Source organism: Comamonas sp. CMM02 (genome assembly GCF_014851485.1).
GTDB classification, from domain to species: domain Bacteria; phylum Pseudomonadota; class Gammaproteobacteria; order Burkholderiales; family Burkholderiaceae_C; genus Comamonas; species Comamonas avium.
Genome location: NZ_JACUZW010000004.1, coordinates 115343 through 171404, shown reverse-complemented (window position 1 = coordinate 171404; position 56062 = coordinate 115343). Strand labels below are relative to the sequence as shown.

50 protein-coding genes, 1 pseudogene and 1 riboswitch (2 of these 52 cut by a window edge) are annotated in these 56062 nt (G+C 59.9%); of the genes and pseudogenes, 22 read left to right on the top strand and 29 right to left on the bottom strand.

The window, feature by feature from the left end:
* Together yidC and mnmE are read left to right on the top strand one after the other, a co-directional pair.
* A protein-coding gene (gene yidC / locus IB213_RS14370) for a membrane protein insertase YidC (protein WP_192407381.1) crosses the window boundary here: on the top strand, nt 1-1332 show its 3' portion. 390 nt of this gene lie to the left of the window's left edge; the window shows 1332 of its 1722 coding nt (coding positions 391-1722); the start codon falls outside the window, past its left edge; its stop codon occupies nt 1330-1332.
* Nucleotides 1333-1559: 227 nt separating this feature from the next.
* On the top strand, nt 1560-3008 hold the full coding sequence (gene mnmE, locus IB213_RS14365; RefSeq protein ID WP_192407379.1) for a tRNA uridine-5-carboxymethylaminomethyl(34) synthesis GTPase MnmE: 1449 nt from the start codon (nt 1560-1562) through the stop codon (nt 3006-3008).
* Nucleotides 3009-3098: 90 nt separating this feature from the next.
* On the opposite strand, the gene IB213_RS14360 is transcribed toward mnmE, so the two are convergent.
* The 4 genes from IB213_RS14360 to IB213_RS14345 form a co-directional block, all read right to left on the bottom strand.
* Nucleotides 3099-5033 carry an alpha/beta fold hydrolase gene (locus tag IB213_RS14360; protein ID WP_192407377.1) on the bottom strand — a complete coding sequence of 645 codons (1935 nt, stop codon included), beginning with the start codon at nt 5031-5033 and terminating at the stop codon, nt 3099-3101.
* Between the two features lie 98 nt (nt 5034-5131).
* The gene (locus tag IB213_RS14355) at nt 5132-6205 is read right to left on the bottom strand and encodes a DUF4105 domain-containing protein (protein WP_225561136.1); all 1074 of its coding nucleotides are present in this window, start codon (nt 6203-6205) and stop codon (nt 5132-5134) included.
* A 162-nt stretch (nt 6206-6367) separates the two neighbouring features.
* Nucleotides 6368-6925, bottom strand: a complete 558-nt coding sequence (locus tag IB213_RS14350; RefSeq protein ID WP_191721932.1) for an adenine phosphoribosyltransferase — start codon at nt 6923-6925, stop codon at nt 6368-6370.
* Nucleotides 6926-7051: 126 nt separating this feature from the next.
* Nucleotides 7052-7270: a hypothetical protein gene (locus IB213_RS14345; protein ID WP_192407375.1), complete on the bottom strand. Its 219-nt coding sequence runs from the start codon at nt 7268-7270 to the stop codon at nt 7052-7054.
* A 53-nt stretch (nt 7271-7323) separates the two neighbouring features.
* On the opposite strand from IB213_RS14345, the gene IB213_RS14340 reads away from it, so the two are divergent.
* From IB213_RS14340 to lptC, 3 genes are read left to right on the top strand one after another with little or no spacing between them, the layout of a single operon-like run.
* Nucleotides 7324-8325 (top strand): SIS domain-containing protein, encoded by a 1002-nt coding sequence (locus IB213_RS14340; RefSeq protein WP_191721931.1) that lies wholly within the window; start codon nt 7324-7326, stop codon nt 8323-8325.
* The gene (locus IB213_RS14335) at nt 8325-8885 is read left to right on the top strand and encodes an HAD family hydrolase (protein ID WP_192407374.1); all 561 of its coding nucleotides are present in this window, start codon (nt 8325-8327) and stop codon (nt 8883-8885) included. The genes IB213_RS14340 and IB213_RS14335 overlap by 1 nt, the downstream gene beginning before the upstream one ends.
* Nucleotides 8882-9484, top strand: coding sequence for an LPS export ABC transporter periplasmic protein LptC (lptC, locus tag IB213_RS14330; protein WP_191721929.1), 603 nt, complete (start codon nt 8882-8884; stop codon nt 9482-9484). The genes IB213_RS14335 and lptC overlap by 4 nt, the downstream gene beginning before the upstream one ends.
* Before the next feature lie 78 nt (nt 9485-9562).
* Here lptC and IB213_RS14325 read toward each other — a convergent pair whose 3' ends face one another.
* Together IB213_RS14325 and IB213_RS14320 are read right to left on the bottom strand one after the other, a co-directional pair.
* Complete coding sequence (locus IB213_RS14325) at nt 9563-9988, bottom strand: RNA-binding protein (RefSeq protein ID WP_192407372.1); 426 nt, start codon at nt 9986-9988, stop codon at nt 9563-9565.
* A 218-nt stretch (nt 9989-10206) separates the two neighbouring features.
* Entirely contained in the window at nt 10207-10563 is a 357-nt protein-coding gene (locus tag IB213_RS14320) for an RNA-binding protein (RefSeq protein WP_191721927.1), read from the bottom strand.
* 247 nt (nt 10564-10810) lie between these two features.
* A riboswitch (yybP-ykoY riboswitch) is annotated at nt 10811-10984 on the top strand.
* A gap of 23 nt (nt 10985-11007) precedes the next feature.
* On the opposite strand from IB213_RS14320, the gene IB213_RS14315 reads away from it, so the two are divergent.
* From IB213_RS14315 to otnI, 4 genes are all read left to right on the top strand, one after another.
* Complete coding sequence (locus tag IB213_RS14315) at nt 11008-11586, top strand: TMEM165/GDT1 family protein (protein ID WP_191721926.1); 579 nt, start codon at nt 11008-11010, stop codon at nt 11584-11586.
* A gap of 110 nt (nt 11587-11696) precedes the next feature.
* A complete protein-coding gene (locus IB213_RS14310; protein ID WP_191721925.1) occupies nt 11697-12827 on the top strand; it encodes a homoserine O-acetyltransferase in 1131 nt (376 codons plus the stop codon).
* Complete coding sequence (gene metW, locus IB213_RS14305) at nt 12824-13408, top strand: methionine biosynthesis protein MetW (protein ID WP_191721924.1); 585 nt, start codon at nt 12824-12826, stop codon at nt 13406-13408. Before IB213_RS14310 ends, metW begins: the two co-directional genes overlap by 4 nt.
* Nucleotides 13409-13457: 49 nt before the next feature.
* The gene (gene otnI / locus IB213_RS14300; RefSeq protein WP_192407370.1) at nt 13458-14261 is read left to right on the top strand and encodes a 2-oxo-tetronate isomerase; all 804 of its coding nucleotides are present in this window, start codon (nt 13458-13460) and stop codon (nt 14259-14261) included.
* A 147-nt stretch (nt 14262-14408) separates the two neighbouring features.
* Here otnI and corA read toward each other — a convergent pair whose 3' ends face one another.
* From corA to tsaB, 4 genes are all read right to left on the bottom strand, one after another.
* On the bottom strand, nt 14409-15395 hold the full coding sequence (corA, locus tag IB213_RS14295) for a magnesium/cobalt transporter CorA (RefSeq protein ID WP_191721922.1): 987 nt from the start codon (nt 15393-15395) through the stop codon (nt 14409-14411).
* 209 nt (nt 15396-15604) lie between these two features.
* Nucleotides 15605-16426, bottom strand: a complete 822-nt coding sequence (locus tag IB213_RS14290; protein ID WP_192407368.1) for a uracil-DNA glycosylase family protein — start codon at nt 16424-16426, stop codon at nt 15605-15607.
* Complete coding sequence (rimI, locus tag IB213_RS14285) at nt 16417-16944, bottom strand: ribosomal protein S18-alanine N-acetyltransferase (protein WP_192407626.1); 528 nt, start codon at nt 16942-16944, stop codon at nt 16417-16419. Before rimI ends, IB213_RS14290 begins: the two co-directional genes overlap by 10 nt.
* A complete protein-coding gene (tsaB, locus tag IB213_RS14280) occupies nt 16944-17642 on the bottom strand; it encodes a tRNA (adenosine(37)-N6)-threonylcarbamoyltransferase complex dimerization subunit type 1 TsaB (protein WP_192407366.1) in 699 nt (232 codons plus the stop codon). Before tsaB ends, rimI begins: the two co-directional genes overlap by 1 nt.
* 124 nt (nt 17643-17766) lie before the next feature.
* Between tsaB and dacB the strand changes: the two genes are divergently transcribed.
* Entirely contained in the window at nt 17767-19185 is a 1419-nt protein-coding gene (gene dacB / locus IB213_RS14275; RefSeq protein ID WP_192407358.1) for a D-alanyl-D-alanine carboxypeptidase/D-alanyl-D-alanine-endopeptidase, read from the top strand.
* Nucleotides 19186-19319: 134 nt separating this feature from the next.
* On the opposite strand, the gene IB213_RS14270 is transcribed toward dacB, so the two are convergent.
* From IB213_RS14270 to purE, 3 genes are read right to left on the bottom strand one after another with little or no spacing between them, the layout of a single operon-like run.
* Nucleotides 19320-20318, bottom strand: a complete 999-nt coding sequence (locus tag IB213_RS14270; RefSeq protein WP_192407348.1) for an L-threonylcarbamoyladenylate synthase — start codon at nt 20316-20318, stop codon at nt 19320-19322.
* A gap of 11 nt (nt 20319-20329) precedes the next feature.
* Nucleotides 20330-21508, bottom strand: coding sequence for a 5-(carboxyamino)imidazole ribonucleotide synthase (locus IB213_RS14265; RefSeq protein ID WP_192407346.1), 1179 nt, complete (start codon nt 21506-21508; stop codon nt 20330-20332).
* A complete protein-coding gene (gene purE / locus IB213_RS14260; RefSeq protein WP_191721916.1) occupies nt 21505-22002 on the bottom strand; it encodes a 5-(carboxyamino)imidazole ribonucleotide mutase in 498 nt (165 codons plus the stop codon). The genes IB213_RS14265 and purE overlap by 4 nt, the downstream gene beginning before the upstream one ends.
* 244 nt (nt 22003-22246) lie before the next feature.
* Here purE and trxA point away from each other — a divergent pair, with 244 nt between their 5' ends.
* Nucleotides 22247-23203, top strand: a complete 957-nt coding sequence (gene trxA, locus IB213_RS14255; RefSeq protein ID WP_192407344.1) for a thioredoxin — start codon at nt 22247-22249, stop codon at nt 23201-23203.
* 119 nt (nt 23204-23322) lie between these two features.
* Here trxA and IB213_RS14250 read toward each other — a convergent pair whose 3' ends face one another.
* On the bottom strand, nt 23323-24360 hold the full coding sequence (locus IB213_RS14250) for a tripartite tricarboxylate transporter substrate binding protein (protein ID WP_192407337.1): 1038 nt from the start codon (nt 24358-24360) through the stop codon (nt 23323-23325).
* 13 nt (nt 24361-24373) lie between these two features.
* Nucleotides 24374-24859 (bottom strand): hypothetical protein, encoded by a 486-nt coding sequence (locus IB213_RS14245; RefSeq protein WP_191721913.1) that lies wholly within the window; start codon nt 24857-24859, stop codon nt 24374-24376.
* A gap of 210 nt (nt 24860-25069) precedes the next feature.
* Between IB213_RS14245 and IB213_RS14240 the strand changes: the two genes are divergently transcribed.
* The gene (locus IB213_RS14240; RefSeq protein ID WP_192407335.1) at nt 25070-26026 is read left to right on the top strand and encodes a nuclease-related domain-containing protein; all 957 of its coding nucleotides are present in this window, start codon (nt 25070-25072) and stop codon (nt 26024-26026) included.
* Nucleotides 26027-26114: 88 nt separating this feature from the next.
* Here IB213_RS14240 and IB213_RS14235 read toward each other — a convergent pair whose 3' ends face one another.
* The 4 genes from IB213_RS14235 to IB213_RS14220 are packed head-to-tail and all read right to left on the bottom strand — an operon-like array spanning nt 26115 to nt 32009.
* Nucleotides 26115-26639 (bottom strand): NUDIX hydrolase, encoded by a 525-nt coding sequence (locus tag IB213_RS14235; protein ID WP_192407333.1) that lies wholly within the window; start codon nt 26637-26639, stop codon nt 26115-26117.
* Nucleotides 26640-26699: 60 nt separating this feature from the next.
* On the bottom strand, nt 26700-27230 hold the full coding sequence (locus IB213_RS14230) for a GNAT family N-acetyltransferase (RefSeq protein WP_191721910.1): 531 nt from the start codon (nt 27228-27230) through the stop codon (nt 26700-26702).
* 8 nt (nt 27231-27238) lie between these two features.
* Complete coding sequence (locus tag IB213_RS14225) at nt 27239-28270, bottom strand: two-component system response regulator (RefSeq protein ID WP_192407331.1); 1032 nt, start codon at nt 28268-28270, stop codon at nt 27239-27241.
* Nucleotides 28254-32009, bottom strand: coding sequence for a PAS domain S-box protein (locus IB213_RS14220; RefSeq protein WP_192407329.1), 3756 nt, complete (start codon nt 32007-32009; stop codon nt 28254-28256). The genes IB213_RS14225 and IB213_RS14220 overlap by 17 nt, the downstream gene beginning before the upstream one ends.
* 217 nt (nt 32010-32226) lie before the next feature.
* Here IB213_RS14220 and IB213_RS14215 point away from each other — a divergent pair.
* Together IB213_RS14215 and IB213_RS14210 are read left to right on the top strand one after the other, a co-directional pair.
* A pseudogene (locus tag IB213_RS14215) lies at nt 32227-32421 on the top strand (DUF2061 domain-containing protein); the annotation flags it as partial.
* A 12-nt stretch (nt 32422-32433) separates the two neighbouring features.
* Nucleotides 32434-32664 carry a DUF2061 domain-containing protein gene (locus tag IB213_RS14210; protein ID WP_192407624.1) on the top strand — a complete coding sequence of 77 codons (231 nt, stop codon included), beginning with the start codon at nt 32434-32436 and terminating at the stop codon, nt 32662-32664.
* Nucleotides 32665-32892: 228 nt separating this feature from the next.
* On the opposite strand, the gene IB213_RS14205 is transcribed toward IB213_RS14210, so the two are convergent.
* On the bottom strand, nt 32893-33894 hold the full coding sequence (locus IB213_RS14205) for a tripartite tricarboxylate transporter substrate binding protein (protein WP_191721906.1): 1002 nt from the start codon (nt 33892-33894) through the stop codon (nt 32893-32895).
* 275 nt (nt 33895-34169) lie between these two features.
* Here IB213_RS14205 and IB213_RS14200 point away from each other — a divergent pair, with 275 nt between their 5' ends.
* From IB213_RS14200 to IB213_RS14190, 3 genes are all read left to right on the top strand, one after another.
* Nucleotides 34170-36479 (top strand): NADP-dependent malic enzyme, encoded by a 2310-nt coding sequence (locus tag IB213_RS14200; RefSeq protein ID WP_192407327.1) that lies wholly within the window; start codon nt 34170-34172, stop codon nt 36477-36479.
* Nucleotides 36480-36609: 130 nt separating this feature from the next.
* A complete protein-coding gene (locus tag IB213_RS14195) occupies nt 36610-37017 on the top strand; it encodes a ribonuclease domain-containing protein (RefSeq protein ID WP_191721904.1) in 408 nt (135 codons plus the stop codon).
* Between the two features lie 128 nt (nt 37018-37145).
* Nucleotides 37146-37571: a barstar family protein gene (locus tag IB213_RS14190; protein WP_191722285.1), complete on the top strand. Its 426-nt coding sequence runs from the start codon at nt 37146-37148 to the stop codon at nt 37569-37571.
* An 85-nt stretch (nt 37572-37656) separates the two neighbouring features.
* Here IB213_RS14190 and rsmA read toward each other — a convergent pair whose 3' ends face one another.
* The 3 genes from rsmA to IB213_RS14175 are packed head-to-tail and all read right to left on the bottom strand — an operon-like array spanning nt 37657 to nt 42223.
* Complete coding sequence (gene rsmA / locus IB213_RS14185; protein WP_191721903.1) at nt 37657-38430, bottom strand: 16S rRNA (adenine(1518)-N(6)/adenine(1519)-N(6))-dimethyltransferase RsmA; 774 nt, start codon at nt 38428-38430, stop codon at nt 37657-37659.
* An 11-nt stretch (nt 38431-38441) separates the two neighbouring features.
* On the bottom strand, nt 38442-39845 hold the full coding sequence (locus IB213_RS14180) for a peptidylprolyl isomerase (RefSeq protein WP_370551219.1): 1404 nt from the start codon (nt 39843-39845) through the stop codon (nt 38442-38444).
* Nucleotides 39846-39853: 8 nt separating this feature from the next.
* Entirely contained in the window at nt 39854-42223 is a 2370-nt protein-coding gene (locus tag IB213_RS14175; protein WP_192407622.1) for an LPS-assembly protein LptD, read from the bottom strand.
* Between the two features lie 150 nt (nt 42224-42373).
* On the opposite strand from IB213_RS14175, the gene IB213_RS14170 reads away from it, so the two are divergent.
* The 3 genes from IB213_RS14170 (at nt 42374) to IB213_RS14160 (ending at nt 45654) form a co-directional block, all read left to right on the top strand.
* On the top strand, nt 42374-43471 hold the full coding sequence (locus IB213_RS14170) for an aminoglycoside phosphotransferase family protein (RefSeq protein ID WP_192407325.1): 1098 nt from the start codon (nt 42374-42376) through the stop codon (nt 43469-43471).
* Nucleotides 43472-43569: 98 nt separating this feature from the next.
* The gene (locus IB213_RS14165) at nt 43570-44304 is read left to right on the top strand and encodes a 16S rRNA (uracil(1498)-N(3))-methyltransferase (RefSeq protein ID WP_191721900.1); all 735 of its coding nucleotides are present in this window, start codon (nt 43570-43572) and stop codon (nt 44302-44304) included.
* A 189-nt stretch (nt 44305-44493) separates the two neighbouring features.
* A complete protein-coding gene (locus tag IB213_RS14160; RefSeq protein WP_225561133.1) occupies nt 44494-45654 on the top strand; it encodes a diguanylate cyclase in 1161 nt (386 codons plus the stop codon).
* Nucleotides 45655-45778: 124 nt separating this feature from the next.
* On the opposite strand, the gene IB213_RS14155 is transcribed toward IB213_RS14160, so the two are convergent.
* The 5 genes from IB213_RS14155 to pyrF all read right to left on the bottom strand — a co-directional run bounded on the left by IB213_RS14155 (nt 45779) and on the right by pyrF (nt 53231).
* The gene (locus IB213_RS14155; RefSeq protein WP_192407323.1) at nt 45779-47278 is read right to left on the bottom strand and encodes a M20 family metallopeptidase; all 1500 of its coding nucleotides are present in this window, start codon (nt 47276-47278) and stop codon (nt 45779-45781) included.
* A 71-nt stretch (nt 47279-47349) separates the two neighbouring features.
* The gene (locus tag IB213_RS14150; RefSeq protein ID WP_192407321.1) at nt 47350-49407 is read right to left on the bottom strand and encodes a methyl-accepting chemotaxis protein; all 2058 of its coding nucleotides are present in this window, start codon (nt 49405-49407) and stop codon (nt 47350-47352) included.
* 166 nt (nt 49408-49573) lie between these two features.
* Nucleotides 49574-50341 (bottom strand): 5'-methylthioadenosine/adenosylhomocysteine nucleosidase, encoded by a 768-nt coding sequence (locus IB213_RS14145; RefSeq protein WP_192407319.1) that lies wholly within the window; start codon nt 50339-50341, stop codon nt 49574-49576.
* A gap of 76 nt (nt 50342-50417) precedes the next feature.
* The gene (locus IB213_RS14140) at nt 50418-52091 is read right to left on the bottom strand and encodes a long-chain-fatty-acid--CoA ligase (RefSeq protein WP_191721896.1); all 1674 of its coding nucleotides are present in this window, start codon (nt 52089-52091) and stop codon (nt 50418-50420) included.
* Nucleotides 52092-52400: 309 nt separating this feature from the next.
* Entirely contained in the window at nt 52401-53231 is an 831-nt protein-coding gene (pyrF, locus tag IB213_RS14135; protein ID WP_191721895.1) for an orotidine-5'-phosphate decarboxylase, read from the bottom strand.
* Between the two features lie 39 nt (nt 53232-53270).
* On the opposite strand from pyrF, the gene IB213_RS14130 reads away from it, so the two are divergent.
* Together IB213_RS14130 and IB213_RS14125 are read left to right on the top strand one after the other, a co-directional pair.
* Nucleotides 53271-54155: a DMT family transporter gene (locus IB213_RS14130; protein WP_191721894.1), complete on the top strand. Its 885-nt coding sequence runs from the start codon at nt 53271-53273 to the stop codon at nt 54153-54155.
* A gap of 75 nt (nt 54156-54230) precedes the next feature.
* Entirely contained in the window at nt 54231-54824 is a 594-nt protein-coding gene (locus IB213_RS14125) for an exopolysaccharide biosynthesis protein (RefSeq protein ID WP_191721893.1), read from the top strand.
* A gap of 132 nt (nt 54825-54956) precedes the next feature.
* On the opposite strand, the gene IB213_RS14120 is transcribed toward IB213_RS14125, so the two are convergent.
* Nucleotides 54957-56062, bottom strand: partial view of a phosphoglycerate kinase gene (locus IB213_RS14120; protein WP_191721892.1) — the 3' portion only. Its footprint extends 88 nt past the window's final position; 1106 of the gene's 1194 nt are visible here — the last part of the coding sequence; the start codon falls outside the window, past its right edge; its stop codon occupies nt 54957-54959.

Genomic DNA, 56062 nt, shown 5'->3' with positions numbered 1-56062 from the left:
CAGGCACAAACCGGTCTGATTGGTGGCAATTACCCCACCCACAAGACCGTGATGACCGTGCAGCCCGGTGAGCGAGAGCTCAAAGACGGACAAAACGAACTGCAAGTGCGTTTTGAGTCGCCCGTGCAAGATGGCGTCAAGCTGGTCAAGACATTCACCGTCAAGCGCGGCGCTTATGACATTGCGGTCAAGCACGATGTGGTGAACGCCGGTGCCACCGCAATTACGCCCCAGCTGTATCTGCAATTGCTGCGTGACGGCAATGCAGTGGATGGCGGCAATGCTTTTTACTCAACCTTCACCGGCCCTGCGATCTACACCGATACGGCCAAGTACCAGAAGGTGGAGTTCAAGGACATCGACAAGGACAAGGCCAAGTTTGAAAAGACTGCCACCAGCGGCTACGTGGCCATGGTGCAGCACTACTTTGCCAGCGCCTGGTTGCTGGGTGACGGCATTCAGCGCGACAACTATGCACGCAAGGTGGGCGAGAACCTGTACGCCGCCGGCATGATCACGCCTTTGGGCACGTTGCAGCCTGGCGAGACCAAGGCCGTTGAAGCCCGCCTGTTTGCAGGCCCGCAGCTGGAAAAGACACTGGAGTCGCTGGCTCCCGGTCTGGAACTGGTCAAGGACTATGGCTGGCTGACCATTTTGGCCAAGCCGCTGTACTGGCTGCTGGACAAGATCCACGGCATCTTGGGCAACTGGGGCTGGTCGATCGTTGGTCTGGTGCTGTTCCTGAAGATCTTGTTCTACTGGTTGAACGCCAAGGCCTACGGCTCGATGGCCAAGATGAAGGCCATCAACCCCAAGATCATGGAAATGCGCGAGCGTCTGAAGGGCAACCCCCAGCAGATGCAGCAGGAGATGATGCGCATCTACCGTGAGGAGAAGGTCAACCCCATGGGCGGTTGCTTCCCCATCATGATCCAGATCCCCGTGTTCATCGCCTTGTACTGGGTGCTGCTGTCGTCGGTCGAAATTCGCCACGCACCATGGATCTTGTGGATCACTGACCTGTCGGCCAAGGACCCCTTCTATGTCTTGCCGCTGCTGATGACTGCGTCTTCGCTGCTGCAAACCGCACTGAACCCTGTGCCACCAGACCCGATGCAAGCCAAGATGATGTGGTTCATGCCCCTGATTTTCAGTGTCATGTTCTTCATGTTCCCTGCTGGTCTGGTGCTGTACTGGCTGACCAACAACATCTTGTCGATTGCACAGCAGTGGGTCATCAACACCCGCATGGGCGTGCCCCCGCAGTTCAATCTGCCCAGCTTCAAGAAGGCTGACGCGGCGGTGACGGACGTCAAAGCCAAGAAGAAGTAAGCCACTGACGGCTTGCTGAACCGATCAAAGGCCGCGCAAGCGGCCTTTGATGTTTCAAAGCACAGCTTTTGAAAACAAGAGCGTTTAACGCTTATGTATGCTGTTTTTTTAGATAGTTTTGTATCTGAAAACTAGTAAATACAAGCGCTGAATGCTCCTGCTTTTGAAATCTGTTTGAGGCCGCCCATGGCTATCATGGGCGCCTGCCCACCTAAGGATGTGAAGCCATGCTTGCCCGCCATACCGATCCCATCGTTGCCATTGCCACCGCCCCCGGGCGCGGGGCCGTGGGCATTGTGCGTGTCTCTGGCAAGCAGATTGCGGGTTTTGTGCAGCACCTGCTGGGCAAAGCGCTCAAGCCGCGTGAAGCCACCTATATGCCCTTCAAGGACGGCAAGGGCGCACCCATTGACCACGGCCTGGCGCTCTACTTTCCAGGCCCCAACAGCTATACCGGCGAAGACGTGCTGGAGCTGCAGGCCCACGGCGGCCCCGTGGTGCTGCAGTTGCTGCTGGCGCGTTGTCTGGAAGCGGCACAGGAGGAGGTGGCCGCTGGCTCCTCTGCTGTCGTATTGCCCGGCTTGCGGCTGGCCCAGCCCGGTGAATTTACCGAGCGTGCCTTTCTGAATGACAAGATCGATCTGGCGCAGGCCGAAGCGATTGCCGATCTGATTGACGCCAGCACCGAGGCTGCCGCACGCAGCGCCAGCCGCTCGCTCTCGGGCGACTTCTCACGCGAGATTGGCGAGCTGCGCCAAGCGCTGGTGCACCTGCGCATGCTGGTAGAGGCCACGCTGGACTTTCCGGAAGAAGAAATCGACTTTCTGAAAAAAGCCGATGCGTATGGGCAGCTCGATGGCCTGCGCGACCAGCTCGGTCAGGTGCTGGCGCGCACCCAGCAAGGTGCGCTGCTGCGCGAGGGCATCAAGGTGGTGATTGCGGGCCAGCCCAATGCGGGCAAAAGCTCGCTGCTCAATGCGCTGGCGGGGGCCGAACTGGCCATCGTCACCCCCATTGCAGGCACCACGCGCGACAAGGTGCAGCAGACCATTCAGATCGACGGCGTACCGCTGCACGTGATTGATACCGCCGGTCTGCGCGACAGCGACGACGAGGTGGAACGCATTGGCATTGCCCGCGCCTGGGAAGAAATTGCCGGTGCCGATGCCGTACTGTTTTTGCACGACCTCTCGCGCATGGCAGAGGCGGGCTACGCAGAGGCAGATCTGGACATTGCCCGCACGCTGGCCGAACGCATTTTGCCCAGCGTGCCTGTGATTGATCTGTGGAACAAGACCGATCTGGCTGCGCCCGGCGTGGACATGCAGCCGCTGGCCCCGCTGGCTGGCCGCAAGGGCAGCGAGCAAAGCCTGAGCCTGTCGGCGCGCACGGGGGAAGGGCTGGATGCCGTGCGCCAGCGCTTGCTGCAAGTGGCAGGCTGGCAGTCGGCGGCCGAAGGCTTGTACATTGCACGCGCGCGCCATGTGGAGGCCTTGCAGGCCGTGGGCGCCCACCTGGATGAGGCGCACGCCCAGCTGAACGTGCCCGGCCCGGCGCTGGACATTCTGGCCGAAGAGCTGCGCCTGTCGCAGACCGCACTGAACAGCATTACGGGTGAATTCACGTCAGACGATTTGCTGGGCGTGATCTTCAGCAGCTTCTGTATTGGCAAGTAAACGCAAGCCAAGCATAGCGGCTAACGCTTGCAAACAAAGGGTTTCGAGGTGTTTTAACTTTGAAACCCTTTTGTTTTGGGCCTTGACAGCTCACTTTACAGGATTCTGAGGCAGCAGCTGATTGTGCAGAATGCGCCGGATTTCCACGATGGCGCGGGGGTGCTCCTGCACGCTGTGGCTGAACGGCACGATCAGCTCAGAGGCTGCGCCCTCCAGGTGCGCGCTGCGGTAAGGCACGATGCCGTCACTGCTTTCATCCAGCGGTTTACCGGGCGTGTGGTTGCCAATGATGGAGTGGTAGCGCACGCGAGGGTCAATGGGCAACTGGGCCGCCAGGCGGACATAGGCATCTTCGTCGCTCAGGTTGTCGATGCTATTGGGAATGCGCAGCAGCGACTGCTTGCCAATACGGGGTGAGGCATGGGCCAGACCGCGTGTGATGTCGGCAAATTGCTCCACCATGGAAAACGGCAGCGTAATCAGGTTGGAAACCCAGCGGGCCACACGATTGTTGGCAAAGTCGGTGCCGCGGTGGGGGGCCGCAATAAAGATGGCGCTGCTGACCTGGGGCACGGCTTCAAACTCAAGGTAGGGGCGCAGCTTTTCGCCCCAGTTTTCGTCGCTGGCCGGTTCGATGCCGTAGGTGTTTGTAATGGCGCTCAGCATCTGACCCTGGGTGTTGCTGACCAGCAGGCGCGACAGCACGCCCCCCATGCTGTGGCCCACCAGCGTAATGTTTTGTGAGGCGCGTGCCGTGCCTTGCGGGTCAAAGTGCTGCAGCGTGCGCTGCAAGGCCTGACGGATGGCGTAATTGTTCAATGCCAGCGGGGCATTGGTGGGGTAGTACACCTGCCAGACCTGGTAGTTGCGGCGCAGCGTCTCGTCACCCAGCACCTCGTTGGCCACATTGATCCAGGCTTCGGGGCTGCTGGCCAGACCATGCAGCATGATGATGGTGCGCCGGTTCGGGTCGTACGGCTGCATCAGGTAGATGCTGGGCTGGGTAATGCCGTTGCTCAAGCCCACCAGCGTGCGCAGCGCCTGCGTGGAAAAGCCCGAGCGTGCCAGCCACAAGCCATAGCCCGATGAAAAGTTGCCCGCCAGCGGTACGCGTGTGTTGGCCATTTCAACCTGGCGGAAGCGATAGGGGTCCAGCGCCTGCAGCTCGACCTGGTGCGTGGACAGCACTTCCTGCATGGTGTTGCCGCCAAAGCGCAGCAGTACCGTGACCGCAGGAAAGAGCGATTCTTGGAAGGGCGGCTGAGGGGGGCCTTCCAGACTGGCGCTGGCGACGAGCAGTTGCTGGGCATCTTCTGCGCTTTGAAAGACAGAGACCAGTTCTGCGCCAAAGCCATCGCGCCGGTACTGGTTGCGCAAACCGGAAAAACGCAGCGAAGTGGCAGGCACCAATTCGTTGGGCATGCCTTTGTTGGCAGGCAGCCACAGGCCGGAGAAATCGGTGGTCAGCTGCCAGTCGCCAAATTGCTCTGGAATGTTTTGCAGATCGTGCCGGCGCAGCTCAAACAGGCCGGTCACCGCTTGCTGCACGGCGTAGTTGTAATAGTCACGCACCTGCACCTGGCGATCTTCGAAGGCGCGGTCACTGGGCTTGCGCTCGGTGAAAAACAGATACGCCCAGGCGTGGCGCGCGGCCTCCAGCCACGCCTGGACTTCGGCCTGGGTGCGTGTGCCTGGCAGCGACGGTATTTTTTGAGCGGCACGCGCCTGCAGCGTCCACAGCTCGGCCAGTGAGGCCATGCGCTGCTCGTCATACAAGCCAGTGGCAGTGGCCAGCGTGTAGTGGCATTTGGGGACGTCTGCCATGCACGTTTTGGTGTCCAGATCCAGGACACGCAAGGCCTCCTGCGTGGCAGGACTGAGTTCGCCAGAGGTCAGTACATCACTGCGCCGCTCAGCCAGGTAGGTGGCGGGGTCTGCCGTGCGCACCGTCACGCCGGCACACCCGGTCAGCAAGGCGGACAGGAGCAGTGCAAGGAACCAGCGGGGCGAGGAAGTCGGCGTCATAGCCAGCGAGTGTAGGGCGCTGTGGTGATGTGCGCCGATGGTCTTGAGGCTTGGCCGCAAGACAGGGCGGCCCTTGTCGCAGCCAGCGCTGGGTCGTGCTATGGGACTTGGCGAATATGGCGGGAAAAATCTGCGCTGGCGGCGGCATCGTCCAACCCTGCTGGGGGTTGCCAGTTTTGTGCGCGCTGCGTGATGTCGCTGGTAGCGCGCAGGGTTGCCAAAGGCTGCATGGACTGCAGGGCACCGACATCACGCAGATATTCAGGCAGATAACCCGATGCCAGCAAGCGCCAGTCGGTGGGCAAGGCCTGCCCAATGCGCCGCGCCAGCTGCCAGACAATGGTGGTGCAGTTGGCCGTCAGCGTGTGATAAAAGCGCGGCGCGTATTCCAGCTGGCTGGCCTGGTAGGCATAGGCGAGGAACAAGTCACGCATGCTGTCTTGCGGCATGTCGATGCGGTACAGGTGCACTTGCTCGCCTCGCACATTGGTGCGGACAGCCAAAATATCGCGTTCGTCTGCAGCGACCAAAGCCATTTCATACTGCTTGAAAAAGCCCGCCAGTGCGTCAAATTGTTCGTGCTGCTCTTTGCGAATTTCGATGGAGAACACAACGTGCTGGCCATCAGCAAAACCAAATGACACCAGCGTGTGGGCAATGGCAGGTCCCATCCAGTACGACAGGGCCACATCCACGCTGTGAAGTTGTGTCAGGTCATAGCTGTGTGTTTCCCAGCGTGGGGTGAAGTCGGTTTCACTGCGCCACGTGAAGTTGCGCACGTTGTGCAGGTGCACCCGAGAGGGCTTGTCTTTGTCTGGCTCTACACGCACCAGCTGGGCCACATCTGCTGCCCATGCGCGGTCGGCACGGGGCTCGATGGTGCCCCACCAGGCCAGCAGCGCCAGCACCAAAACCAGGCCACCCGCCAAGATAGGCAGGATGCGCCGCTGCAACATGCCATAACCCAACAAGATCACCCAAGCAAAGCCCCAGACCATGGCTATCGCAGCAGCCATGTTGTTGCGCTGTGGCACCTGTGCTTGCAATGCCATGTAGCCCCAGGTGGCACACAGCAACGCAAGCATGGCCACGATGGCCCATGCCACGTAGCCCAGACAGCGTCGCCACGCTGGAGTGACAGGCATCAGATTGTTGCGTGGAGGCTTGGGCATGTGGAGAGACAGATGGGGATTCTGAGCTGTTACATCCGTGAGTTTGCCGTGACAAGAGTGCGGAAGTTGTGTCTATATGTGTTTCCAGGGGGAATAGTCATGTCCACACAGAAAGACAAAAGCCGGCACATGCCGGCTTGAACGCAATGGGGTGGCACTGCTTTAGTGGCCTTCAAAATCCACCAGTGTGAACAGAGGAAGCTTGCCAACCTCCTGCAGCAGCTTGGAGCCGCCAAGCTCGGGCAGATCCACGATGGCAGCGCCCTCCATCACGGTAGCGCCCAGTTTTTCCAGCAGTTTCTTGCCCGCCATCATGGTGCCGCCTGTGGCGATCAAGTCGTCAATCAGCAAAACCTTGTCGCCAGGCTTGACTGCGTCGGTATGCAGCTCCACGGTGGCGCTGCCATATTCCAACTCGTAGGTTTCTTCCACGGTCGTGAACGGCAGCTTGCCTTTCTTGCGAATGGGGACAAAACCAACATTCAACTCGTAAGCGATCACGGCACCCAGAATAAAGCCGCGGGCATCCAGGCCGGCCACTACGTCGGGGCGCTTGTCAACATCCATGTAACGATGGACAAATGCATCAATCAGAATGCGGAAAACTTTGGGGTCTTGCAGCAAGGGGGTGATGTCGCGGAACTGAACGCCAGGCGCCGGCCAATTGGAGACAGTGCGAATGTGCTGGCGAAGGTAATCGTTGACGCTGGTGGTGTACATGGAGTGTTCAGTTCAAGGTCTCTGCAGGCATGGTGGATTTGGCAGAGCGGCATCCATCAAGGGAATCAAGAGCTTCGGCATTCACGGGCATGGCCAAGCAAATGCAGGTTGTTGTGAAAAGTGTAATCAGTGGTCAGTGTTTGCGTGCTTGCCGGGGTCATGCAGTCGCTTCAATGTTGAAAGGCTGACGAGCAATAAAAAGTTGATCGAGGTGTCTCCGCTTACTTGCTCTCCGATTTCTGGCGGTGCGCCAATGAAGGTCTGAGCAGGCGTTTCGTTACTTTTTCGCGTGCGCCAAACAGGGGTAGACGGGCAACTTGCATGAGTTTCAAAGGCTGTTTGCATGAACTTGTCCGTGTCGCACGGCGTGGTCTTGCCGGCATCGATAAAATCAGACCATGAATACCCCCATGCAGACCACGCCCGTTCTGGGTGCTACGCAGGCGCTGGCAACTGCGCGTGAAACCCTGGCCATTGAAATTCAAGCGCTGCAAACTTTGGCACAGCGTCTGGATGACACCTTTGTGCAGGTGGCGCAGGCCATGCTGGAGACGCCCGGGCGTGTGGTGGTCATGGGGATGGGCAAGAGTGGCCATATTGGTCGAAAGATAGCCGCCACCCTGGCGTCGACCGGAACCCCCGCTTTTTTTGTGCACCCTGCCGAAGCCAGCCACGGTGATTTGGGGATGGTGACGCAAAAAGACATGGTGCTGGCGATTTCCAACAGCGGTGAAAGCCATGAGCTGACATCACTGCTGCCTGCGCTCAAACGACAGGGCGTGCGCATTGCTGCCATGACTGGCGGTTTGTCTTCCAGCTTGGCCAAGCATGCAGATTGGGTGCTCAACACCAGTGTGGAGCGTGAAGCCTGCCCTTTGAATCTGGCACCAACGGCCAGTACCACCGTGCAACTGGCGCTGGGTGATGCGATTGCGTCGGCGCTGCTGGACGCCCGGGGCTTTAAAGCCGAAGACTTTGCGCTGTCACACCCTGGCGGTTCTTTGGGCCGCAAATTGCTGACCCATGTGCGCGATGTGATGCGCAGCGGCGATGACGTGCCCCGCGTGCAGGCCAATGATGGTTTTGACCGTCTGATGCGTGAAATCAGCGCCAAGAACATGGGAGCGAGTGCGGTCGTGGATGCCGATAACCGCGTAGTTGGCATTTTTACCGACGGAGATTTGCGCCGCCGCATCGAGGACGGTACAGACTTGCGCAACGCCAAGGCCGCACAGCTGATGCACAGTCAGCCGCGGACGATTTCTTCTGATGCCCTGGCAGTAGATGCTGCGCAACTGATGGAGCAGCACGGCATTACTTCAGTGCTGGTGGTGGATGCCCAGGCACACCTGGTGGGGATGGTGCATATCCGCGACCTGATGGTTGCCAAGGTCATCTGATGCCTCAAACTCATACAACGCCTACGCAGCGATTTCCTTCAGAACTGCTGGAGCGCGCCCAGGGTATTCGTGTCGTGTTTTTCGATGTGGACGGCGTGCTGACGGATGGTGGCCTGCACTTTACCGAGCATGGTGAGAGCATCAAGCGTTTCAATACGCTCGATGGCCATGGCATCAAACTGCTGCAAAAGGCAGGCATTGTTCCTGCCGTAGTCACCGGGCGAGATTCCGCGCCATTGCGCTTGCGCCTGCAGCAACTGGGCGTGCAGCATGTGGTGTACGGAACGGAAGACAAAGTGCCTGCTGCGCAGTCCATCCTCAACGCGCTGGGACTGGACTGGAAGCAGGCAGCCGCCATGGGCGATGACTGGCCTGATTTACCCATGATGCAGCGCAGCGCACTGGCGTGTGCACCCTGCAACGCACACGCTGAAAACCTGGTAGTGGCAGATTTTGTAACCAGTGCGATGGGCGGCCACGGAGCCGTGCGCCAGCTGTGTGACTTGCTGTTAATTGCCAATGGTCAGTATGCAGGTTTGCTGGAGGCTTACCAACGATGAAAAAGTCCTTGCAGCGTCTTGGGGAACGCGTCTCCATCTATCTGCCAGTGATGCTCATGGCGTTACTGGCAATGGGCACATGGTGGCTGGTGCGCAATGCCCCGAAACCACTGCTAGGCAATGTGGATCGGGTGGTGTCTGATGCACCCGACTACACCATGGAGAAATTTTCAGTCCATCAGTTTGACGGGACAGGGCGCTTGCAAAGTGTGATGACAGGTGATGAAGCCCGCCATTTTCCGAAGACAGATACCTTGGAAGTCGATGCGGTACGCACACGCAGTATTGCCCCGGATGGGGTGGTTACGCTGACTTCTGCAAAACGCGGTATCAGCAATTCCGACTCTTCAGAGGTGCAACTGGTTGGGGCGGCCAAGGTGGTGCGGCAGTTCCCGAACCAGCCCGGGCAGACGATGCAATTTTCTGGTGAGTTTTTGCATGCCTGGCCCAATGAAGAGCGGGTACAGTCACATTTGCCGGTGGTTTTGACGCGAGGAAATAATCAATTTTCTGGAGACCGCATGGACTATGACAACCTTTCTCAAGTCGTAGAGTTAAAAGGTCGTGTCAAGGGTATTATTCATCCTGCAAATAAATAAGAATAAATCCATTAATCTTGTAGGATAGATTTAACAAAAAAGGCCTGATAAGGCCTTTTTTGTTTTTATCTGTTCGTATTAATCATTGCGATAGGTGCCGCCGCCATGATTAATGCTGCCGTGCCCGGTATTTTGTCGGTTGCGTGGACCGGTGCCATAGGGGCTGCGGAAACTTCCTTCATTTCTGCCGGCGTAACCGCCGCTGTTCTGGGCCTGAGAGCCTCCTCCATACCCACCGGTGCGAGGCGATCGTGGCTCCATGGGGCGAGCTTCATTGACCAAAAGACTGCGTCCCCCCAGAGGTTGGCCGTTCATGCCTTCAATTGCGGCACTGGCTTCGCTGTCGCTGCCCATCTCGACAAAGCCAAAGCCTTTGGAGCGCCCGGTGTCACGTTCGATCATGACTTTGGTGCTGATCACTGAGCCAAATTGCGCAAAGGCTTGTTGCAAGTCCTGCTCACGAACTCCATAAGGCAAATTGCCCACATACAACTTACTACCCATTACGGACTCCTCTGCTTCAAAATAAGTGCATTATTTGAAATGTCACAGCATGGCAACGACTAAGCACAGGCAATGCATAACCTGCCGAAATATTATTAATGGAGAGATTGAAAAATAACAACTATTTCTTTGAAAAATGAGAAACTGAAAATAAAAAAAGGAACCCGAAGGTTCCTTTTTTTATTCCAAAGCGCTGTTGAGGGCGCTAGAGGATTGGCTTAGTAACCGCCGCGGCCACCGCCGTAGCCGCCACCGCCGTTGCCACGGCCGCCGCCGAAGCCGCCGCCGTTGCCGCCACCGAAGCCACCGCTACGGGGAGGACGTGGCTCCATAGGACGGGCTTCGTTGACCACCAGGTCACGGCCACCGTAGTTTTGGCCGTGCAGACCTTGGATGGCAGCTTGTGCTTCAGCATCGCTACCCATTTCCACAAAGCCGAAGCCCTTGGAACGGCCAGTGTCACGCTCCATCATGACCTTAGCGCTTTGCACAGCGCCGAATTCGGAGAACGCCTGCTCGAGGTCGTTATCGCGGAAAGAGTAAGGCAGGTTGCCTACGTACAGTTTGTTGCCCATGGAGGACTCCTAGAAAAAATACTTGAAACGCGATGGAGCCCTAACCGAAAGCCAACTTATCGTGACCTACCTTAGAGACGCAAACGCACTTGCTCATGTGCTCTCGCACCCGTGAACGAGGCCATTATGATGCAAGCTTTCACGCAGACAATGGGGTTTTTGTCAAATTTGTGCTCCTATACAACAAAGCCCCGGGGTAACCCGGGCTATCCCGCCGCCAAAGATAGTTATTGCAAATCGCTACAATAGCTTCGTCCTTGGGGAGTAGTTCGTTTGGTGTGCAATGCACCAAAAGCCTGCATCAACATACTTGGCGCTCAGCGCTATGGTGCCGGCGGTTTGAAAAAGCTGAACAAGACCATTGACCATCACCGTATCCATGGCTGGACGCGGCGACGGTCAATGCGTGTTGAGTCCAGCCATATATAACAACTCCCGATCCACATGGAAGCTTTCCTCGTCTCGACAGGCATCGTCGCCTTGGCTGAAATGGGCGACAAAACGCAGCTGCTCGCCCTGATTCTTGCCGCCCGTTTTCGAAAACCCTGGCCCATCGTTTTGGGGATCTTTACGGCAACGGTGGTCAACCACGGCTTGGCTGGAGCGGTGGGGGCCTGGGTGAACACCATGATCGGCCCCGATGTGCTGCGCTGGATTTTGGGCCTGTCCTTCATTGCAATGGCCATCTGGATGCTGATTCCCGACAAGCTGGACGATGAAGGTGTCTCGGAGCATTCGCGCTGGGGGGTGTTCGGCACCACGGTGGTGGCCTTTTTCCTGGCCGAAATGGGCGACAAAACACAAATTGCAACGGTGATGCTGGCCGCGCAGTACAACGCCTATCTGTGGGTGGTGCTGGGTACCACTTTGGGCATGATGCTGGCCAATGCTCCCGTGGTGTGGCTGGGCGACAAGCTGGTCAAGAAAGTCCCGATCCGCATGGTGCATATCATTTCCGCAGTGATTTTCCTGGTGCTTGGCGTGGTGGCTTTGCTGGCCAAAGGGGTGCCGAGTTTGGCATAATGAACTTCATGCGCTGATTTGCTTCTGCTTGCGGGCGCTTTACAAATACTGCTAAAGACGAAACCGCATCTCCAAACCCGGCCTCGTTTTTAGCGATGCCGGGTTTTTTTATGTCCTTCATCGCCACACCACAATTCATGCATTTTCCGGATGCTCTGCAGCTGCAAAGCGGCAGGAGCATCCGTGACTACACCCTTGCGTATGAGACCTACGGTCAGCTCAATGCTGACAAGTCCAACGCCATCCTTGTCTGCCATGCGCTGAATGCGTCGCACCACGTTGCAGGTGTTTACGAGGGGCAGGCCAAAAGCGAAGGCTGGTGGGACAACATGATTGGCCCGGGCAAGGCGGTGGACACCAACAAGTTCTTTGTCATTGGCGTCAACAACCTGGGTTCGTGTTTTGGCTCCACCGGGCCCATGCACACCAATCCGGATTCGGGTGCCGTGTACGGTTCGAGCTTTCCGGTGCTGACGGTGGAAGACTGGGTGAATGCGCAGGCGCTGCTGCTGGAGCGTCTGGGTGTGCATCAGATGGCGGCGGTACTGGGCGGCAGCCTGGGCGGCATGCAGGCGCTGAGCTGGACGCTGCAGTATCCCGAGCGCATGCGCCATGCGGTGGTGGTGGCCAGTGCCCCCAACCTGAATGCTGAAAACATTGCCTTCAATGAAGTGGCGCGACGCGCCATCGTGACGGACCCGGACTTTCATGGCGGCGACTTTTATGCCCATAACGTGGTGCCCAAACGTGGGCTGCGCATTGCCCGCATGATCGGGCACATCACGTACCTGAGTGATGACGTGATGAACCAGAAGTTTGGCCGCGCTCTGCGCGACGGCCCCGGCATCAAGTTCACCACGCAGGACATTGAATTTGAGATTGAAAGCTACCTGCGCTACCAGGGCGACAAGTTCAGCGGCTACTTTGACGCCAATACCTACCTGCTGATCACGCGGGCGCTGGACTACTTTGACCCGGCCAAGAAGTACGGCGGCAGCTTGAAAGACGCATTGGCGCGCAGCATTGCCAAGTTCTTCCTGGTGAGCTTCACCACCGACTGGCGTTTTGCACCCAACCGCAGCCGCGAGATGGTGCAGGCCTTGCTGCAAAACGGCCGCGATGTGAGCTACGCCGAGATTGATGCACCCCATGGCCACGATGCTTTTTTGCTGGATGACCCACGTTATCTGGGTGCCATGCGCGCCTACTTTGAAGGTATTGCCAAGGAGTTCACCGCATGACCGCTACCCCTACGATGCAAGCATTGGCTCAACTGGTACCACAAGGCGCGCGCGTGCTTGACCTGGGCTGTGGTGATGGCAGCTTTCTGGAGTATCTGCAGCGCGAGCGCGGCTGTACGGGCTATGGCGTAGAGATCGATGACGCCAATGTGCTGGCGTGCGTCAAGCGTGGCATCAATGTGCTGCAGCTCAATCTGGATGAAGGGCTGGCCATTTTTGAGGACAGCAGCTTTGACATGGTGCTGCAAATCAATACCCTGCAGCACTTGCGCAATGCGGAAACCATGCTGCGTGAAACGGCGCGCGTGGGCCGCATGAGCGTGGTGAGTTTCCCCAACTTTGCACACTGGCCCAACCGCTTTTCGGTATTGCGCGGGCGCATGCCTGTGACGCGTCATCTGCCCTACCAGTGGTATGACACGCCCAACATTCGCGTGGGCACGTTCAAAGACTTTGAGGTGCTGGCGCACAAGAATCGCCTGAACGTAGTGGACGCATTTGGCTTGAAGGAAGGCCAGGTCATTCGCACTTTGGTCAACTTGCGGGCCAGTACGTCGGTTTTCTGCCTCGAACGCGGTTGACCGGCAGGGCGGGATTGTCCGCTGAACGTGAAGTTTTCATCATGCACCTATGCCCCGATTTGCTGCCAATTTGTCGCTGATGTACACCGAGCTGCCCTTTCTGGCCCGCTTTGCGGCGGCTGCCAGAGATGGGTTCAGGGCGGTGGAATATCTCTTTCCCTATGCCTATCCTGCGCAGGAGCTGGCACAGGCGCTGAACCAGCACGGACTGCAGCAAGTGCTGTTCAATGCTCCGCCGGGCGGGCGTACCGTGCAGGACATGGCCCGGGCTTGGGACGGCGGCATGCGCGGCACGCTGTGTCTGGCCGGGGAGGAAGACAGTTTTCGCCTCGGGGTGTGGGAGGCGCTGCGCTATGCGCAGGTGCTGCAATGCCCACGCATCCATGTAATGAGCGGCCTGGTGCCGCCCGGTGCTGCGGCGCAGGCGCTGCGCAGCACGGTGCTGGCCAACCTGCGCTGGGCTGCACAGACCGCGGCGGATGTGGGCGTGGAGGTTCTGATCGAACCCATCAACGGGCGCGATATGCCGGGCTACTACCTGCAAACGCAGGACCAGGCGCACAGCCTGGTGCAAACCGTGGCGGCGCTCAATCTCAAGGTACAGATGGATCTGTACCACTGCCAGATCATGGAGGGGGATGTGGCCACCAAGCTGCGCAAATACCTTCCTACCGGGCGTGTGGGCCATATCCAGATTGCGGGCGTGCCTGAGCGCCATGAACCCGATATGGGTGAGCTGCACTACCCCTACCTGTTCGATGTGATCGATACCCTGGGCTATGCCGGCTGGGTGGGGTGCGAGTACCGCCCGCGCAATGGCACCAGCCAAGGGCTGGGCTGGATGGCCTGCTGAGTGTGAGCGTTGAGCTTTGGGGCGTGCTGTGCGCCCATGAATTCATTAAAAAGAGCACTCAGCGCTTGATGGGTATAGTTTTCAGATACTTTTGATGCTGAAAACCATTGCTGATAAGCGATGACAGCTCTCTTTTTTGGGCTGTGGTTACTTGAGCCAGCCGCGCTTGCGGAAATAGATCATGGGACCCAGCGCGCTGGCCACCATCAGGATGATCACATACACGTAGCCGTACTCCCATTCCAGCTCAGGCATGACTCGAAAATTCATGCCGTAAACGCTGGCAATCAGCGTCGGTGGCAGCAAGGCCACGCTGGCCACCGAGAAAATCTTGATGATCTTGTTCTGGTTGATGTTCAGAAAACCGACGGTGGCGTCCATCAAGAAGTTGATCTTGTCGAACAGGAACTGCGTGTGGCTGTCCAGCGATTCAATGTCGCGCAGAATCTGGCGCGCATCTTCAAACTGCTCGGCGTTGAGCATTTTGCTGCGCATCATGAAGCTGACGGCGCGGCGCGTGTCCAGCATGTTGCGGCGGATGCGGCCGTTCAAGTCTTCCTGGCGGGCAATGTCAGACAGCACGGTCTGCGCATCGCTGTCGGTTACGCTGCCTTCCAGCACTTGGGCGCTGACCTTTTTCAGGTCGTCGTAAATGCCTTCCAGCGTATCGGCGGAGTACTCGGCGTCGGCATCAAACAGCTTGAGCAGCACTTCCTTGGCTTCTTCAATCAGGCCGGGAGCGCGGCGTGCGCGCAGGCGCAGCAGGCGGAAAACGGGAATGTCTTCTTCGTGGATGGAAAACAGCACGCCGCAGGAGTTGAGCTCGGTGTTGTGCTGGTTCAGGATAAACGCCACGCGCACGCTGCGCGGGTCATCTTCGTCGTCCACCAGAAAGTCGCTGCGAATGTGCAGCTCGCCGTTGTCTTCTTCGTAGAAGCGGGCCGACTCTTCAATGTCTTCGTCGGTGGCGTCTTCCGGAATGGACAGGCCGTAGTGCTGCTTGATCCAGCGTTTTTCTTCCAGCGTGGGCGACTCCAGATCCACCCAGATGGGCTGAAACTGCGTGAGTTCTTCCAGTGATTCGATTTCTTCCTGAACCAAACGGCCGTTGGACAGCGAGAAGATGTTGAGCATACGGCTCTCCCAAATGTTGTTGTGGCTTTAGCAGGGGGATGGTTGGGTGCGCTTCCCATCCTTTCACCTGCAGCACAAGGCCCGGGAGAGAGGAGGGAAGCTACCGACTAGGGTAGGTTTCCACAGAGATATCTCGAGAAGATGACAAGCCCGCAATTATGCCGGGCATGCGCCAGCTGTGCATGCGTCGTACTTGGCGGGAGGGGCAATTAAGCGGCTGGGGGAGGGTGCAGCGCATGGGCGCGGCACAAGTCGGCCCAGGCTGCAGGTTTTGCGTGCGGAGAACGCAGCAAATAGGCCGGGTCATAGCTGACCACGGCGGGGGTGTGGTGAATCTGGTGCACCTGGGCACGCAAGCGGCCCAGTGCCTCCTGGCTGCCGAGCACCGCACGGGCGGTGTGCATGCCCAGTACCAGCACGCGCGCAGGGTGTGTTTGCTGCACGCAGGTTTGCAAGCACGGTGTCAGGGGCTGCCAGTCGACAGGTGCTGCCGGCAGGCTGGCCACTGGCACATCGTCTTGCCCGGGGCGCTGAACGCTGGCAATCCAGACATGCCGGCTGTGGTGCAGGCGCAGAGCGCGCAGCATGTTGTTGAGCAGTTTGCCGGTGTCGCCCTCCAGCGGTGTGGCTGGGTTGGCGCACTCCCAGATGACCAGCCAGGCATTGTCGGCACTGCCGCCTGTGGCCTGCGGGTAGGCCTGCACGGCGGGCGACATGCGCCATTCAGCGCACGGAGTCGCTTCAGGGGCGGGCGCTGGGGCGGCTGCAGGGGCTGCAGTGTGTGTGGTGGGTGTCGCTGTCGGTGCAGTCACTGCAACTGCAGCGGCTGGCGCCCCGGCATCAGGGGCGGGCACGGCGGGGGCCAGCACAGGTGCAGGCGAGGTCTCTACAGCCGTTGCGGCTACCGCTGGGCGCTGCGCGGCGGCCATGGTCACCACCGCAGGGGCGGTGGCGGCAGGTTTGGGCAGCCAGACGGTAATGCCCATTTCCTGCAGCATGGCGCGTTGGCGAGTGTCGAGGGTCAGGGCCATAGGGGAAGATTCATCAAGATGGCAGTCTCACGTTCGCCATGGTGCACCGGATAGTACTTCTTACGGGCGCCGACCTGGGTAAAGCCATAGCGTTCATAGAGGTGGCGGGCGCGGGTGTTGCTCTCGCGCACTTCCAGCCACAGCCACTGTGCATGGGCCGTATGACGGCTCCAGTGGGCCAGGGCGTCAAGCAGCTCATGGGCCAAGCCTTGGCCCTGGTGGATGGGCGACACCGTGATGTTGAGCAAATGCACTTCGTCGAGGATTTGCATGGCGATGAAATAGCCCAGCACTTCGTCACGCTGCATCAGCACGCGGGCGTGGTAGCCGCTGCGCAGTGCATCGGTAAAGTTGCCTGGTGACCAGGGGTGACTGAAAGCCACATTTTCAATAGCCAGCACGGTCTCCAGCAGCGCATCGGTCAGCGCAACCAACTGGTGGCCCGCAGCGACGGGCGGCAGCACCGTGCTGGGCACGAAGGTGGCGGCGGTAGAAGGCAATGGAGCGTGGCTGTGCATCATGCTTGGGTAGAAGCTTCGGCAGCTTGGCGTTCTGCCTCGCGTTCTGCGGTGGTTTTTGCCACCTTATCGCGGATGTACAGCGGCAGCGCGTAGGAAGCATCGACCAAGTGACCGTCGGCAATCATCCGAGGTGCCATGCGCAGCAGTGCGGTGGCCGTGGGCAGTGCGTGCAGATGCTGCGCAGCGGGTGCCAGACGGTCTGGATAGGCGGTGTGGGCATTGCCAGCAACAGCCATGCCCACAGGGATTTGCAAGGCCTGCGGCGCGCACAGACCGAGCTCGTGCGTGGCTTGCCAGCAGCCATCCACCCAGTGGTAACCGGCATGGTAGACCTCTGACATGCGGGCATCCAGCACCGCCATCACGTGGGTGACGCCGTGCTGGTGGCGTGCTTCTTCTGCCACGGCCAGCAAGGTGTCAATGGGCAGCAGGGGCAGGTCTGCGCCCATGGCCAGCCCCTGGGCAATGGCACATGAGGTGCGCAGGCCAGTGAAAGAACCGGGGCCACGACCAAAGACGATGGCCGTGAGGTCAGAGAACTTCAAGTCCAGCGCTTGCAGACCTTGCTGAATGCTGGGAATCAAGGTGGCCGAAGAGTTGGCTCCGCCTGCCGCCTGGTGTTGCCACAGCTGATCGCCACGCTGAATGGCGATGAACAAGGTGTCGGTGCTGGTGTCAAAGGCAAGCAAATTCATGGGGCAGGCTGCAAAAAAGGCCGGGCGCACCAAGGCGCCAAAGCCTTCAATTATCGGTGGCAGCGCCGGGCTGTGTGCAGGGGCGCTGCCAAAACCGCGCAGGCCGCCCCTACACTTGGCAGCTATGTCTCAAACCCTGTTGTGGCGCAGCCTGCGCCTGTGTATGGCCGCAGCGGCGCTGGCCAGTGCTGGTGGTGTGCTGGCCCAGTCGCTGCCCGCCCCCGTCGAAGCCGCCTTGGCGCGCGCCCAGATTCCCCGCGAATCCGTGTCTTTCTATGTCGCTCCAGTGGAGGGGCGCAAGCCCGTGCGCATGGCCTGGCAGGCGGCAACGCCGATGAATCCAGCTTCTGTGATGAAGCTGGTCACCACCTACGCTGCGCTGGAGCAGCTGGGCCCCACATATGTGTGGCGCACGCCTGTGTACCTGGATGGGGTGGTTGACAAAGGGGCTTTTCGGGGCACGGTGTACATCAAGGGCGCAGGGGATCCCAAGCTGGTGTCCGAGCGCCTGTGGCTGATGCTGGGCCGCTTGCAGGGCATGGGCGTGAAAGTGATTGTGGGCGACATCGTCATTGATCGCACCGCCTTTCAGGTCAATGGGCACGACCCCGCAGCGTTTGATGGTGAGCCATTTCGCCCCTACAACGCAGGGCCCGATGCGCTGCTGGTGAACTACAAAACACAGGTGCTGGGGTTCATTCCAGACCTGGCTGCTGGGGTGGCCCGCATTCACTATGAATTGCCCATGGGGCAACTTCAGTCACCCGCCAGCGTGCCGCTGGCACCGCAAGGTACGGCATGTGGGGACTGGCGCACGCAGCTGCAAGCCGACTGGAGTGACCCGCAGCGCATTCAGCTGGGCGGGCGTTACCCGGCCAGCTGTGGCGACAAGAACTGGCCCGTTGCGCTGCCGGACCCCCACAGTTTTGCGCTCAAAGCCGTTGAAGGCATGTGGCGCAACATGGGCGGGCAAATCACGGGCAGCGTGCGCGACGGGGTTGTGCCACCGGGTCTCAAGCCCGCGTGGGAGAACCAGTCGCCAGCGCTGGCCGAGGTGGTGCGCGATATCAACAAGTTCAGCAACAACGTCATGACACAGCAGGTGCTGCTGACGATGGGCAAGGAACGGCTGGGCAGCGGCAGCTTTGAAGCGGGGCGTACGGCGCTGTCACAGTGGTGGCAAATGCGCTGGCCGGTGGCCGACATGCCGGTGGTGGAAAACGGTGCAGGTCTGAGCCGCAGTGCCCGTATCAGTGCGCAGGCGCTGGGGCGCATGCTGCAAGCGGCATGGGCATCGTCGGTGATGCCGGAGTTTGTCTCCTCGATGCCGATTTCCGGCATGGACGGCACCTTGCGCCGCAGCAAAGCCAGTGCCAATGCGCACCTGAAAACCGGCTCACTGCGCGACACCAATGCGCTGGGGGGCTACGTCTTGGGCAACAGCGGCCAGCGCTATGTGCTGGTGGCCATGGTGAACCACGCCAATGCGGGCGCTGCGCGGCCCGTGATGGATGCGCTGGTGGACTGGGTGGCGCAAGACTGAGTATTCAGCCCCTGAGGCGCTGCGCGCCTTCCCCTCTCTACGCGCTTTGCGCGGGAAGGGGACGCCACCTTCGCTGCGGGGCGGCCCTTGCTCGGCGTTTTGGGGTTGGAGTGTGCCAGTTGCTAGGCGCAGGGCTAACCCGCCGCCGCTGCGCGCTGCAGGCGATCGCGCACGCCTTCCCAGTCGCTGGTCTCGGGTGGGGTTTCAATCCAGATGAGCTGGATGCCCATTTCGTCAAAGTCGCGCAGCGTGCCAAACAGTTCACGCGCGGCTGCCAGTGCTTGCTGGGGCATGGCCCGCAGGTGCACACCTTGGGAGGCGGATGTGAGCGCACTGCGGTGGTAGACCGCAATGCGCGAGCCGTCTGCACCCAGCAGGTCGAGGGCCGACTGCAGTTGCCTGGCTGGCATCAGGCGCACTTTGGCGTTCGGGGCGTAGTGGGCCAAAAGTGTGCCGGAGGCCCGTGGGGTATTCGCTTGCAGCTCTTCTTTGGAGAGTGGTCTCTGGCCGCAGACATGCGCAATATCCTCCCGCGTGATGGCTCCGGGGCGCAGCAGCACGGGTACACCGCGTGTGCAGTCGACGATGGTCGATTCAATGCCCACCTCGCAGGCACCGCCATCCAGCACCAGCAAGTCATCCCCAAATTCTGTGGCGACATGCTGTGCGGTGGTAGGGCTGACGCGGCCAAACTTGTTGGCGCTGGGGGCCGAGACGCCCCACACGGGTGGGGTCAGCACCTGGCATGCACGCAGCACCGCATGTGCCACGGGGTGTGAGGGACAGCGCAGGCCCACGCTGTCTTGCCCGCCGGTCGATGCCCTGGCGGCATGCGGCAGGCGCGGCAGGATCAGGGTGAGCGGGCCGGGCCAGAACGCATCGATGAGTTGCTGCGCAAACAGCGGCACTGCTTTGGCGTAGTGCGTGATGGCCTGGGCATCGGCCACATGCACGATGAGTGGGTGGTTGGCAGGGCGCCCTTTGGCCGTAAAGATCTGGGCTACGGCGCTGTCGTTGTCTGCATCGGCCGCCAGACCGTAAACCGTTTCCGTGGGCAGGCCGAGCAGCTCACCGCGCTGCAGGGCAGCAGCAGCGGCGTGCACCGAGGCGTCCAGCGTTCCATCCAAAATCACGTGCGGTCCTCTTAAAACGCGGCAATGCCGAGAATGCCGGCAGCTTTAAGTGCCGTGGCGCGCACCTGCTCGGGCGTGGCGGCGGTGATGTTCAAGTGCCCCATCTTGCGGGCGCGCTTGGCATCGACCTTGCCGTACAGGTGCAGGTGGCAGCCGGGCAGGGCCAAAATCTGGTCCCACGCGGGGGCTTGGGCCGTGTCGCTGTCCTTGAACCACAGATCACCCAGCAGGTTGAGCATGATGGTGGCACTGTGCTGGCGCGGCTGCACCAGCGGCAGGTTGGTCATGCTGCGCACCTGCAGCTCAAACTGCGACACATCCATGGCGTTCTGGCTGTAGTGGCCGCTGTTGTGCGGGCGCGGAGCAATTTCGTTGACCACCAGCTGGCCGTTGTCCAGCACGAAGAACTCCACGCACAGCACACCGACATAGTCCAGACCGATGGCGACCGATTTCGCTGCGGTAATCGCCTGCTCGACCTGTGTGGCAGGCAGGTTGCCCTCATACACCTCGGTCACAGCCAGAATGCCGTCGCGGTGCAGGTTGCGCTGCACGGGCAGGTTCACGATGGTGCCGTCACGGCCACGCGCCACGATGACAGAGCATTCGTGGGCCAGTGGCAGCATTTTTTCCAGCACACAGGCCACGCGGCCCAGCTCTTGCCAGCCAGCCACCAGTTCAGCGCGGGTTTTGACGCGAATCTGGCCCTTGCCGTCATAGCCCATGCGGGCTGTTTTCAAGATGCCGGGCAGCAGCGCATCGTTCACGGCGGCCAGTTGCTCGGGCGACTCGATCACGGCGTAGGGCGCGCAGGGCACGCCGCACTTCACAAAATGGGCTTTTTCAGCAGCACGGTCCTGGGCGATGGCCACCGATGCACCGGCGGGCGACACGGGCAGGCTGGTCGCCAGCTGGTTGAGCGCACCCGCAGGTACGTTTTCAAACTCGGTGGTGACGGCTGCACACAGCTGCGCCAGCTCGGTCAGGCCCTGCGGGTCTTCATAAGCGGTGCGCACATGGTGGTGGCTGACCAGCCCTGCAGGGCTGGTGGCGTCCTGATCCAGTACGGCGGTGAAATAGCCCATGGCTTGCGCGGCGTGCGCAAACATGCGGCCCAGCTGGCCGCCACCCAGTACGCCCAAAGTGGCACCGGGCAGGATCACCTTGCGGGTGTCGACAGGGGCGTTCATACGGCGACGGGGGGCAAAGTCATGGCGCGGGCTGCGGCTGTTTGCTCGGCGCGAAAGGCCTCCAGCTTGGCGCGCAGTGCGGGGTCTTCGTTGGCCAGCAGGGCCACGGCGAACAAGGCGGCGTTGGCAGCACCTGCAGCGCCAATGGCGAAAGTGGCCACAGGCACGCCCTTGGGCATTTGGACGATGGAGTGCAGTGAATCGACGCCTTGCAGGTGGCGGCTGGCCACGGGCACACCCAGCACGGGTACGGGGGTCTTGGCGGCAATCATGCCGGGCAGGTGGGCAGCGCCGCCAGCCCCTGCAATGATGGCTTTGAGGCCACGGCCCGCAGCGGCCTCTGCGTAGCGGAACATGTCGTCAGGCATGCGGTGGGCCGAAACCACTTGCGCTTCGTGGGCGATACCGAATTGCTGAAGGATGGCAACTGCGTGCTGCATGGTGTCCCAGTCGCTGCTGGAACCCATGACCACACCGATCTGGATGGAGTTCATGTTCTCTCTCGAGGGCGCTTGCGGCCCGGCCTAGTGGAAGCTGCGATTTTACGGGTAAGCCCCAGACACACAGGGTTGCGGGGTCGTCTGCCCCTGCGCGGGCTTGAAATCTGGTGCCCGGCGCTTATCTCTGTAGCTGGCTGGCACGAATGTGCACTTGAATTGCTAGAGAATGACGCGTTGTACGCCTGCAAGGCGCTGATCAATGGCTTGCGCAGTGTGCGCACTGCACTGGGATGGATACATGATTGATATCACCGTAGAGAATTTTGAATCTGAGGTGGTTGCCGCCTCCATGGCAACGCCCGTGCTGGTCGATTTCTGGGCCACCTGGTGCGGCCCCTGCAAAACGCTGGTGCCCACGCTGGAAAAGCTGGAGGCTGCCTACGCAGGCCGCTTCAAGCTGGCCAAGGTGGATGTGGACGCCAACCAGCAAATTGCCGGCATGTTCGGTATTCGCAGCGTGCCCACCTGCGTGCTGATGGTGGGTGGCAAGCCGGTGGATGGTTTCATGGGTGCACAGACTGAAGGTCAGGTGCGTGAATTTCTGGACAAGCACCTGCCTTCTGAGGGCGAGCTGATGGCCGAGTCCGAGGTGGACGAGGCCCAGCAACTGATCGAATCGGGTGACACCCAGGCTGCCCTGCAAAAGCTGGCCGATGCACTGACCGCTGACCCCAGCAACGATGATGCGCGCTTTGACTATGTGCGCCTGCTGATTGCCAGTGGCGACTACGAGCAGGCCGCGTCCTTGCTGCACGAGCCGCTCAAGCGCATTCCCAAGCCACTGCAGTTTGAAGCCCTGCAGCACTGGCTGCAGTGCATGCTGTTTGTGCAGCAAGACGAGCGCGGCAACTGGGAGCTGGCGCAGTTTGATGCCGCCATTGCGCAAAACAAGCGCGACTTTGACACCCGTTTTGCCAAGGCGCAGGTGCTGGCGGCAGAAGGCCAGTGGACGGCTGCCATGGACGAGCTGCTGGAGATCATCATGCGCGACAAGGAATGGAACGGACAGGTTGCGCGCAAGCTGTTTGTTGGCATTTTGGAACTGCTGGCTCCGGCCAAGCCCAAAAAGCCCGATGCCGTACCCGGCAAGACAGCCGGTGGCATTGAACTGCTGGGCAAAAACACTGCCGAGCAAGACCAGGCCACGGCGCTGGTCAACAGCTACCGACGCAAATTGAGCATGGCGCTGAACTGACGCCGTAGTTGCCAGACGCGCAGCCTGCACTTGGCAGAGCAGAGTTTCTGCGCACAACGCAAAGGCCACCTTCAAGGTGGCCTTTTTGCCTTTCTGATCAGTGTGTGTATGCCCGCGTATCAGCGCGCTTTGGCTGTTTGTTCAATGCGGCCCAGCACCAAAGCCCAGCGTTGCTGCTCATGCTGCACCAGCTGTGCAAAGTCTTGCGGGCGTTCGGGTGCCTGGGCCTGCAATGCGGCATAGCGCTGCAGCACCGCAGGCTGGGCCTGCACTTGCACAATGGCGGCCTGCAGCTGGGCCACGATGGCCTCGGGTGTGCCAGCAGGCGCCATGAAGCCGCTCCATGGCACGACCGTGGCATCGCTCAGGCCCTGCTCGCTCAGCGTGGGCACTTGGGCCAGTGCCGCCAGGCGTGTGGGTGCCGCCACAGCCAGGGCGCGCAGCTTGCCACTTTGGATGTGCGGCAAGGCGAGCGTTGTGGTCAGCGGGGCGATATGCAGCTGGCCATTGATCAGGTCGGTAATGAACGGTGGCTGGCCCTGGTAGTTGATCTGCGTGAGCTGTATGCCCGCAGCGGCAGCCAGTCGTTCCAGCCCCAGGTGGTTGGAGCTGCCTTGCCCCGGGTTGGCAACGTTGAAGGCCCCGGGCTGCTGGCGAGCCTGTGCAAGAAAATCGTGCAGTGTGTGCCAGGGGGCGGAGGCTGGCACCACCCACACATTGGGCGTGCTGCCGATGCTGGCCACGGGGACAAAGTCGCTGGTGCGGTAACGGGTGCTGCTGTCGGTCAATGGGTTGATGACCGTGAACATGGAGCCGATCAGCAGCGTGTAACCGTCGGGCGTGGCCTGGTGCACCGCATGGGCACCCAGGTTGCCATTGGCGCCGGGGCGGTTTTCTACGATGACCGGCTGGCCCCAGCGCTGGGCCAGTGCATCGGTGACTGCGCGGGCTGTGACATCAATCACACCGCCTGCAGGGTAGGGCACGATCACTTTCAGGGGACGTGCGGGATAGGTGGCCGCTTGCTTGGCCTGGGCGGACAGAGGCAGGCCCAGGCCTGCAGTGGTGAAAGCCGTGCTGGCCGCTATGGCGCTGTGCAGCCAGCTGCGCCGCGACAGTGTGCGCTGGGCACTTGGGGCAAAGAGTGGGCAGGGCATGTCAACGGGCTCCTCAGAAAGCAGCACCGGGGGCCAGAATGCCGGCATAGCTGGAGCGCGACTGCACGCCCCAGTGGCCGTTGTGCAAGGTCACTACATACAGCGCCTGGTAGGACTGCTGGGCGCGATGGTGCGTGTCGTAGCGGGTGAACTGCAGCGCAAAGTGCACCTTGGTGGCGTCTGCCTGCACTGGGCGGATGAAGTCCCAGCGGCTGTAGGCCCAGCCGGTTGCAGACAGCGGGGCCAGGTCATTGCTGGCGGCATAGTCGAGTGCGTTGTCCCAGACGGTCACTTGCTCTCCCGCAAAGCGCACATGCGGGTAGTTCATGACCTGGGCCCATGCATGGGCGTCACGGGCGTTGAAGGTGCGCAGAAAGTCCTGCAGCACCTGCAGGCCTGCGTGAACGGCAGCCTGTGCTTCAGGGGCTGTAATGCCCTGGCTGGCCAGCAGCAGAGACAGGGTGTCAGGAGTGGGCAACGGGGCATCGCGGTCGGTCATCAGGCGCTTCTTTCGGCTGGCAATATCAATGAATGCCACTGTAAGAAGCCACTGTGTTTTCTAAAACGAATGATTTTTTGTTTGCTCATGAGGCAAACATCTGAGCGTTGAGTGCGCCACTGCATGGTTTTTCTGAGCCGAAGGGTGAAGGAGCCCTTGCGGCACCGTTTTCATGGCCGCTATGCTCTGCAGCCAACAAAGGGGGCAGGCATGGCGACAGTGTTGCAGCAGGTGCAGGGGGTGTTGTGGATGTGGGTGGTGCTGGCCGCTGGCGTGGCGCTGCTGGCCGGGGTGCTGCGTTCACCCCGGTTCAAGGGCTGGTGGGGCGAGCGCAAGGTGCAGCAATGGCTGGCACGAGATCTGAACCCGCTGCACTACCACTGCGTGCACAACGTCACCCTGCGGCTGGCCGATGGAAAAACTACCCAGATTGACCATGTGGTGGTGTCGCCGTACGGCCTGTTTGTGCTGGAGACCAAGCACATGCAGGGCTGGATTTTTGGCTCAGAAAAACAAAAGAAATGGACGCAATCCATTTACAGGCACCGCACCGCTTTTCAAAACCCGTTGCACCAGAACTGGCTCCACATCATGGCTTTGCAGCAAGTGCTGCAGGTGCCGCTGCAGCACCTGCACTCGGTGGTGGTGTTTACGGGCCATAGCCACTTCAAGACCGAGATGCCCGCGTGTGTCACGCAAGGGCGCGATTGCGTGGCTTTTATTCAAAGCCATACCGAGGTGGTCTGGACCGAGCAGGAGGTCGCGCAGTGGCGGCAAGCCCTGTCACAAAAAAGGCTGCAGGCCACACGTGCCACGCACCGTGCGCACGTAGAAAATGTGCGTGCACGCCATGCTGCGCCGCGGCCCAAGGTGCCAAGCGGCAAGACGGCTGGCGCTGCGGTTTCTGCGCCTGTACCCGTTGCTGCACCCATCGCACTGCGCAGTACCGAACCCGAGCTGTGCACGGAGCCCGTGCTGCGCACCGAGCCATTCGCGCCGTTAGTGCCGCAACCTGCACCGTTGCATGCAGCGGATTGTCCGCAGTGCGGCAGCAATCTGGTGCACCGCAGCTTGCCGGACGCAGAAGGCGCATCGCGCTATTTCTGGCGCTGTGCGCGGTTTCCGCACTGCCGGTTCATGCGCGCAGAATTGCCGGAGGTGGTATGAAAAAGAGAGCTGTTGGCGTAATAAATACAAGCACTTCAGCATTAAATGATGCTGAAGTGCTTATTTGGTAAGCGTTAACCACTCTCTTTTATTTAAGGCTGGAGAGTAAATCCTGCGTATGCGGCGTAGGCTCTGGCACGCTGTAGATGCTGGGGTCGGCCTGAATCAGGCTGACATCAAAGCGCTGCCCCGCCAGATAGTCGCGCACCGATTGCAGCACCACGGGGCTGCGGTGCAGGTGGGCGCTGGCGTGCAGCTCTTCCAGCGAAAGCCATACGGTGCGCACGATGCCTTCATCGAGCTTGCGGTGCACGTGGTACATGCCCAGCTCACCGGTGAATGCAAAGCGCATGTAGGTGATGTCAGAGCCGGTGCGGGTGCGGATGAACCGGTTCATGTAGATGCCGATCAGCGCCGTGGGGGTGAAGCTGTGGGCCGTCTCCTCCAGTACTTCGCGCACGCAGGCCTGCACAGGGGTTTCGGCAGGATCCAGGTGGCCGGCGGGGGTATTGAGGCGCAGGCCATCGGCCGTGTGCTCTTCCACCAGCAAAAAACGCTGATCACGCTCGATCACGGCCGAGACCGTGACATTGGGTTTCCATCGGTTTGGCATGCGCGCATTATGGCGATGCCATTTGCAGCGCCTGTCAGTCAATCGCGCAACTGTCAGAAATTAGAGCGTTGCCGTCATGTACAGAGCACCGTCACCATAGGTTTTAAGGTGCATGAACTGTTGCTCATCCATCACGGGGCATACAGAAAAGCCTTGACGTTCCCAATAAGCCTGTGAACCCTGCACCGACACCAGCGCAGCGTGCTGCAGGCGGCGCTGGCGTGCGCGTGCAAACAGGTGCTGCACCAGATGGCGTGCCACGCCTTGGCCCGCCAGTTGCGGCAGTACCGACATGTCGTGCAGGTACAGCACCTGCGTGGCAGTGGCAGGGGGCGTGAAAGCGCCGTCCAAAGGCGTGATCTTGCCGGGGCTGGACCAGTAGGCCGCCAGGTAGGCGCTCAAGGTCTGCTCGCCAGTGCGCACCACGCCAATGGAGCACTGGTGCGGGCAGGCCAGGCGCTGGGCAAAGACAGCGCGGCTTTCCAGAAAATCATCGCCATAGCAAATGGTTTGCACGTGCAGCAGGCTATCGACATCGTGTGCGTCCAAAGGGCGCACCGTCCAGGCAGAAGGCAGGGCAGACACAGTCATGCCCTGCATTATCCAAGGCAGTCGGCAGTCACGGGTTCTGGCGCTTCATCTTTCCAGCGCTGGCGGATGGTTTCCAGCTGCTCGCGCAGGGACAGGAAGACGGGAACCAGATCAGGGTCAAAGTGCAGACCCGCCTGGCTCTGGATGTGCGCCATGGCGCTGTCGACCGACCATGCGCGCTTGTAGGGGCGCACGGAGGTCAGGGCATCAAAGACATCGGCAATGGCCACAATGCGCGCTGCCAGCGGTATGGCGTTGCCGCGCAGGCCTGCCGGGTAGCCCGAGCCATCCCACTTTTCATGGTGGGTCAGGGCGATGCTGCGTGCCAGTTGCAGAATGCCGTTGTCGTCTTCGCCCAGAATTTCAGCACCAATGGCCGGGTGCTGGCGCATGATCTGCCACTCGCTGTCGGTCAGGGGGCCGGGTTTGAGCAGCACCGCATCAGGAATGCCAATCTTGCCCACATCGTGCATGGGTGCAGCGTGCAGCAGCTCGTCGGCCCATTCCGGGCTGCAGCCAATGGCCAGCGCCAAGGCATGCGAGAAGTGGCTCATGCGCAGCACATGCATGCCGGTTTCGTTGTCTTTGTATTCGGCAGCACGGCCCAGGCGCTGCACGATGTGCAGGCGTGACTGGCGCAGGGCTTCGGTTCTGACCAGCGACAGGTGCGTGCGCACGCGTGCCAGAACGATGGGTGCACGCACTGGCTTGACGATGTAGTCCACGCCGCCGGCATCAAAGCCCAGGGCTTCATCGCCCATCTCGGACAGGGCCGAGACAAAAATCACCGGAATGTCCTGCGTCTGCGCACTGGCCTTGAGCTGGCGGCAGACTTCGTAGCCGCTGAGCGTGGGCATCATGATGTCCAGCAAGATCAGGTCAGGCCTTTGTTGCTGCACCAGTTGCAGGGCCTTGGCGCCATCGGTGGCAAATTGCAGGCGGTAGGTCGTGCCCAGAATCTGGCGCAGTACATGCAAGTTGGTGGGTTCATCATCGACCAGCAGCAGGCGGGGCCTGCGGTCTTCATGGCTGGGCAGCATGGAACGTATTCCTGAGATTGTGAGGGGTGGGGGACAGCGATTGCGCCAGCGTTCGCACGCAGTGCAAGGCATGGTCCAGATCAAAAATATCTAGCGCAGCTTGCAGTGCTGCGGTGTCTGCACGGGGCAGCAGCAGGCTCAACTGCTGCAGTGCATGGCCATCGATTTCGCCGGCCTGCAAGGCGCAGTCCATGCGCTTGAGTGCCTGACCTATCTGTGCGCAGTCTGAGCTGGAGAGGCCGGCAATAGCGGCAGGGGGGGCAGCGGATGCATGTGCTGCATGAACGGACTCCGTGGCGCGCAGTAAGGCCTCCACATGTGCCAGCGCTGCAACCAGTTTGGGCAGCTGCTTTTCGAAAGCCACCGTGTCGCTGTTGCGGCTGTCGTGTTCCATCTGTTCGAGCACGGCGTGCAGCTGCAGCAATGCCAGATTGCCAGAAGCGCCGCGCATGCGGTGAATGATGGCGGAGACTGTCGCCCAGTCCCCATCCTGCGAGAGACTGCGCAGCTCCGGCACACGGTTTTGCTGCTCTGCCATGAAGCGTGTCCATGCGGCGCGCAAGGGGCCGGGGCCGCCCCACAGCTGCAGTCCGCTGCGCCAGTCTGCCACCGTGCCATCCATGGGGTGCTGCGTGTTCACAGGTGCCTGGTGTGCGGCGGCAGTGTCGCTGCATGGATCTGTGCGTGCGTGCAGCACACGTGCAATCTCCTGCATGAGTTTGTGAGGCTCCAGCGGCTTGGCCGCAAAGCCATTCATGCCAGCTTCATCGGAGGCACGGCGGTCTTGCTCCAGAACGCTGGCCGACAGCGCAATGATGGGAATGGAGGCGTGAGCGTGTGCAGCTTCCCAGGCGCGGATCGTACGTGAAGCTTCCAGCCCATCCATGTGGGGCATCTGCAAGTCCATCAAGATGAGGTCAAACACTTGCGTCTGGCGCAGCTGTACGGCTTGCAGTCCGTTGTGCGCAAGGTCCACCGTGTGACCGTAGCGGCGCATGACCACCTGCAGCAACTCCAGGTTTTGCGGCACATCGTCCACACACAGAATGTGCAGCGCAGGCAGTGGGGCAATGCTGGCAGGCGCGATGCTTTGAGGCGCTTGCCCGGCAGGCAACGGAAGGCGGACATGAAATTGCGTGCCAGCACCCACGCGGCTGCGTATGCCGATATCGCCCCCCATCAACTGGGCCAGCTGGCGGGAGATGGTGGTGCCCAGCCCGGTGCCGCCATAGCGGCGGGTGGTCGATGCGTCGGCTTGCGCGAAAGGGGCAAAGATGTGCTCCAGCTTATCTGGTGCAATACCAATGCCCGTGTCCTGAATGTGCAGGTGCAGCATGTTCTGGTCGTAGGTCACATCCAGGCGCACATGGCCATGCTCGGTGAACTTGACGGCATTGCCCATCAGGTTCGTCACGATCTGCTGAATCCGCAGAGCATCTCCACGCAGATAGCGGGGCACATCGGCATGAATATCCAGCTGTAGCTGCAAGCCTTTCTTTTCGGCCTCAATGCGCTGGGCTCCGACCACCAGATTGCACATGTCGGCGACAGAGAAATCATCGAGCTCTATCTGCACGGCGCCTTTGTCCAGTTTGGCGGTATCCAGAATGTCGTTGAGCAGGCGCAGCATGGAGCGGGCAGAGCGGTACACCGTCTCCACATAGCGCTCTTGGTTGGGGCGCAGGGGGGTGTCAAGCAATGCTTCCGAGAACCCGATGATGGCGTTCATGGGGGTTCGAATCTCGTGACTCATATTGGCCAGAAAGGTGCTGCGGGCCGCAGCGGCTGCCTCGGCTTTTTCCTTGGCTTGCAGCAGCTCCTGGGCCAGGGTGCGGCTGGCGGTGATGTCCGTGAGCAGCTGGGTGATGCGCAGCGGTTTGCCACTGGCATCCAGCAGGGGGCTGAATGTGGTCTGTACCCACAGCAAACGGCCATCCTTGCTGCGCGCCTGGCACTCAACGCTGACATGTTCGCCACGCTGAAGCGCCAGCCAGATGTCAGCATCTTGAGCCTGCACCTGCGGCGAGTCGACACAGAACATGCTGAAGTGTTCGCCCTGCACATCGTCAAGCGTGTAGCCAAAGAGCTGGAGAAAGTTGGGGTTGGCGGTCAGAACGTAGCCATCCAGGCTGTAGTCAATAACGGCCACGGCCCGGTTGATTGCGGCGACCGTGCCTTCAAACTCTGCGTTGCGTGCCTTGGTCTCGGTGTGGTCGATCAGTACGCCGTCAATCCATCGCGCATGACCGTGGTCGTCATAGACACAGCGACCGCTCTCAGTCACCCAGCGCAGACTGCCGTCACGGTGGCGCAGCCGGTACTCGTGGGAGTAGGCCACGCCGGATTCCAGCGCTTCACTGACCGTGCGGTGCAGGCCGGCAATGTCTGCCTGCACAAGCAACTGCTCCATGCGCTGGGCCTGGGCCATCAGGGCTTCGGCTGGCCAGCCCGTCAGTGCTTCCACCGGGGTACTCAGGAACAGGGGGGTCCATGACGTGTGGGGGGCGCGACGAAACGTGACGCCCGGAATGTTGCTGATCAGTGTGCGCAGTTGTTCTTCGCTTTGGCGCAGCGACTTTTCCATGGTCTTTCGTTGGCGCATGTCCGTCAGAAAGCCCACAAACAGGGGTTGGTCGGCCATGGTGGCGCGGCCTACAGCCAGCCGCACATCAATCAGATCGCCATTTTTGTGCAAGGCGTGTACTTCGCGGCCTGAACCGATGATGCTGGTGTGACCAGTTGCCAGGTGGCGCTGCAAGTAGCCATCGTGCGCCTGCTGGTGGGGCGCAGGCATCAAGGTGCTGACATTGCGGCCAATGACCTCCTCTGCTCGCCATCCCAGCAGGCGCTGCGCTGCGGGGTTGAATGCGCAGATGCGGCCATCGCCCTCAATCATGACGATGCCGTCCACCGCAGTATCGACCACAGCCTGCAGGCGTGCTTCACTGCGCTGAATCTGCGCAAACATCTGGCGCCAGCGCAGGGCGATATGGCCGATCAGAATCAGCAAGCCAATCAGCAAGCCAATGGCAGCGGTGGTGGTAAGCAGCGTCCAGGGGCCATCCAGCGGCACGGTGCCCAAAGGGTCAGGGCCCACGGGCAGGTAGATGGCATCCATGGCGATGTAGTGCAGGCTGGCCGTGGCCAGCCCTAGCACGGCCCCACTGAGCAGGGTGATGTGCAGCGGCTGGGCACCAATGTCTTGCATGCGGCGATACACCACCACGGAGAACACGGCAATGGCGGTGCCCAGCGCCAGTGCCAGCGCCAGGCCTAAGGGGGCGTAGTACATCGAATACGAAGCTTCAGACGAAGCCATGCCCCAAAAGTGCATGGCCGCCACCCCCAGACCCAGCGCTACGCCACTCAGGAGCACCGTGCTCCATGGCGGGTTTTTGCGTTGCAGGGTGTGCACAAGCAGCCACGCAGCCGCTAGGCTGGGAAGCGCAGACAGGGCGCGGTGCATCGTGGAGAAATCACTGGTGGCGCATGGCGTGAAAGCCAGCATGCCGATGAAGTGCATGGCCCATACGCCGCCGCCCAGCATGACGGCTCCGGCGGTCTTCAGGAGCTGGCCTGCCCATCTCTTTGTCGCCTGTTGTGCCAAACCTGCAAGGTGCAGGGCCAGCATGGCGGTCATGATGGCTACCGCGATGGAGAGCGCAACGAGTGGTGGGTCCATCCATGCCCATTGCATGGGCACGTAGGCAGTATCGTCAGTGAGGAAACGGATCCACATACAGGGGCAGACAGGGCAGAAAGATGCAGGATATTGCCTCGTTTTTTCTTCTCTGTAGGAGTTAACTTACAAAGAAAACAAGGGCATTCACTGATTTGTCGCAACGCATGCACAGGCATGCGGCATAGGCAAAGCAGATGATGGAGATTGAAACTCTCAAATTCACATCCCAATCACGAATAATTATCATTTGTGAATGCTGTCGAAAAACAATGTCATGACCCACCTCTTGCACCTGCTGCAAAAAAACGAAACCGCCTTGCTCAAAACGGCCAGTTATTACGTGGTCCACATTGGGGTCGCTGCTGCGGTGGCCTATGCGGTGACCGGCAACTGGTGGGTGGCACTCACACTCAGTCTGCTGGAGCCCAGCGTGCAGGCAGTGGTGTATTTTTTGCACGATAAAGCCTGGGCGCATGCGCCTTTGCAGCGCTTTCGCACGCTGGTGAAAACGTCCAGCTATTACGCAGTGCACCTGGTGGTTGCCGCTGGAGTGGCCTATGCCGTGACCGCAGATGCGGTGGCGGCGCTGACGCTCAGCTTGCTGGAGCCCACGGTGCAGATGCTGTTCTTTTTTCTGCACGAGAAAATCTGGGAAAAAAAGACACAAGGCCTAGTGCATGCAGCACACGGCCTGAGCCTGCCAACACACTAAGGAGCGGTATATGTCCACTTCTGGATGGAAGATATTTGAGCAATGGCTGTTGCAGCGGCTGGCCAGCATGGGTCAGTGCCACGTCTAAAAAAAGAGCTGGTAGCGCTTATGTACAGGTGTTTTTAAAATCAAATGTATTTGAAAGTACCATGTGATAAGCGATAAGCGCTCATAAAAAAATCCCCTGCAATCTGAATTGCAGGGGATTTTTTATGCAGCGAGCAGTGCTCAGTCCAGCGTAATTTTCGCGGTCTTCACCACTTCGTTCCACTTGGCGATTTCATTGCGCAAAAACGTGGTGGATGCCTTAGGGCTCAGGCCCGCAGGCAGCACGCCTACGGAATCGAGCTTGGCCTTGACGTCTTCCTGCGGCAAGATTTTGGCGATTTCTCTGTACAGGCGATCCACGATGGGCTGCGGTGTGCCAGCGGGCACTGCGGCCATGAACCAGGCGTCGGCCATGAAGCCTTTCAGGCCTGCTTCATTCATGGTGGGTACATCGGGCATGGCGGGCAGGCGGCTGTCGTGGGCCACCGCCAGTGCGCGCAGATTGCCGGCTTTGAGCTGGGCGTTGATCGTGACTGCGGTCAGGAAACCAAAGTCGGTTTCACCCGCCACCAGCGACACCACCGAGGGTGCGCTGCCTTTGTAAGGCACGTGCGTGACCTTCACATTGGCCTGCATGGCATACAGCTCGCCGCCCATGTGGTTGGGGCCGCCGGTGCCAGATGAGGGGTAGTTGAGCTTGGAGGGCTCGGCCTTGGCCGCTGCGGTCAGCTCGTTCAGCGATTTCAGCGGGCTGTTGTTACCCACTGTCAGCACCAGCGGGCTGCGGCCCACCAGGCTCACCGGGACCAGATCCTTCATGGGCTGGTAGGGCAGCTTGGGGTAGAGGCTGGGCGAGATCGCCAGGCCGCCGACGTCACCCAGCACAATGGTGTACCCGTCGGGTGCAGCCTTGGCCACGCGATCCACGCCAATGGTGCCATTGGCGCCAGGCTTGTTCTCCACAATCACGCTGGCATTCATGCTCTCGCCCAGCTTTTGCGCCAGCAAGCGACCCAGAATGTCGGTCGATCCACCTGCCGAATACGGAATCACCAGCGTGATGGGTTTGCTGGGGTAGTTGTCCGCTGCGTGTGCTGTGCCCGCCATGGTGGCTGCGGCCAGGGCCATTGTGCCCAGAGCGGCACGCCAGATGGAGACAGAAGAATTCGCCAGCTGCTTCATTAGAAATCCTAATCAGTGTTTAGTAGGGTTAATGGCGCAGAGCATAGCGGCTAAAACTTGGCGGACATGGCAACGCGCCGTCTTTTTTCTGAATGGCTGGGGCCAGGATTGGGCACTATGCGGTTGCAAGTGTTTGACCCTAGCCAGCACCAGAGCACCCGCCCGTATTGGAGAGTCAGCCCCTACAATGGATTTCTGACTTTCTGAGATTGCACCGTCCTAAAACAATAGCAGGGTGCAATCGCAACCTTTTGCGTCCTGGGAGACGAGACGACATGTCCGAGAACAACACCCCTGCTTTGCCTGATAAACGTGCGCTGCTGCGTCAGTCTGCACTGGAGTACCACGAGTTTCCCAAGCCCGGCAAGATCACCATTGCAGCCACCAAGCCCATGGCCAATCAGCACGACTTGGCGCTGGCTTACTCGCCCGGCGTGGCGGCTCCTTGCGAAGAGATTGTCAAAGACCCCGCAGCTGCTTTCAAGTACACCAGCCGTGGCAACTTGGTAGGCGTGATCTCCAACGGCACGGCGGTGCTGGGCCTGGGGGACATTGGTGCACTGGCTTCCAAGCCGGTGATGGAAGGCAAGGGCGTACTGTTCAAGAAGTTCGCCGGCGTGGATGTCTTTGACATCGAAATCGACGAAAAAGACCCGCAAAAGCTGGTGGAAGTGATCGCCGCGCTGGAGCCAACCTTTGGTGCTATCAACCTGGAAGACATCAAGGCTCCCGAGTGTTTCTACGTCGAGCGCGAACTGCGCAAGCGCATGAACATTCCGGTCTTTCACGATGACCAGCACGGCACGGCCATCACCGTGGCTGCAGCCATGGTCAATGCCCTGAAGGTAGCGGGCAAGGACATTGCGCAGGTCAAGCTGGTGACGTCGGGTGCGGGTGCTGCGGCGCTGGCCTGCCTGAACCTGCTGCTGGAAGTGGGCCTGAAGCGCGAAAACGTATTTGTCACCGACATCGCAGGTGTGGTCCATGAAGGCCGTACCGAGCTGATGGACGAAGACAAAGCACTGTTTGCGCAAAAGACCGACCATCGCACGCTGAGCGAAGTGATTGAAGGCGCAGACGTCTTTCTGGGGCTTTCGGCTGGCAATGTGCTGAAAAAGGACATGGTTGCAAAGATGGCGGCCAAGCCCGTCATCTTCGCGCTGGCCAACCCCAACCCGGAAATCCTGCCGGAAGACGTGAAGGCTGTGCGCGACGATGCCATCATCGCCACGGGTCGTACCGACTACCCCAACCAGGTCAACAACGTCCTGTGTTTCCCCTACATCTTCCGTGGTGCGCTCGATTGCGGGGCCACCACCATCACCACAGAGATGGAAATTGCAGCCGTGCACGCCATTGCTGCGCTGGCACAGGCCGAGCAATCTGAAGAAGTTGCCGCAGCCTATGTGGGCCACGACCTGAGCTTTGGCCCTGAATACCTGATCCCCAAGCCGTTCGACCCCCGCCTGATGCTGGTTGTGGCGGTGGCGGTGGCCAAGGCAGCTGCCGAGTGCGGTGTGGCCCAGCGCCCCATCCAAGACATGGACGCTTACCGCGAGCATCTCAAGACGTTTGTTTACGCTTCGGGCACGGTCATGAAGCCCATCTTCATGGCGGCCAAGAAGGCCGCCAAGAAGCGTGTGGCTTACTCGGAAGGCGAAGAAGAGCGCGTGCTGCGCGCGGCGCAAATCGTGGTGGACGAGCGAATTGCCCGCCCCACTTTGATTGGCCGCCCCGCCATCATTGCCCAGCGCATTGAAAAATTTGGCCTGCGCCTGGAGCAGGGCAAAGACTATGACGTGGTGAACGTGGAAGACGATCCACGCTATCGCGACTTCTGGCAGACCTACCACCGCATGACTGAGCGCAAGGGCATTACCGCCCCGATCGCCAAGATCGAAATGCGTCGCCGCCTGACCTTGATCGGCTCCATGCTGCTGCACAAGGGTGAGGTTGATGGCCTGATCTGCGGAACGTGGCACAACACCCAGCTGCACCTGAACTACATTGATCAGGTGATTGGCAAACGTGCTGGAGCAACCACTTACGCCTGCATGAACGGGCTGATGCTGCCCGAGCGCCAGGTGTTCCTGGTGGACACCCATGTGAACTACGACCCCACGGCCGATCAATTGGCCGAGATTACCGTGATGGCGGCTGAAGAAATGATGCGTTTTGGCATCAAGCCCAAGGTTGCCCTGCTGAGCCACTCCAACTTCGGCTCCAGCAACCAGCCCAGCGCCGTCAAAATGCGTCAGACCCTGGAGCTGCTTCGCATTCAGGCACCCTGGCTGGAAGTGGACGGCGAAATGCACGGCGACGTCGCGCTGGACGGCCCATCACGCCTGAAGCTCATGCCCAACAGCACCCTGATCGGTGCAGCCAATCTGTTGGTGCTGCCCAACATTGATGCGGCCAATATCTCCTACAACCTGCTCAAGCAGGCCGCTGGTGGTGGTATCGCCATTGGTCCAGTCTTGCTGGGGGCAAGCCAGCCGGTGCATGTGCTGACACCCAGCACCACGGTGCGCCGTATCGTGAACATGACGGCGCTGACCGTGGCGGATGCAAACGTTGCCCGTTAATCGGTAAACCCATCAAAGGGCTGATTGCTGATCGCAATCAGCCCTTTTTTCTTGCAATTTACAGGGGGCTGCGTCACACTTGCGGATCGAATTTCTGGGGTGAACCAGAATTCCTGAAAGGTGTTGCGTGATGCTGGATGCGGTCGTCCGCCAAGTGCTGCGAGCTGTTGGTGCTATGGCAATTGGTGCAACGCTGTCGCTTTGTGCGCCGGCATTGCAGGCCCGAAGCTCACTGCATGCAGAGCAGTACAGCGTGGTATCTCTGGCGGAGTTGCCGTCCCAAGCACGCACTACCTATCAGCTGATATTCAAGGGAGGCCCATTCCCCTACGACAAAGATGGCACTGTGTTTGGCAATCGTGAGCGACTGTTGCCCGTTCAAAAACGGGGCTACTACCGTGAATACACTGTCAGAACACCGTGGTCCAGAGATCGAGGGGCGAGGCGCATTGTGTGCGGTGGCCAGCCACCAACGCAGCCCGAGGCTTGTTACTACACCAGCGACCACTACAACAGTTTTCGGAAGATCACGCCATGAGCGCACTTGACCTGGATTGGAATCGCACCCATACCGCGTTAGGGAACTTGTGGGCCGGCGCGCTCTCCATTACTCCCTCTGCCCCCATTTTGAGTGGGCAGCTACGAGCTATAGAAAGAATTACGGAGATGGACATTACGTCTTGTCCCGAACCCCAGAACCTTTTGCGTGGTGTGCGCAGCAACATCGTGCAATCCATTCGTGCGTTCCGTATTGCGGATCTGCAGCAAGCGGCCGAAACGACGGGGCAGCACTTTCTGTATGCCAACCTGGCGCATGCGCAAACCAAGCAAGACGCGCTGGATCTGATTGCTGTGCAGTTTCACTTTCCGGCACATTTCGGTAAAAACTTCGATGCGCTGTATGACTGCTTGACCGATCCGCTGCACAAGGCGGGCCCGCAGCCGGGCTTCGTCGTGGTGCTGGACCAATTGCCCCTGGCCCATAAATTTGATAAAGAAATGCGTGAGCAGTTTCTGGATTGTTTCCGCGATGCAGCCGATTACTGGGGTGAACGCAAAATCGCATTCCGCTGCTTTTATTCTTTTTTGTGAGCTGAAAACGGACCATAAAAAAGCGCCAACTGAGGCGCTTTTTTTATGGCAATGACTGACTCTAACGCAGATGCGTTAAGCGTGGTTAGCTCTTCATGGCAGACAGCTGCGCAGCCAGTGCTTCGTACTCGGCCACCGACACTTCTTCGGCGCGGCGCTGCAGATCGAATTCGCCAGAGAACCCTTTTTCTTCCAGCCATTTGCCCAGCGTGTTGCGCAAAATCTTGCGGCGCTGGCTGAACGCTACCCGCACCAGCTCTTCCAGCAGCTGCGGGTTCAGGTCTGCAGGCTGGGCGCGGGGGACCATGCGCACCACCGCGCTATTGACCTTGGGAGGAGGATCAAAACTCTCGGGCGGCACAAACAGCACGTTTTCCATGGCATAGCGCCACTGGAGCATGACAGAAAGACGGCCGTAGTCCGAGTTGCCCGCATCAGCCACCATGCGGTCAATGACTTCCTTTTGCAGCATGAAGTGCTGGTCTTGCACCACGTTCACGTGCTCCAGCAGGTGAAACAAAATGGGCGACGAGATGTTGTAGGGCAAATTGCCTGCAACGCGCAGCTTGGGCACCCCCAGGTCCTGGGCCAGCGCAGTGAAGTTCACTTTGAGGACGTCGGACTCAATGACGTTCAACTGCGGCTTGGTACGCAGGCGGGCTGCCAAATCGCGGTCCAGCTCAATGACCGTAATCTGGCCAGCGCGCTCTACCAGCGGCTGTGTCAGCGCCATCAGGCCGGGGCCAATCTCGACCAGAGGCTGGCCCGGCTTGGGATCGATGGCATCTACGATGGATTCGATGATGCCTTGGTCGGTCAGAAAATTCTGGCCGAAACGTTTGCGAGGGATATGTTTCACGCGAGGAAAAATTATTGCGGTGGCTCGCGGTATTCCACATAGGCTTGACCGCGAAGTTCTTGCAGCCAGTTAGCGTGGGCTTTCTCGAGCTTCTCTTCACGGACCACGTCTCGCAGCATTTCGCGCTGCTCACGGGGTGTCAATGTGGCTTGGCGGCGGTCCACCAGTTGGATCAGGTGCACACCAAAGCGTGAAGCCACAGGCTGGCTCACTTCCCCTGGCTGCAAAGCGTTGAGCGCTTGCTCAAATTCAGGCACATAGCGACCAGGGCCTGCCCAGCCCAAGTCACCGCCCATGGAGGCGCTGCCATCTTCCGAATACTGGCGGGCCAGCTCTTCAAATTTGGCGCCACCTTCAATGCGCTGGCGCAATTCGGACAGGCGTTGCGCGGCTTCGCGCTCGCTCAATTGTGGCGAAGTCCGCAACAAGATGTGGCGGGCATGGTTTTGTGTCACCACAGCAGCCACGCCACTGGCACTTTTATCGATCACTTTCAGAATGTGAAATCCAGCGGCAGAGCGAATCGGCCCTACGATGCCACCAACGGGGGTGGACGCTACGGATTCGATAAACAAGCTCGGGTAGCGGTTGGCAGGGCGCATGCCCAAAATGGCCTGGCCGCCTTCAGAAAAACGCTGGGCTACAGCTGAAAAATCTGCTTCAGTGCGCGCAGCCTCAAGGGCTTGTTGCGCACGTGCTTGACGTTGGGCAACCTCTGCCTGGCTGGCGCGCTCTGGGACCGCAATCAAGATGTGGCCTAAATTGATGGCTGCCGTTGCCATGTCTGTCTGGCCACTTTGACGGCGCTGCTCAGCCAGATGCTGATCGATGTCATGTTCGGTCACACGCACACGAGCGTCAACTTCACGACTTTGCAGGCGCTGCATGAGTAACTGGTTGCGAATTTCTTCGCGAAACATGCTTTCCGTCAGGCCTTGCTGCTGCATTTCCCTGCGCATGGCCTCGGGGCTGAGGCCATTTTGTTGTGCCAGGTTCTGGATAGCCTGATCGACTGCAAAGTCGTCGACTTTGATGCCGGTTTCCTTGGCCGTTTGAATCTGGGCTTTTTCAACAATCAAACGCTCGAGAACTTCACGTGTCAGCTGGTCTTTGGAGGGGATTTGCTGCACACCCTGGGCTTGCATGGTTTGCAAAACGCGCTGGACGCGCGCCCGCACCTCATTGTTGGTGACGGGTTCGGCATTGACGACCGCCACAATGTAGTCGGCAGAGCGCAGACCTTGTGTGGGGGCTGAAACGGCTGCTGGCTGTGCAGAGTCCGACAAAGCGCGAGACAGCGTCTTGTCGCCACTGGTCTGGCGCAAGCCCTGCGCCTGGACGGACCATGTCGAAAAAACGGCAGCGCAAAAGAGCCCAAGAGCAATGTGACGTGGCGTAGGAAGCAGGTGGCGCATAGAAGGCATTAGTCGTAATTACTGAAACGGCTGGGCGTAGTGCCAGCATGGTCACGCAGTGGGCGGTAGCCAGGAACAAATTCCTGCAGGCTACGCAGCGGATCTGCGCCCAAGCTCAGGCGAGACAGACCCACAAACTCGATTTGAAACAGTAGCCGGGTATTGGAGTCGTTGCGGCTATTTTGCATGCGTTCCACAACCACACGGCCAATCCAGCAGCAGCTGTCGTATTCAAAGCCAACGATGGCATCGACCAGCTTTTTGTCGTACATGCTGTAGTTCAGGCGCCCCACGCTGTACCAGCGACCGCCACCCGTGGCTTCTCCAAAGGCATTGGTCCGCCCGGCATTGAGCGGCCATTGCCAGCCAAAATCAACTTGTTCGCTGCCTTGGTTGGCGATTTGCAGGCTGTCTTCACGCTGGAAGCGGTAAGCGGCGCTCAGTGTTTTGTAGGGCCCCGGTGTGTAACGCGCGCTGATGGACGAGCGCGCGGTACGCTGGGTGTCGCGGTTGTACTGTACGAGGCCATCGGTACTCCAGCGGGAGTTCCAGGTGATGCCGCCACCGACCAGAATGTCTGACCAGCCCTTTTTTCCCAAAGCGTCATAGCCCAGTCCAACGCGCTGGTCCTCAAAGCGCAGACGCTGGGCAATGCCCAGGCGAGCAACTTCCGAGCCGTCTTCAGGTTTCAAGTAGCGGGTAGTTACGCCGATTGTGAGCAAGTGGTTGTCTGCAATGCGGTCTCGACCTGTGTAACTGTTTTCGCTGTAAATGGAGCCAAAGTTGAAGTCGGTCAGTGCCGTGTCGTACAGCGGAACCATGCTTTGGTCCCGATAGGGCGTGTAGGTATAGAAAGCACGGGGCTCCAGAGTCTGCGTGTAACCGCGACCCCGCAGCGTGGTGTCGCGCTCGTAAATCAGACCGCTGTCCAAGCTCAGTGTGGGGATGGAAAACGACTTGCTGCGAGGGCGTGTGGCAGAAAAATCTTCAAATTGATAATTGCTGGTATGCAACTGCACTTTGGGAGTGACAAAACCGCCGGAGAGCAGCACAGGACGGCTCACCTGCAGCAACCCGTAGCTGCGCTGTCCATTGTCCTGGTGCTTGCGTCCATCCCTGGTGTCTGCTTCAAAGCGGGTCGTTTCCGCCATCATGTTCACATCCCAGCCTTTCGTTGCCCAAGCGTCTGTGTTGTAACGCCACTGCAGTTGAGGCATGCGGTTGAACGGGGGGGTAATTGGTGCATCAATGTCTTGCAGTACTTGCCACTTTTGTGCGTACAGTGACACGCTGTGCTTGCCCGATGACCAGGACAGGCGGCCGTTACTGTTTAATAGGCGCTGGTTCGATTGGCCGAAAGAGTCACTGTTGCCGGGCATGCGGCTGAAGTCACGCCAATAGTTGTCATCGCTGACGCGGGACAGGTTCCAGTTCAGACCGATCCCCCCGATAGGGGTAGCCAAAGAAGTTGCGTGCTTCCAGTTATAGGCCCAGCGGTCCCGGTCCCGCAGTTTGTCATTGGGCGTGAATTCTGTATCCAACGCCCCACTGTAGGTGGGCTCCAGATATCGAAACTCTGTGCCCAGACTGACGCCCCGTTTGGACATGAGTGTGGGCGTGATGGTGGCATCCCGGTTGGGTGCAATGTTCCAGTAATAAGGCTGGCTATATTCCACGCCGCTGACGCTGTCGATGCCAATCGTTGGTGGCAGCAGACCCGACTTGCGTTTGTCTGACAGCGGAAAGCTCATTGCTGGAACTGGAATGATGGGCACGCCCTTGAACTCCAAGGTGCCGCCATAGGCCACTCCCACATCTTCTACGCGGTCCAGCTCAATGCGCTTGGCGCGGATCACCCAGTCGGGCGTCCAGCTGGCAGCATCATCGCGCAGGCACGTGGTGTAGGTGGCTTGGTAGACGATCGTGTTATCGCGGTCGATAAACTCGATGCGATCAGCATTGCCGTGGCCCTGTGTTTCCAGAAACTGGTAAGTGGCGTCGGTGAAATCACCTTGAAAAGCATCTACCTGCAGTTTCAGGGCGGTGCCTTGGTAGACATTGCCGCCGCGGTTGATGTGCACATTGCCCTGGGCATTCACGGTGTCGTCGGCGACGGTGTATTCCACGCGGTCTGCGCGGATCACGGTGTCTGCGCGGCGCAGCTCAGCGCCACCTTCCAGGACCGAGTTGATGTCGGCCTGCCCTGTGATTTGTTCGGCCTTGATGTAGGAGGGCAGTTGATCGCGCAAGGCGGGCGCAATCACTTCTTCCAGCCGCGTGCTTGATTTCAGCTGCAGTGCGGGCATTGACGCATCCCACAGGCTGCTTTCTTTGCTCTGTGCCTGTGCGTTGTACGCAGTGGTGGCAGCCCATGCCATGGCCAATGACGCTGCCAGCGGGCGTAGGCGGTACGAGGAGAGTGGCGAGGTCAAAGAAAAAGCGTGTGGGCTCACAGGCGCATTCAGTCAAGGCGGAGATAAAGGACAAGCGCGGAGGGAATCCATGCCGTTTGTAGAATCGGATTATCCATGAGCGATCCTATTTTCCCCACATCTCCCGTTGTTTGGGCCGACGCCGCTCGCCAAACATTGTTTGAACAATGGCTGGCCGGCTTGACGCAGCCCCATGCGCTGCGGCCTGACAGTCTACGCGCAGCTTCGGCAGACGCAAGCTTTCGGCGTTACTTGCGTGTCGATACGCAAGGCGGTCAAAGTCTGATTGTCATGGATGCACCGCCGGACAAGGAAAATTGTCAGCCTTTTGTGCACGTGCAAAGCCTGATGGCTCAGGCGGGATTGCCCGTACCGCAGGTGCTGGCATGGGATGAGGCCAACGGTTTCATGCTGCTGACCGACATGGGCAGCCGCACGCTGATTGAGGTGCTGAACCCCGAAACCCCCCGCGATGCCCACGCTTGGTACCTCGAGGCTACGGATTTGCTGCTGCGCTGGCAGCTGGCTTCCAAGCCCGGGGTGCTGCCCGCCTATGACGAGGCCCTGCTGCGCCGCGAGATACAGCTGTTTCCGGACTGGTACATCGACAAGCACCGCCAGTTCAGCCTGAACGACGCCCAGCAATCCACTTTAGCCAAGGCGTTTGATGCCATCGTGGCGCACAACCTGGCTGCGCCCAGCGTCTATGTGCACCGCGACTTCATGACGCGCAACCTGATGCTGCCCGCGCAAGAAGGCGGCGGGTTGTCGATTCTGGACTTCCAGGACGCCGTCTATGGTCCCGTGACGTATGACATTGCCAGTTTGCTGCGGGATGCCTTCATCACGTGGGAAGAAGATTTTGTCATCGACATTACCGTGCGTTACTGGGAAAAGGCCCGCAAGGCCGGACTGGTGGGGGCCACCAGTGCCAGTGGCTGGGGCGATGACTTTGGCGAGTTTTACCGCGGTGTGGAGTGGATGGGCTTGCAGCGCCACCTGAAAGTAGCCGGTATTTTCGCGCGCCTTACGCTGCGCGACGGCAAGCCCAAATACCTGGCCGATGCGCCGCGCTTTATCCACTACATCCGTACCACCTGTGACCGCTATCGCCAGCTGGGCCCCATGCTCAAGGTGATCGACGAGATCGAGAACATCCAGCCGCAAGTTGGCTACGCCTACGGGCGAATGTAAAACAATAGCTACTATCGATTGCTGTATATGGTTTTCAAATATATAAGTATCTGAAAACTATGCACAGTAAGCGTTAGTAGCTTCTTTTTTAGGCTTTTATGCCCCGTTTCCATTGCCCAATGCCGCTGGCTGCTGGCGCAGAGATTGACTTACCCGCAGGTGCGGCACGCCATGTGCAGGTGCTGCGCATGCAGCCGGGTGACACCATCACCTTGTTTGAAGGCCGCATAGACGGCGTGGGTGGTGAATGGCAGGCCACCATCTTGCGCATGGGACGCAGCGATGTGCAGGTGCGCATTGACCACCATGTGCCCGCAGACCGCGAAAACCAGCGCCCCGTGCACTTGCTGGCAGGCATTACGGCCAATGAGCGCATGGACTGGCTGGTCGAAAAAGCGACCGAACTGGGTGTGACCAGCATCACCCCCATGCTGGCTGAGCGCAGTGTGCTCAAGCTCAAAGGTGAGCGGGGTGACAAAAAACGTGCCCACTGGCAGGCTGTGGCCGTGGCTGCCTGTGAGCAGTGCGGGCGCAACCGTGTGCCAGTGATTCACGAGGCCGTCTCTTTGGCCCAGTGGCAGCAAAAGCATGCACAGCCCGATGACAGTCTGCGCGCAGTACTGTCGCTGGCCGAGGGCACACGGCCACTGCAGCAAGTGCTGGGCAGCGCTTCAGACCGCGCAGTGGTCTTTCTGTCTGGCCCCGAAGGCGGACTGACTGGCGCAGAAGAGGCGCTGGCGCGCTCCAGCGGCTTTGTGCCCGTGACCTTGGGGCTGCGCACTTTGCGTGCAGAAACAGCGCCGCTGGCGGCACTGGTGCTGTCCACCATGTAGAGCCCGACCCGGCTGCGCAGGCCAGCCACGTGTCGCGCCTGGGTGGGTGATGACATTTATTGAAGATTGCCTAGAAGAAACCCGCGAACGCTGCACTTAGACTCAGTCCAGAATCAATTGTAACGAATGCTTACAAAACACATGCCCATGCACTAAATTGACGTGGGTGTTTGATGACGAGGACACCCTTTGCGCAGCCTTTTGCAGCGCAGTACGGATTTGCTGTTTTCAGTGGATCCGATGCTGCGCGTACGTTCCAGTATGGCGATGTTGGCAGTGCTGCTGATGGCGAGCAGCGCTGGCGTCATGCTGTGGCTGGCCTATGCCGGTTATGGCGCACCGGTCATGATTGCCTGGTGGGCGGGGATCTCGGTGGGTGGGCAACTGGTGCTGGCCTGCATGGTGCGCTGCGGCTTGAGTGCCATGTGGAGAGACCCCTCGCTGACTTTCCAGCAGATCCTGTGGGCCATCACCTGCAGTGCCGTGGCCTATGTGCTGGCCCATGAAGCCAAGGGCGTGGTACCTGGCCTGCTGGCTGTAACGTTGCTGTTTGCGGCGCTTAACTTGAAGGCCAAGCAAATTATTGCGGTGTCTTTGTATGCTTTCGGTGCGTTTTCTTTGGCCATTTTGTTTGCCATGGAGCTGGCACACGGTCCCCAGCCAGAGCCTGCCATGGAAGTGGCCTACGCGGCCGTGCTGGTCATCATGCTGTTGGGCTGTATGTTGCTGAGCCTGCGCCTGTACCAGCTGCGTGGGCGCTTGCGCAAGCAGCGCCAGGAGCTGGCAACGGCTCTGGCCGAGAACCGGGAGCTGGCCTCACGCGATCTGCTGACTGGCCTGATCAATCGCCGCCACATGCTGGAGCTGCTGCATCTGGAGCAGCGCCGTTGCCTGCGCGGCGTCCGTGTCATGCTGCTGGCGCAGATGGACATTGACCACTTCAAAAGCATCAATGACACCTACGGCCACGGTGTGGGTGACCTGGCCTTGCAAACGTTTGCCGATGTGGTGCGCGAGAACATCCGCAGCTCTGATGTGCTGTCACGCTGGGGTGGCGAGGAGTTTGTGCTGCTGATCAGTGATACCGACGTGGATGGCGCCTTGCTCACCCTCAACCGCGTGCGGCAGGCTGTGCAGGTCGCTGAGGTAGAGGGCGGGCCTTCTGATCTGCAGATGACGGTGTCTATCGGGCTGGCAGCACACATTGCAGGAGAGGCGCTGGAGGTGACGCTGGACCGTGCAGACAAGGCGCTGTACTGTGCCAAGCGAGCGGGGCGCAATCAGGTGGTGCTGGGCGAGCGAGCGCCAGTGCATCCTAGCCCCGAGATGGACAGCATGCAGGCACAGTGAACCGGGGACGGGCATGAAAAATGAGCATCGCACGCACATTCGTCAGGCCCCTGGTGACGAGTGGCTCTGAAATGAAGAAAGCACCTGCCTGAGGTGCTTTCTTTTTGATAAACGCGGCGCAGATTTACACCGCAGCAGTCTCTGCCTGCGTGGCGGGCATGGCCGCAATCACCTGGGCTACGGCAGCGGTCAGCTTCTTGGCATAGGGCACATGCAGGAACTCGTTGGGACCGTGTGCATTGCTCTTGGGGCCGAGAACGCCGCAAACCATCATTTGTGCCTTGGGAAAGCCCTGGCTGAGCAAATTCATCAACGGAATTGTGCCGCCTTGACCAATGTAGCCGCAGTCCGCACCAAAGTGGGCGCGGCTGGCGGCGTTGAGTGCACCCTCAAACCAGTGGGTCATGGCCGGAGCATTCCAGCCGCTGGAGCTGGACAGCCCCTCCCACGTCACTTTGGCCTGATAAGGCGCATTGTCTTCCAGCAGGCGCTTCATCTCCTGCACGCAAGAGGCTGCATCCACCAGGGGCGGCAGGCGCAGGCTGAGCTTGAATGCGGTGTAGGGACGCAGCACGTTGCCAGCGTTTTGCAGCGTTGGAAAGCCCTCGGCGCCGGTGACGCTCAAGGTGGGCTCCCAGGTGCGCTTGATCAGCGCCTGCACGGGGTCTGTCGTGGTGGGCAATGCCACCAGGGTGGAGCCACCGCAGTCGTGGTGCGCCCATGGAAAACGGCTGTAGGTGGCATCACCCAGAATGCCTGCGGTGGCCTTGGCCTGCGCCAGGCGCTCGGCGGGCACATCGCAGTGAAAGCTGGCTGGCAGCATGCGCCCGGTGGCAGAGTCTTCCAGGCGGTCCAGCACCTGGCGCATGATGCGAAATGACGAGGGCACCAGGCCTGATGCGTCGCCGGAGTGAATGCCTTCGGTGAGAATTTCCACCTTCAGCGTACCGCTGGCCATACCGCGCAGGCTGGTAGTCAGCCACAGCTGGTCGTAGTTGCCAGCCCCACTGTCCAGGCAAATCACCAGCTCAACCTGTCCGAGCCTGTGGCGCAATGCATCTACATAAGGCAGCAGGTCACGCGAGCCACTTTCTTCGGCTGTTTCGATGATGCCGACGATGCGCGGATGGGGTACGTTCTGGCTTTTCAGCGCCTGCACCGCAGCAATGCTGGCGTAGACCGCGTAGCCATCGTCCGCACCACCGCGGCCATACAGCTTGCCGTCCTCGTACTTGGGCGTCCAAGGGCCCAGATCGCTGCGCCAGCCTTCGAACTCAGGCTGTTTGTCCAGGTGGCCGTACATCAGCACCGTGGGGCTGCTGGCAGCATTGGCGTTGGGCTGTGTGCCTTCAACCTCAAAGAACAGTACGGGGGTGCGGCCTTCCATGCGCACGATTTCCAGCTTCAGCCCTTGCACCTTCTGGGCTTCTACCCACGCGGCGGCATTGCGCAAAACCGTATCCAGCAGACCCTGCTCGGCCCAGTCGGGCGCAAACATGGGCGATTTGGCAGGAATGGCAATGTAGTCCTTGAGCTGACCAACAATGTCGTTGTCCCACTTTTGGCTGACTTGTTCAAGTGCCTGGGTGGTGTTTAAAGCATGGGATGGAATGCGTGCGTTCATGGCGAACCTCCGAAAACATGGCGGTGCAGGGGCTGCAGATTCAGGCATTGTGCGTCAATCAAAAAGCCCATTCAGCGATTATTAGGTGGGTCTGAGAAGAATGCGCCTGTCTCGCGCTGAGGCAAGGCTGGATACGCAGTTGCGAGAGAGCTCTGGTGGGTTGTTGCGTGTTCACAGAGCTTGAACACACTGACGGCGTCTTCCAGCCGCGTTGCCTGCTCGCGCATGCTTTGTGATGCGGCGGCAGACTCTTCCACCAGCGCTGCGTTTTGCTGGGTCATCTGGTCCAGTTGCGCCACGTCCTGGTTGACCTGGCTGATGCGCGTGGACTGCTCGGTTGCCGCGGCTGAGATTTCGCCAATGATGTCGCCCACACGCTGCACAGAGCCGACGATTTCCTCCATGGTGTTGCCGGCGTTTTGCACCAGGCGGGCACCGGACTCCACCTTGTTGACCGAGGTGCTGATCAAGGTTTTGATCTCTTTGGCTGCCTGTGCACTGCGCTGCGCCAGGGTGCGCACTTCGGCGGCCACCACGGCAAAGCCCCGGCCCTGCTCGCCGGCACGGGCGGCTTCCACGGCCGCATTCAACGCCAGAATGTTGGTCTGAAAGGCAATGCCATCAATCACGCCAATGATGTCGCCAATCTTGCGGCTGCTGTCATTGATCTCGCCCATGGTGCTGACCACATCGCCCACAACCTGCCCGCCGCGAGAGGCCACTTGCGCTGCAGACACGGACAGTGCATGGGCTTGCTGGGCGGCCACGGCAGACTGGTGCACGCCGTGCGTAACTTCTTCAATGCTTTGGGCGGAGCGAGCCAGGCTGCTGGCGGTGTTTTCGGTGCGCTCTGCCAAATCCGCATTGCCTTGGGCAATTTGGCTGCTGGCTGTGGCAATGTTGTGCGCGGCCGTGTTCACTTGCTGGAGCATGCCGACATAGCGCTGGCGCATACCCTCCACTTCGCGCACCAGATCACCGATTTCGTCGCGGCGCTGGCTGTGAAAGGGCCGGGTCAGATCGCCCTGGGCAATCAAGGTGATGGCTTGGGTCAGCTCGCGCAAAGGCGCCGTTACACCACGGCGCAGGGTGAACAGCAGCCCGGCCGCCAGCACGGCCAGTGCCACCGCCATGGTCACCCATAAAAGGGCCAGGGCTTTGCGCTGTACAGCCATGGCCTCATCGTCTGACACCTCGGTAATCACCCACCAGCCGGCCTGCGTTTTACGCAAAACGGCCCAGGGATGAAGGCCCTGGTCGGGCAATAAGGCGATGACATCACGGGAAAAACCGCCAGCATCTGCAGCCAGATGTTCCAGTGATGCGCGCGCCTGTGGATACAGCTCCAGCACTTTTTTGCCCGCATGCGTGCGGTGCGCGACGAACACGGCCTGCTCCAGGCTGGTGCCGGGTGCAATCACCATGGCACCACCATGCTCAAACAAGCTGGTGCTGGCCACCTGCTGCTGCATGCCTTCTTGGAAGGCGCTCAGGTCGGTGCCGACAAACAAGATGCCCACCACTTGCCCGGATGCATTGCGCATGGGCTCGTAGGCTGTCATGTAGGGTTTGCCAAACAGATTGGCACGACCCACATACGGTTTGCCATCCCGCATGAGCGCGTAGGCCGGGTGGTTGCGATCCAGCAGGGTATGCATGACCCGCTCGCCTTGCAGGTTGCGCAGCGAGGTGGTGATGCGCACAAAGTCGTCACCTTTTCGCGCAAACACGGTGGCCACACCCCCGGTGTCATCACTGAATTTGTCGACCACGTCAAAATTTTCATTCAGCGCTATTTCCGCTACGGACAGCACACCAGTAGACATATCCAGGTGCACAGTGCCGGCGAAGTAGCGGCCAAAAGCGGCGGAAGCGCGCTCGACCAAGCGGCGGTTGGCTTGCTCTACCGTGTCGATGGAGGCCACCAAACCCTCCGTGGCGTGGGTCACGCTGGCTTGCAACTGCTCACGGGCGGTCTGGGTGCTGATGTAAGACACGGCCAGGCTCAGGGCCAGCAGTACCACCGCCATCATGCCTATACCAATGGCGGTGACCCGCCGTGCGACAGATCGGCCGTTTGAAGCCGATTGAATGGAAGTGCGAGCAGCGCTTGTAGACAAAAAGTTCATGAATGGCCTGGCAGGTGTAGGTATAGCCCCAAAGGCCGCAAGGCACTGCGCTGGTGGGTGGTGGTGACTGAAGTCCTTGCGACCGGTTAGTGGCGGACGGGCATTGTAAGAAAAGATGAAAGAGCTGTGCGTGCGCCTAAGAGCCCACCCAAAGCAATAGGGCCTGTCAGGCTGAGCCAGTGCTTGCTTGGCGTTGCAGCCAGTGCGCAATGATGTGCTGCGCATAGCGGCTGGCTACCGCGTTCACAAATGCTGGGAAATCTACGTGTGCGTTGTCATCGGCACGGTCTGAAATGGTGCGTACTGCAGCAAAGGGTACAGCGTAATCAGCGCATGTCTGGGCAATGGCGGCGCCTTCCATTTCCACGGCCAGGGGCTGGTACCCAGCGGTTTGCAGATCCTGGCAAATCAGGTGGCTGGTCTGGGCGGACACAATGAACTGGTCGCCACTGGCAATCAAGCCGCAGTGGGCCCGCAGTTGCAGGCCAGCGAGCATGGGCTCTTGCCAGCTGTCAGCTGTGGCCACGCAATCTTGTGCCGCCTGCAGCAGATCGCGCGTAAGGCTGGGGTCGCAGTCAAACGCGGGCGTGGCGTAGCCGGGCACCTGCCAGCGTGCAAACAGGGGGCGTGCATCCATGTCGTGCTGCAAAAATTGCTTTGCCACCACGACATCGCCTACATGCACATCTGCCCCCATCCCTCCCGCGACCCCGGTAAACACCAGGCGTTGTGCGCCAAAACGCTCGATCAACGCTGCCGTGGTGGTGGCAGCGGCTACTTTGCCAATGCCCGACAGGGCCAGTACTACGGGCTGCCCGTGCAGTGCCCCCACTTCAAACTGGCGGCCGGCGTGTGTAATGGTCTGGCGCTGATCCAAAGCATGGGCCAGGCCCTGTTGTTCTTGGGCAAGTGCGCTCAAAATAGCAGTCGTCATGGGGCAGGTTACTCATGGAGCATAGAAAACGGCCCCGAGGGGCCGTTGAATGCGTGCCAGTGTAGCGGCTGCTTTTTTAGCGCAATTCGCGGCGCAAAATTTTCCCTACGGGTGTTTTGGGCAGCTCGGTGCGGAACTCAATGATCCGTGGCTGTTTGTAGCCTGTGAGATTTTCCTTGCAGAACTTGCGCAGGGTTTCCTCGTTCAGACTGTCGTCCTTCTTGACGACCACCAGCTTTACCGCCTCTCCGGTTTTTTCGTCCGGAACGCCCACGACAGCACACTCCAGAACACCGGGACACATGGCGACCACCTCTTCCACTTCGTTGGGGTAGACGTTGAAGCCACTGACCAGCACCATGTCCTTTTTGCGGTCCACGATCTTGATGAAGCTGCGCTCGTCAATGGTGCCGATATCTCCTGTCAGGAAGTAACCATCTGCGGTCATGACCTTGGCGGTTTCATCAGGGCGCTGCCAGTAGCCAGCCATCACTTGCGGGCCTTTGACAGCAATTTCGCCGGTCTTGCCCACCTCGGTCACGGTCTGGCCGTCATCGCTGACCAGCTTCACGTAGGTGCTGGGGAGCGGGACACCAATCGTGCCGGTGAATTCTTTGGCTGTGACGGGGTTGCAGCTCACTACAGGGCTGGTTTCTGACAAGCCATAGCCCTCCACAATCGGACATCCGGTCTTTTCCAGCCACAGCTTGGCAACCGCTCCTTGCACTGCCATGCCACCGCCGACAGACACCTTCAGGTGGCTCCAGTCCACAGAATTAAAGTCTGCGTGGTGCGCCAGGCCGTTGAACAGCGTGTTCACGGCCGGAAAGCTGTGAAACTTGTGGTTGGACAGTTCCTTGAGCGTGGCTTTGATGTCACGTGGATTGGGAATCAGAATGTTTTTGCCCCCGGTGTGCATGGACAGCATCATGTTCACCGTGAACGCGAAGATGTGATAGAGCGGCAGTGCGCACACGCTGGTCACTTGCTCACCGCTGTTGCGCAGGTCAGTCACCACGGGGTTAAACCATGCTTCGCACTGCAAGGTGTTGGCAATGATGTGGCGGTGCAGCAGTACCGCGCCTTTGCTCACACCTGTGGTGCCTCCGGTGTACTGCAGCACGGCAATATCGTTGGGGCCTATGCCGGGTTTCTTGAAATGGCCGCTGTTGCCACGGCGAATGGCATCTTTGTAGCGCACCGCCTTGGGCAGATCAAAGGCGGGCACCATTTTTTTGACATTGCGCACCACGTAGTTGACCAGGCAGCCTTTGAGCGTGCTCAGCTCATCGCCCATGGCGCACAGAACCACGTGCTCTACAGCGGTTTTGTCGATGCATTGCTGCAAGGTGTGGGCGAAGTTTTCGATGATGACGATGGCTTTGGCGCCAGAGTCTTTGAGCTGGTGTTCCAGCTCCCGTGCGGTGTACAGCGGATTGACGTTGACCACCACAAAGCCAGCACGCAAGATGGCAGCGACGGCCACGGGGTACTGCGGCACGTTGGGCATCATGATGGCGATGCGGTCACCTGCTTGCAGGCCCAGAGACTGAAAGTACGCTGCGAAGGCCTGACTTTGGCGGTCTACGTCGCCAAAGCTCATGTCCTTGCCCATGAAGGAATAGGCAGAGCGTGGGGCATAAGCCTTGAACGCGTGCTCCATCAGCTCCACCAGGGAGTGATAGCTGCCGGGGTCGATATCTGCAGGTACGCCTTCAGGATAGGCCGTTAGCCATGGACGCTCACTCATGCTGTTGTCTCCGTTCAATTGTCGTTGTTAATCGGAAATTGACAGACATGGCGACGGATGGCACCTCCCCCATGCCCAGGGTCTAGGCCCTTTGCCAGAATTGTGGAGGGAGGGAGAAAAGGCACGTCTCTGTGCAAACCCTAGGTTTTTAGTGATGCGAGTATCTGTTTTGCTAAAAAACGAACGGCAGTGCGTTTTTTGGCATTGCGCTTTGACGGGTATCAATCACGGGAGGGTGGGCGGCGCATGAAAAAGCCCACATGGCTTGCGCAATGTGGGCGGGTGTGTGGTGAAGTGTGGGTCTGGTGCTCAGGCGATTTGTGCGGCGCGATTGAGCGTGTCACGGGTATCCATGGCTGCTTGGCGCGCAGCGGCTGCAAAGTCTGCGCCTTGCGAGGCATACAGCACGGCGCGAGAGGAGTTGATGATGATGGGGCCACCACCCATGCGCGCAGCCTTCACGGTGGCAACGGCGTCACCACCCTGTGCGCCCACACCGGGAATCAGCAGCGGCAGCGACGGAGCCACTGCACGCACACGCTCAATTTCATGGGGGCGTGTGGCACCTACCACCAGACCGAGCTGGCCGTTGGTGTTCCAGGGGCCTTGCGCCAGTTTGGCCACGTGTTCGAACATGGCTGGCTGGCCAGGCAGATCGGCCAGATGCTGCGCCTGCAGGTCGTCACCACCGGGGTTGGAGGTGCGGCACAGCAGGAAAGCGCCTTTGCCTTCGTACTTCAGGTAGGGCGTGATGGAGTCAAAGCCCATGAACGGCGAGAGCGTCACGGCATCGGCGCCGTAGCGTTCAAAGGCTTCCTTGGCGTACTGCTCAGCGGTGGAGCCAATGTCACCACGCTTGGCATCCAAAATGACGGGCACGTGGGGCGCGACACGGCGCATGTGCTCCATCAGTTTTTCCAGCTGGTCTTCAGCGCGGTGCGCAGCGAAGTAGGCGATCTGAGGCTTGAAAGAGTTCACCAGATCGGCAGTGGCATCGACAATGGCAGCGCAGAAGTCGTAGATCTTGGAAGCATCGCCACGCATGGCTGCAGGGAACTTGGAAGGTTCTGGGTCCAGCCCCACGCAGAGCATGGAGTTGTTGCGCGTGGACGCGTCGCGCAGCATGTCGAGAAAAGTCATGAGCAGCAATTGTAGGTGGCAGGCACAATCTACAACCCTATGCCTTCCTTTACCCCCCGACAACTGATTCTTCTGGTGCTCCTAACGCTGATTTGGGGGGTGAACTGGCCCATCATGAAGCTGGGAGTCATGCACTTTCCGCCGCTGAGCTTCCGGGCGCTTTCCATGTGGATAGGGCTGGGCGTGGTCTCTTGCGTGCTGCTGCTGCAAAAGCAGCCTTTGTTCATCGCACGCGAGCACTGGGGCACTATGGCCAAGCTCACGTTTTTCAACATGGTGATCTGGCACTGTCTGGTGATTGTGGCCATGCCCATGGTCTCCAGCGGGCGTGCGGCCATCCTGGGCTACACCATGCCTATTTTTTCAGCAGTTATTGGCGGTTTGGTGTACCGCGACCGACTGGTGGCCCGCGCCTGGTGTGGCGTAGGGGCCGCTTTTCTGGGCGTTTTGCTGCTGCTGTGGCATGAGTTTGGTGCGCTGGGCAGCCGGCCCACCGGCGCACTCATGATCTTGTTTGCCGCCTTGTGCTGGGCCATGGGTACACAAATGATGCGCCGTGCCGCCATGCCTGTGCCGGTGCTGACCATGGCTTTTTGGATGATGCTGATCACCGCCATCGTGCTCTCGCTGGCAGCAATCACGCTGGAGCAGCACCTGTGGCATATGCCTGACAGCGTGGCGGTGAACACCATTTTGTTCAATGGCTTGCTGGTGGTGGGCTTTGCACAAGTGGTCTGGTTTGTGCTGGCGCGCAGCCTTCCGCCTGTGGCCTCTACCCTGAGCGTGATGTTCATTCCCGTTCTGGGGGTGTTCAGCGGGGCGATCTGGCTGGGCGAGGTGCTGCACTGGCAAGACTGGACGGCCGTGTGCCTGATGGTGCTGGCGATTGCTTCGGTACTGTGGCCCCAGCGCAAAAGCGCCTGAGACTGCAACTTTTGCAGCAGATGACACTCAGATGATTTTTAGTTTTTCACGCTGTTTGCGGCGTGCACACGCACCATGCTGAGCCACCTGCTCACCTCACTGATCGACGACATCCATGGCGACACCATCACCTTGAAAGAGCTGCTGGAGCGCAGTGGCCGCCAAGGCATGCTGCTCATTTGTGCGCTGGCCACCTTGCCGTTTCTGATTCCGGTATCCATCCCCGGGGTGTCTACGGTGTTTGGTGCGGCGATTGTCTTGCTGGCCGCGGCGCTGTTTCTGAACCGGCTGCCGTGGCTGCCGCAGCGCATATTGAACAAGCCACTGGATGCTAAAAAGCTCGTTCCCGTTTTGCGCAAGGGCGTGGGCGTGGTCAGCAAGATTGACCGCTGGGTGCAGCCACGCTGGCTGGGGCTGACCTCGGGCACCCTGCTGCGCCTGAACTGTGCAGCGGTGGTGTTTGGTGGCGTGCTGCTGATGGCACCGCTGGGGCCAATTCCGTTTTCCAACACGGCCCCTGCCGTGGGCATCTTGCTGCTGACGGTGGGGCTGCTGCAGCGCGATGGGCTGTTTGTCATCCTCGGTTATCTGGGGCTGGTGCTGAGCGTGGTGTATTTCAGCGTGCTGGGCTATCTGGCGTGGACGGGTGGCACCTACCTGTTTGGTTGATGCCGCAAAGTGCTGCATACAAAAAAAGCCAGCAGTATGAACTGCTGGCTTTTTTTATAGCTGCTAGCGATGTGTGTGCAAGCGCTAGAGGCCACTTTGGCTGATGTTTATCAGCCTCAGGCCCTGCACCACTTAGCCGTTGGCGCGTTTTTGCAAAATTTCAAATGCGGGCAGGGTCTTGCCTTCGAGCACTTCCAGGAATGCACCGCCGCCGGTAGAGATATAGCCCACCTTGTCTTCAATGCCGTACTTGGCAATGGCGGCCAGCGTGTCACCACCACCGGCAATGCTGAAGGCGGGAGACTCGGCAATCGCCTGAGCGATGACCTTGGTGCCATTTTCAAACTGGGCAAACTCGAACACGCCCACGGGGCCGTTCCAGACGATGGTGCCGGCCTTCTTGAGCTGGGCTGCCAGCTTGGCAGCGGTCTCGGGGCCGATGTCCAAAATCAGGTCGTCGTCTTGCACCTCGGTGGCCTTCTTGACCGTAGCGACAGCATCGGCAGAAAACGTCTTTGCGGTGACCACATCGGTGGGCACGGGTACATCAGCACCACGGGCGGCCATGGCGTCGATCACGGCCTTGGCATCGGCCACCAGATCGGGCTCGGCCAGACTTTTGCCGATCTTCAGGCCGGCAGCCAGCATGAAGGTGTTGGCAATGCCGCCACCGACGATGAGCTGGTCTACCTTGTCGGCCAGCGACTTGAGGATGGTCAGCTTGGTTGACACCTTGGAGCCAGCCACGATAGCGGCCAGAGGGCGTGCAGGTGCAGCCAGCGCCTTGTTCAGGGCATCAATTTCGGCCGACAGCAGCGGGCCTGCGCAGGCAATGGGTGCGTACTCGGCAATCCCGTAGGTGGTGCCTTCTGCACGGTGGGCCGTGCCAAAGGCATCGTTGACGAAGATGTCGCACAGTTTGGCCATTTTCTGGGCCAGCTCGGGCTTGTTCTTCTTTTCGCCCACGTTCACGCGGCAGTTCTCCAGCAGCACCACCTGGCCGGGGGCTACCTGCACGCCGTCCACCCAGTTGGCAACCAGCGGCACTTCGCGGCCTAACAGCTCAGACAGGCGCTGCGCCACAGCAGCCAGTGAGTCGGCTGGCTTGAATTCGCCTTCGGTGGGGCGGCCCAGGTGGCTGGTCACCATCACGGCAGCACCAGCCTTCAGCGCCATCTCAATGGCAGGCACCGAGGCGCGCACGCGCGTGTCTTCGGTGATTTCACCGGAGTCGCTCA

What these genes read in the sequence shown, in the direction of transcription:
- mnmE (WP_192407379.1), top strand. Translation starts at nt 1,560, where the DNA reads ATGCTTGCCCGCCATACCGATCCCATCGTTGCCATTGCCACCGCCCCC.
- IB213_RS14235 (WP_192407333.1), bottom strand. Translation starts at nt 26,639, where the DNA reads ATGCCAAACCGATGGAAACCCAATGTCACGGTCTCGGCCGTGATCGAG.
- IB213_RS14225 (WP_192407331.1), bottom strand. Translation starts at nt 28,270, where the DNA reads ATGCTGCCCAGCCATGAAGACCGCAGGCCCCGCCTGCTGCTGGTCGAT.
- IB213_RS14350 (WP_191721932.1), bottom strand. Translation starts at nt 6,925, where the DNA reads ATGTACACCACCAGCGTCAACGATTACCTTCGCCAGCACATTCGCACT.
- IB213_RS14195 (WP_191721904.1), top strand. Translation starts at nt 36,610, where the DNA reads ATGCTGGATGCGGTCGTCCGCCAAGTGCTGCGAGCTGTTGGTGCTATG.
- IB213_RS14245 (WP_191721913.1), bottom strand. Translation starts at nt 24,859, where the DNA reads ATGACCGACCGCGATGCCCCGTTGCCCACTCCTGACACCCTGTCTCTG.
- IB213_RS14140 (WP_191721896.1), bottom strand. Translation starts at nt 52,091, where the DNA reads ATGAGTGAGCGTCCATGGCTAACGGCCTATCCTGAAGGCGTACCTGCA.
- metW (WP_191721924.1), top strand. Translation starts at nt 12,824, where the DNA reads ATGACCGCTACCCCTACGATGCAAGCATTGGCTCAACTGGTACCACAA.
- IB213_RS14180 (WP_370551219.1), bottom strand. Translation starts at nt 39,845, where the DNA reads ATGCGCCACCTGCTTCCTACGCCACGTCACATTGCTCTTGGGCTCTTT.
- IB213_RS14190 (WP_191722285.1), top strand. Translation starts at nt 37,146, where the DNA reads ATGGACATTACGTCTTGTCCCGAACCCCAGAACCTTTTGCGTGGTGTG.
- IB213_RS14165 (WP_191721900.1), top strand. Translation starts at nt 43,570, where the DNA reads ATGCCCCGTTTCCATTGCCCAATGCCGCTGGCTGCTGGCGCAGAGATT.
- IB213_RS14335 (WP_192407374.1), top strand. Translation starts at nt 8,325, where the DNA reads ATGCCTCAAACTCATACAACGCCTACGCAGCGATTTCCTTCAGAACTG.
- trxA (WP_192407344.1), top strand. Translation starts at nt 22,247, where the DNA reads ATGATTGATATCACCGTAGAGAATTTTGAATCTGAGGTGGTTGCCGCC.
- IB213_RS14345 (WP_192407375.1), bottom strand. Translation starts at nt 7,270, where the DNA reads ATGCAAACAGCCTTTGAAACTCATGCAAGTTGCCCGTCTACCCCTGTT.
- purE (WP_191721916.1), bottom strand. Translation starts at nt 22,002, where the DNA reads ATGAACTCCATCCAGATCGGTGTGGTCATGGGTTCCAGCAGCGACTGG.
- pyrF (WP_191721895.1), bottom strand. Translation starts at nt 53,231, where the DNA reads ATGACTTTTCTCGACATGCTGCGCGACGCGTCCACGCGCAACAACTCC.
- IB213_RS14145 (WP_192407319.1), bottom strand. Translation starts at nt 50,341, where the DNA reads ATGACGACTGCTATTTTGAGCGCACTTGCCCAAGAACAACAGGGCCTG.
- IB213_RS14205 (WP_191721906.1), bottom strand. Translation starts at nt 33,894, where the DNA reads ATGAAGCAGCTGGCGAATTCTTCTGTCTCCATCTGGCGTGCCGCTCTG.
- IB213_RS14240 (WP_192407335.1), top strand. Translation starts at nt 25,070, where the DNA reads ATGGCGACAGTGTTGCAGCAGGTGCAGGGGGTGTTGTGGATGTGGGTG.
- lptC (WP_191721929.1), top strand. Translation starts at nt 8,882, where the DNA reads ATGAAAAAGTCCTTGCAGCGTCTTGGGGAACGCGTCTCCATCTATCTG.
- rimI (WP_192407626.1), bottom strand. Translation starts at nt 16,944, where the DNA reads ATGCACAGCCACGCTCCATTGCCTTCTACCGCCGCCACCTTCGTGCCC.
- IB213_RS14290 (WP_192407368.1), bottom strand. Translation starts at nt 16,426, where the DNA reads ATGGCCCTGACCCTCGACACTCGCCAACGCGCCATGCTGCAGGAAATG.
- tsaB (WP_192407366.1), bottom strand. Translation starts at nt 17,642, where the DNA reads ATGAATTTGCTTGCCTTTGACACCAGCACCGACACCTTGTTCATCGCC.
- dacB (WP_192407358.1), top strand. Translation starts at nt 17,767, where the DNA reads ATGTCTCAAACCCTGTTGTGGCGCAGCCTGCGCCTGTGTATGGCCGCA.
- IB213_RS14250 (WP_192407337.1), bottom strand. Translation starts at nt 24,360, where the DNA reads ATGCCCTGCCCACTCTTTGCCCCAAGTGCCCAGCGCACACTGTCGCGG.
- IB213_RS14125 (WP_191721893.1), top strand. Translation starts at nt 54,231, where the DNA reads ATGCTGAGCCACCTGCTCACCTCACTGATCGACGACATCCATGGCGAC.
- otnI (WP_192407370.1), top strand. Translation starts at nt 13,458, where the DNA reads ATGCCCCGATTTGCTGCCAATTTGTCGCTGATGTACACCGAGCTGCCC.
- IB213_RS14155 (WP_192407323.1), bottom strand. Translation starts at nt 47,278, where the DNA reads ATGAACGCACGCATTCCATCCCATGCTTTAAACACCACCCAGGCACTT.
- IB213_RS14150 (WP_192407321.1), bottom strand. Translation starts at nt 49,407, where the DNA reads ATGAACTTTTTGTCTACAAGCGCTGCTCGCACTTCCATTCAATCGGCT.
- IB213_RS14360 (WP_192407377.1), bottom strand. Translation starts at nt 5,033, where the DNA reads ATGACGCCGACTTCCTCGCCCCGCTGGTTCCTTGCACTGCTCCTGTCC.
- IB213_RS14200 (WP_192407327.1), top strand. Translation starts at nt 34,170, where the DNA reads ATGTCCGAGAACAACACCCCTGCTTTGCCTGATAAACGTGCGCTGCTG.
- IB213_RS14310 (WP_191721925.1), top strand. Translation starts at nt 11,697, where the DNA reads ATGTCCTTCATCGCCACACCACAATTCATGCATTTTCCGGATGCTCTG.
- IB213_RS14320 (WP_191721927.1), bottom strand. Translation starts at nt 10,563, where the DNA reads ATGGGCAACAAACTGTACGTAGGCAACCTGCCTTACTCTTTCCGCGAT.
- IB213_RS14355 (WP_225561136.1), bottom strand. Translation starts at nt 6,205, where the DNA reads ATGCCCAAGCCTCCACGCAACAATCTGATGCCTGTCACTCCAGCGTGG.
- IB213_RS14130 (WP_191721894.1), top strand. Translation starts at nt 53,271, where the DNA reads ATGCCTTCCTTTACCCCCCGACAACTGATTCTTCTGGTGCTCCTAACG.
- corA (WP_191721922.1), bottom strand. Translation starts at nt 15,395, where the DNA reads ATGCTCAACATCTTCTCGCTGTCCAACGGCCGTTTGGTTCAGGAAGAA.
- IB213_RS14325 (WP_192407372.1), bottom strand. Translation starts at nt 9,988, where the DNA reads ATGGGTAGTAAGTTGTATGTGGGCAATTTGCCTTATGGAGTTCGTGAG.
- IB213_RS14170 (WP_192407325.1), top strand. Translation starts at nt 42,374, where the DNA reads ATGAGCGATCCTATTTTCCCCACATCTCCCGTTGTTTGGGCCGACGCC.
- IB213_RS14340 (WP_191721931.1), top strand. Translation starts at nt 7,324, where the DNA reads ATGAATACCCCCATGCAGACCACGCCCGTTCTGGGTGCTACGCAGGCG.
- IB213_RS14175 (WP_192407622.1), bottom strand. Translation starts at nt 42,223, where the DNA reads ATGGCATGGGCTGCCACCACTGCGTACAACGCACAGGCACAGAGCAAA.
- IB213_RS14220 (WP_192407329.1), bottom strand. Translation starts at nt 32,009, where the DNA reads ATGTGGATCCGTTTCCTCACTGACGATACTGCCTACGTGCCCATGCAA.
- IB213_RS14265 (WP_192407346.1), bottom strand. Translation starts at nt 21,508, where the DNA reads ATGAACGCCCCTGTCGACACCCGCAAGGTGATCCTGCCCGGTGCCACT.
- IB213_RS14230 (WP_191721910.1), bottom strand. Translation starts at nt 27,230, where the DNA reads ATGACTGTGTCTGCCCTGCCTTCTGCCTGGACGGTGCGCCCTTTGGAC.
- IB213_RS14315 (WP_191721926.1), top strand. Translation starts at nt 11,008, where the DNA reads ATGGAAGCTTTCCTCGTCTCGACAGGCATCGTCGCCTTGGCTGAAATG.